At 70.8% G+C, this 57,671-nt stretch carries 45 protein-coding genes and 4 pseudogenes; 24 read left to right on the forward strand and 25 right to left on the reverse strand.

Annotated features, from left to right (window positions below; all coding sequences use genetic code 11):
- Window positions 1-327 precede the first annotated feature (327 nt).
- The 3 genes from AB0D14_RS21690 to AB0D14_RS21700 form a co-directional block, all read right to left on the reverse strand.
- Complete coding sequence (locus AB0D14_RS21690; protein ID WP_362781375.1) at window positions 328-1,008, reverse strand: SDR family oxidoreductase; 681 nt, start codon at window positions 1,006-1,008, stop codon at window positions 328-330.
- 69 nt (window positions 1,009-1,077) lie between these two features.
- The gene (locus tag AB0D14_RS21695) at window positions 1,078-1,890 is read right to left on the reverse strand and encodes a DeoR/GlpR family DNA-binding transcription regulator (RefSeq protein WP_362781377.1); all 813 of its coding nucleotides are present in this window, start codon (window positions 1,888-1,890) and stop codon (window positions 1,078-1,080) included.
- Between the two features lie 77 nt (window positions 1,891-1,967).
- Window positions 1,968-2,360, reverse strand: a complete 393-nt coding sequence (locus AB0D14_RS21700) for a 4-hydroxythreonine-4-phosphate dehydrogenase PdxA (protein WP_362781379.1) — start codon at window positions 2,358-2,360, stop codon at window positions 1,968-1,970.
- Here AB0D14_RS21700 and AB0D14_RS21705 point away from each other — a divergent pair.
- The 4 genes and pseudogenes from AB0D14_RS21705 (at window position 2,331) to AB0D14_RS21720 (ending at window position 8,324) form a co-directional block, all read left to right on the forward strand.
- Entirely contained in the window at window positions 2,331-3,644 is a 1,314-nt protein-coding gene (locus AB0D14_RS21705) for an ABC transporter substrate-binding protein (RefSeq protein WP_362781380.1), read from the forward strand. The genes AB0D14_RS21700 and AB0D14_RS21705 overlap by 30 nt on opposite strands.
- Before the next feature lie 34 nt (window positions 3,645-3,678).
- Window positions 3,679-4,218: pseudogene (locus AB0D14_RS21710) on the forward strand (oxygenase MpaB family protein); the annotation flags it as partial.
- Between the two features lie 60 nt (window positions 4,219-4,278).
- Window positions 4,279-6,519, forward strand: a complete 2,241-nt coding sequence (locus AB0D14_RS21715) for a tetratricopeptide repeat protein (protein ID WP_362781382.1) — start codon at window positions 4,279-4,281, stop codon at window positions 6,517-6,519.
- A 242-nt stretch (window positions 6,520-6,761) separates the two neighbouring features.
- The gene (locus AB0D14_RS21720) at window positions 6,762-8,324 is read left to right on the forward strand and encodes an NAD(P)/FAD-dependent oxidoreductase (RefSeq protein ID WP_362781384.1); all 1,563 of its coding nucleotides are present in this window, start codon (window positions 6,762-6,764) and stop codon (window positions 8,322-8,324) included.
- 9 nt (window positions 8,325-8,333) lie between these two features.
- Here the strand turns inward: AB0D14_RS21720 and AB0D14_RS21725 are convergent.
- Window positions 8,334-10,069: pseudogene (locus AB0D14_RS21725) on the reverse strand (serine hydrolase).
- Here AB0D14_RS21725 and AB0D14_RS21730 point away from each other — a divergent pair.
- The 5 genes from AB0D14_RS21730 to AB0D14_RS21750 all read left to right on the forward strand — a co-directional run bounded on the left by AB0D14_RS21730 (window position 9,978) and on the right by AB0D14_RS21750 (window position 16,732).
- Window positions 9,978-10,175 (forward strand): hypothetical protein, encoded by a 198-nt coding sequence (locus AB0D14_RS21730; protein ID WP_362781625.1) that lies wholly within the window; start codon window positions 9,978-9,980, stop codon window positions 10,173-10,175. The pseudogene AB0D14_RS21725 and the gene AB0D14_RS21730 sit on opposite strands and share 92 nt — an antisense overlap.
- 154 nt (window positions 10,176-10,329) lie before the next feature.
- Window positions 10,330-11,439, forward strand: a complete 1,110-nt coding sequence (locus tag AB0D14_RS21735; RefSeq protein WP_362781386.1) for a nitronate monooxygenase family protein — start codon at window positions 10,330-10,332, stop codon at window positions 11,437-11,439.
- Window positions 11,436-13,004 (forward strand): acyl-CoA synthetase, encoded by a 1,569-nt coding sequence (locus tag AB0D14_RS21740; RefSeq protein WP_362781388.1) that lies wholly within the window; start codon window positions 11,436-11,438, stop codon window positions 13,002-13,004. The genes AB0D14_RS21735 and AB0D14_RS21740 overlap by 4 nt, the downstream gene beginning before the upstream one ends.
- A 59-nt stretch (window positions 13,005-13,063) precedes the next feature.
- A complete protein-coding gene (locus AB0D14_RS21745) occupies window positions 13,064-14,587 on the forward strand; it encodes an acyl-CoA synthetase (RefSeq protein WP_362781390.1) in 1,524 nt (507 codons plus the stop codon).
- 165 nt (window positions 14,588-14,752) lie between these two features.
- Window positions 14,753-16,732 carry a sulfatase gene (locus AB0D14_RS21750; protein WP_362781391.1) on the forward strand — a complete coding sequence of 660 codons (1,980 nt, stop codon included), beginning with the start codon at window positions 14,753-14,755 and terminating at the stop codon, window positions 16,730-16,732.
- Window positions 16,733-16,816: 84 nt separating this feature from the next.
- Here AB0D14_RS21750 and paaK read toward each other — a convergent pair whose 3' ends face one another.
- A complete protein-coding gene (gene paaK / locus AB0D14_RS21755; protein WP_362781393.1) occupies window positions 16,817-18,112 on the reverse strand; it encodes a phenylacetate--CoA ligase PaaK in 1,296 nt (431 codons plus the stop codon).
- A 189-nt stretch (window positions 18,113-18,301) separates the two neighbouring features.
- On the opposite strand from paaK, the gene AB0D14_RS21760 reads away from it, so the two are divergent.
- Window positions 18,302-18,766: a hypothetical protein gene (locus AB0D14_RS21760; protein WP_362781395.1), complete on the forward strand. Its 465-nt coding sequence runs from the start codon at window positions 18,302-18,304 to the stop codon at window positions 18,764-18,766.
- Between the two features lie 57 nt (window positions 18,767-18,823).
- Here AB0D14_RS21760 and AB0D14_RS21765 read toward each other — a convergent pair whose 3' ends face one another.
- Complete coding sequence (locus AB0D14_RS21765) at window positions 18,824-20,470, reverse strand: acyl-CoA synthetase (protein ID WP_362781396.1); 1,647 nt, start codon at window positions 20,468-20,470, stop codon at window positions 18,824-18,826.
- Window positions 20,471-20,672: 202 nt separating this feature from the next.
- Between AB0D14_RS21765 and AB0D14_RS21770 the strand changes: the two genes are divergently transcribed.
- From AB0D14_RS21770 to AB0D14_RS21800, 7 genes are all read left to right on the forward strand, one after another.
- Window positions 20,673-21,473, forward strand: a complete 801-nt coding sequence (locus AB0D14_RS21770; RefSeq protein WP_362781398.1) for a crotonase/enoyl-CoA hydratase family protein — start codon at window positions 20,673-20,675, stop codon at window positions 21,471-21,473.
- Between the two features lie 167 nt (window positions 21,474-21,640).
- Entirely contained in the window at window positions 21,641-22,666 is a 1,026-nt protein-coding gene (locus AB0D14_RS21775; protein ID WP_362781400.1) for an OB-fold domain-containing protein, read from the forward strand.
- Window positions 22,667-23,731, forward strand: coding sequence for a thiolase domain-containing protein (locus tag AB0D14_RS21780; protein WP_362781401.1), 1,065 nt, complete (start codon window positions 22,667-22,669; stop codon window positions 23,729-23,731).
- 20 nt (window positions 23,732-23,751) lie between these two features.
- Window positions 23,752-24,918 (forward strand): thiolase domain-containing protein, encoded by a 1,167-nt coding sequence (locus AB0D14_RS21785; protein ID WP_362781610.1) that lies wholly within the window; start codon window positions 23,752-23,754, stop codon window positions 24,916-24,918.
- 82 nt (window positions 24,919-25,000) lie between these two features.
- Window positions 25,001-25,243 (forward strand): DUF397 domain-containing protein, encoded by a 243-nt coding sequence (locus tag AB0D14_RS21790; protein WP_362781403.1) that lies wholly within the window; start codon window positions 25,001-25,003, stop codon window positions 25,241-25,243.
- A 247-nt stretch (window positions 25,244-25,490) separates the two neighbouring features.
- Complete coding sequence (locus AB0D14_RS21795; protein ID WP_362781405.1) at window positions 25,491-28,556, forward strand: AAA family ATPase; 3,066 nt, start codon at window positions 25,491-25,493, stop codon at window positions 28,554-28,556.
- A 207-nt stretch (window positions 28,557-28,763) separates the two neighbouring features.
- On the forward strand, window positions 28,764-29,261 hold the full coding sequence (locus tag AB0D14_RS21800) for a hypothetical protein (RefSeq protein WP_362781407.1): 498 nt from the start codon (window positions 28,764-28,766) through the stop codon (window positions 29,259-29,261).
- Between the two features lie 9 nt (window positions 29,262-29,270).
- On the opposite strand, the gene AB0D14_RS21805 is transcribed toward AB0D14_RS21800, so the two are convergent.
- From AB0D14_RS21805 to AB0D14_RS21820, 4 genes are all read right to left on the reverse strand, one after another.
- Window positions 29,271-30,533, reverse strand: a complete 1,263-nt coding sequence (locus tag AB0D14_RS21805; protein ID WP_362781408.1) for a type III PLP-dependent enzyme — start codon at window positions 30,531-30,533, stop codon at window positions 29,271-29,273.
- Window positions 30,530-32,386: an IucA/IucC family protein gene (locus AB0D14_RS21810; RefSeq protein ID WP_362781410.1), complete on the reverse strand. Its 1,857-nt coding sequence runs from the start codon at window positions 32,384-32,386 to the stop codon at window positions 30,530-30,532. Before AB0D14_RS21810 ends, AB0D14_RS21805 begins: the two co-directional genes overlap by 4 nt.
- A 124-nt stretch (window positions 32,387-32,510) precedes the next feature.
- Window positions 32,511-34,274 carry an IucA/IucC family protein gene (locus AB0D14_RS21815; RefSeq protein WP_362781412.1) on the reverse strand — a complete coding sequence of 588 codons (1,764 nt, stop codon included), beginning with the start codon at window positions 34,272-34,274 and terminating at the stop codon, window positions 32,511-32,513.
- Window positions 34,271-35,452 (reverse strand): ATP-grasp domain-containing protein, encoded by a 1,182-nt coding sequence (locus AB0D14_RS21820; protein ID WP_362781414.1) that lies wholly within the window; start codon window positions 35,450-35,452, stop codon window positions 34,271-34,273. Before AB0D14_RS21820 ends, AB0D14_RS21815 begins: the two co-directional genes overlap by 4 nt.
- A gap of 259 nt (window positions 35,453-35,711) precedes the next feature.
- On the opposite strand from AB0D14_RS21820, the gene AB0D14_RS21825 reads away from it, so the two are divergent.
- Window positions 35,712-36,566, forward strand: a complete 855-nt coding sequence (locus tag AB0D14_RS21825) for a (2Fe-2S)-binding protein (protein ID WP_362781416.1) — start codon at window positions 35,712-35,714, stop codon at window positions 36,564-36,566.
- A 6-nt stretch (window positions 36,567-36,572) separates the two neighbouring features.
- Here the strand turns inward: AB0D14_RS21825 and AB0D14_RS21830 are convergent, their stop codons facing one another.
- Both AB0D14_RS21830 and AB0D14_RS21835 read right to left on the reverse strand, forming a co-directional pair.
- Window positions 36,573-38,564, reverse strand: a complete 1,992-nt coding sequence (locus tag AB0D14_RS21830) for an N-acetylmuramoyl-L-alanine amidase (protein WP_362781418.1) — start codon at window positions 38,562-38,564, stop codon at window positions 36,573-36,575.
- 336 nt (window positions 38,565-38,900) lie between these two features.
- Window positions 38,901-40,043: an aminoglycoside phosphotransferase family protein gene (locus tag AB0D14_RS21835; RefSeq protein ID WP_362781419.1), complete on the reverse strand. Its 1,143-nt coding sequence runs from the start codon at window positions 40,041-40,043 to the stop codon at window positions 38,901-38,903.
- 232 nt (window positions 40,044-40,275) lie between these two features.
- Here AB0D14_RS21835 and AB0D14_RS21840 point away from each other — a divergent pair, with 232 nt between their 5' ends.
- Entirely contained in the window at window positions 40,276-41,775 is a 1,500-nt protein-coding gene (locus tag AB0D14_RS21840; RefSeq protein ID WP_362781421.1) for a hypothetical protein, read from the forward strand.
- A 96-nt stretch (window positions 41,776-41,871) separates the two neighbouring features.
- On the opposite strand, the gene AB0D14_RS21845 is transcribed toward AB0D14_RS21840, so the two are convergent.
- From AB0D14_RS21845 to AB0D14_RS21855, 3 genes and pseudogenes are all read right to left on the reverse strand, one after another.
- Window positions 41,872-43,377, reverse strand: coding sequence for a SpoIIE family protein phosphatase (locus AB0D14_RS21845; RefSeq protein WP_362781612.1), 1,506 nt, complete (start codon window positions 43,375-43,377; stop codon window positions 41,872-41,874).
- A gap of 180 nt (window positions 43,378-43,557) precedes the next feature.
- Window positions 43,558-44,340 carry an HAD-IA family hydrolase gene (locus AB0D14_RS21850; RefSeq protein WP_362781423.1) on the reverse strand — a complete coding sequence of 261 codons (783 nt, stop codon included), beginning with the start codon at window positions 44,338-44,340 and terminating at the stop codon, window positions 43,558-43,560.
- 96 nt (window positions 44,341-44,436) lie between these two features.
- Window positions 44,437-44,661 (reverse strand): annotated as a pseudogene (locus AB0D14_RS21855) (FxLYD domain-containing protein); the annotation flags it as partial.
- On the opposite strand from AB0D14_RS21855, the pseudogene AB0D14_RS21860 reads away from it, so the two are divergent.
- Window positions 44,650-44,979, forward strand: a pseudogene (locus AB0D14_RS21860) (hypothetical protein); the annotation flags it as partial. The pseudogenes AB0D14_RS21855 and AB0D14_RS21860 overlap by 12 nt on opposite strands.
- A gap of 45 nt (window positions 44,980-45,024) precedes the next feature.
- Here the strand turns inward: AB0D14_RS21860 and AB0D14_RS21865 are convergent.
- Together AB0D14_RS21865 and AB0D14_RS21870 are read right to left on the reverse strand one after the other, a co-directional pair.
- Window positions 45,025-46,122 (reverse strand): chemotaxis protein, encoded by a 1,098-nt coding sequence (locus AB0D14_RS21865; protein WP_362781424.1) that lies wholly within the window; start codon window positions 46,120-46,122, stop codon window positions 45,025-45,027.
- A gap of 288 nt (window positions 46,123-46,410) precedes the next feature.
- Complete coding sequence (locus AB0D14_RS21870) at window positions 46,411-47,988, reverse strand: alpha/beta hydrolase (RefSeq protein ID WP_362781426.1); 1,578 nt, start codon at window positions 47,986-47,988, stop codon at window positions 46,411-46,413.
- 375 nt (window positions 47,989-48,363) lie between these two features.
- Between AB0D14_RS21870 and AB0D14_RS21875 the strand changes: the two genes are divergently transcribed.
- Together AB0D14_RS21875 and AB0D14_RS21880 are read left to right on the forward strand one after the other, a co-directional pair.
- On the forward strand, window positions 48,364-49,035 hold the full coding sequence (locus AB0D14_RS21875) for a chaplin (RefSeq protein WP_362781427.1): 672 nt from the start codon (window positions 48,364-48,366) through the stop codon (window positions 49,033-49,035).
- A gap of 230 nt (window positions 49,036-49,265) precedes the next feature.
- Window positions 49,266-50,123, forward strand: a complete 858-nt coding sequence (locus tag AB0D14_RS21880) for a GNAT family N-acetyltransferase (protein WP_362781429.1) — start codon at window positions 49,266-49,268, stop codon at window positions 50,121-50,123.
- Here the strand turns inward: AB0D14_RS21880 and AB0D14_RS21885 are convergent.
- Window positions 50,120-51,202 (reverse strand): acyltransferase family protein, encoded by a 1,083-nt coding sequence (locus AB0D14_RS21885; RefSeq protein WP_362781614.1) that lies wholly within the window; start codon window positions 51,200-51,202, stop codon window positions 50,120-50,122. The two genes, AB0D14_RS21880 and AB0D14_RS21885, sit on opposite strands and share 4 nt — an antisense overlap.
- Window positions 51,203-51,514: 312 nt before the next feature.
- Between AB0D14_RS21885 and AB0D14_RS21890 the strand changes: the two genes are divergently transcribed.
- Window positions 51,515-52,300, forward strand: coding sequence for a GNAT family N-acetyltransferase (locus AB0D14_RS21890; RefSeq protein ID WP_362781431.1), 786 nt, complete (start codon window positions 51,515-51,517; stop codon window positions 52,298-52,300).
- Between the two features lie 281 nt (window positions 52,301-52,581).
- Here the strand turns inward: AB0D14_RS21890 and AB0D14_RS21895 are convergent, their stop codons facing one another.
- The 4 genes from AB0D14_RS21895 to AB0D14_RS21910 all read right to left on the reverse strand — a co-directional run bounded on the left by AB0D14_RS21895 (window position 52,582) and on the right by AB0D14_RS21910 (window position 54,820).
- Complete coding sequence (locus AB0D14_RS21895) at window positions 52,582-53,463, reverse strand: GNAT family N-acetyltransferase (protein WP_362781433.1); 882 nt, start codon at window positions 53,461-53,463, stop codon at window positions 52,582-52,584.
- A gap of 215 nt (window positions 53,464-53,678) precedes the next feature.
- Window positions 53,679-53,945, reverse strand: a complete 267-nt coding sequence (locus tag AB0D14_RS21900; protein WP_362781435.1) for a GlsB/YeaQ/YmgE family stress response membrane protein — start codon at window positions 53,943-53,945, stop codon at window positions 53,679-53,681.
- Window positions 53,946-54,035: 90 nt separating this feature from the next.
- Window positions 54,036-54,593, reverse strand: a complete 558-nt coding sequence (locus tag AB0D14_RS21905) for a GNAT family N-acetyltransferase (protein ID WP_362781437.1) — start codon at window positions 54,591-54,593, stop codon at window positions 54,036-54,038.
- Window positions 54,594-54,646: 53 nt separating this feature from the next.
- A complete protein-coding gene (locus AB0D14_RS21910; RefSeq protein ID WP_362781439.1) occupies window positions 54,647-54,820 on the reverse strand; it encodes a hypothetical protein in 174 nt (57 codons plus the stop codon).
- 159 nt (window positions 54,821-54,979) lie between these two features.
- On the opposite strand from AB0D14_RS21910, the gene AB0D14_RS21915 reads away from it, so the two are divergent.
- Window positions 54,980-55,786: a metalloregulator ArsR/SmtB family transcription factor gene (locus tag AB0D14_RS21915; RefSeq protein WP_362781615.1), complete on the forward strand. Its 807-nt coding sequence runs from the start codon at window positions 54,980-54,982 to the stop codon at window positions 55,784-55,786.
- Window positions 55,787-55,887: 101 nt separating this feature from the next.
- Here AB0D14_RS21915 and AB0D14_RS21920 read toward each other — a convergent pair whose 3' ends face one another.
- From AB0D14_RS21920 to AB0D14_RS21930, 3 genes are all read right to left on the reverse strand, one after another.
- Window positions 55,888-56,328, reverse strand: a complete 441-nt coding sequence (locus tag AB0D14_RS21920; RefSeq protein WP_362781441.1) for an SPW repeat protein — start codon at window positions 56,326-56,328, stop codon at window positions 55,888-55,890.
- A gap of 198 nt (window positions 56,329-56,526) precedes the next feature.
- A complete protein-coding gene (locus AB0D14_RS21925) occupies window positions 56,527-57,279 on the reverse strand; it encodes an anti-sigma factor (protein ID WP_362781443.1) in 753 nt (250 codons plus the stop codon).
- The gene (locus AB0D14_RS21930; RefSeq protein WP_362781444.1) at window positions 57,276-57,590 is read right to left on the reverse strand and encodes a hypothetical protein; all 315 of its coding nucleotides are present in this window, start codon (window positions 57,588-57,590) and stop codon (window positions 57,276-57,278) included. Before AB0D14_RS21930 ends, AB0D14_RS21925 begins: the two co-directional genes overlap by 4 nt.
- Between the last annotated feature and the right edge of the window lie 81 nt (window positions 57,591-57,671).

A 57,671-nucleotide genomic window follows, 5' to 3' on the forward strand; every position in this document is an offset into this window, starting at 1 on the left:
AAACCCCACGAAGGAGCGGAACAACACACACCGCTTCGGCATAGTCGCGGTCTCCGCATAGGTCCAGCTATGCGGATATCCGCATAGGTGGACGAGTTCGGCCGCCTCTCGCTGCCGAGGACGGCACCTCCGTCCTTTCCCAAGTGATCAACCAGCGGCCTGAGTTCTCCACGATCCTGCCCCGGCGCCGGGATCGCCGACCGGGCCGGCGCCTTCGGGATGCCGCCGTCGCCGCGGCGATGTTCGACCGGCTCCTGCAAGGGGCCGCAGTCGTCGGCATCGACGGCCCCTTCCACCGGCTCCGCGATCGCCAGAACCAGGCCGAGGTCACAGTGAGGCCCCGGCGCACTGGACGAGCTGCTGCCCGGTGATCGCTCCGCCGTCCGGGCCGAGAAGGAACGCGGTCAGGCCGGCGACCTCGTCGGGAGAGACGAACCGGCCCAGGGGCGGGTGTACCGGGGGCGTGCGCTCGCGGCCGGGGTCGGACAGCATCGGAGTGTCGGTCGGGCCGGGGGCGATCACGTTGACGGTGATGCCACGGACGGCCAGTTCCGCGGCCCAGGAGCGCGCGAGCGCGGGCAGGGCGGCCTTGGTCGCGGCGTACTGGCTCTTGCCGGGTACGCCGGTGGCGGTGCGGCTGCCGACGAGGACCACGCGGGCCCCGTCGGGCAGCCGGTCGGCGAGCGTGTCGACGAGGATTGTGGCGGCGTGGACGTGTACCCGCCACATCAGTTCGCCGTCCTCGGCGGACAGTTCGCCCAGCGGTGCCGAGCGCTGGAGCCCGGCGGCGTGCACGATGGCGTCCGGGGCGGGTACGCCGTCGAGGCTCCGGACCAGTGCGGTGGGCTCGGCCAGATCCGCCGGGAGCCAGGTCAGCCCGGTATGGGGCGCCGGACGGCGGCGGCTGATCCCGGTGATCTGCCATCCCTCCCGCAGCAGGCGACCGCAGATCGCGGCACCGATCCCCGAACTGACCCCGGTGACCAGGGCGTGCCGTGTCTCAGTCATGGCACACCGTCTCAGTCATGGCACACCCGCCCGGCCCGCGTGCCGGCGTGCTCGGCGCTCTCCGCAAGGTCATGAGGGCGACGTCCTGTGCTCCGGCTCGGTGGACGCCGCCACCTCGGTCAGCACCACCTCGACGCCGTGCCCGCGCAACTCGGCCACGACCGACGGGTCGGCGCCGTCGTCGGTGATGAGGGTCCAGTCGGCCGGGAGCTTCGCCCAGGCGTGGAAGGGGCGACGGTCGAGCTTCGCCGCGTGCGCGAGGACGTACACATGGTCGGCGCGGCGGGCGATCAGCTCCTTCAGCCGCGTCTGGCGCAGGTCGGCCTCGCAGATGCCGTGCTCGGGCGAGATGCCGTCGGTACCGAGGAAGACCCGGTCGAAGGTCATCCGTTCCAGTGCGGCCTCGGTCAGCGGACCGACGAAGCCCTGGCTCAGCGGCCGCAGAGTGCCGCCGAGACACTCGACGTGCACCGTCTCGGCGTCGGAGAGTTCCTGTAGGGCCGTCAGCCCCGTGGTCGCGATCGTCAGTTTCTTCGCGGAGCGCAGTTCGTGGGCGAGGGCGCCCACGGTCGATCCGGCGTCCAGCAGCACCGTCTCACCGGCGAGCACCTCGATGGCGGCGCGGCGCGCGATGGCCCGCTTCGCCTCGAACGCCTCGCCCGTACGCTGCCGGAGCGACGCCTCGGGATGGGCGGTCAGCGCCATGGCGCCGCCGTAGGTGCGAGCCAGCCGGCCGTCGGCGGTCAGCTTGGCGAGGTCGCGGCGGATCGTGGAGGGCGTGACACCGAAGCGTCGCGACAACTCCTCCACACTGGTGAGGCCGGTCGTGGTGGCCACGTGCAGGATCCGTTCGCGCCGGGCCTTGGAGCCGAGGGGAGACATCTGTCGTGGAGGCCTTCTCTGCGCGGACTGCGGACTGCGGACTGCGGACTGCGGACTGCGGACTGCGGGCGGCGGTCTCAGCGGACCGGTACGGACGACATCTCGGCTGCCTGGCGCACGGCCTCGACCATGCTACCGGCCTCGGCCACGCCCTTGCCCGCGATGTCGAAGGCCGTTCCATGGTCCACCGAGGTGCGTATGACGGGCAGTCCCACGGTCAGGTTGACGCCCGCCTCGATGCCCAGCACCTTCACCGGGCCGTGCCCCTGGTCGTGGTACATCGCGACGATCAGGTCGTAGTCGCCGCGCCCGGCGAGGAAGAAGGCCGTGTCGGCCGGGAGGGGGCCGCGGGCATCGATGCCGTCCGCGCATAGCACGTCGAGGGCGGGGACGATCTTCTCCTCCTCCTCGCCGTAGCCGAACAGCCCGTTCTCGCCCGCATGCGGGTTGATGCCGCAGACGCCGATCACCTGCGCGACGGGATCCGCTACTCCGACGGACGGCCCGTGACCGTCGACGACGTGGCCACCGCGGTGCGGATGTACGGAGACGTCGCCGGCTCGTTCATCCTCGGACTGTTCCCCGAACTCCCCGAGGTCGAGGCGACCGGCGAACGCACCTTCCGGCTCCACACCCGCAAGCCGGTGCCCGTCCTGGACCGGCTGATGGCCAACATTTTCATCATCCCGGCGAAGGACAACCGGCCCGAGGAGCTCCGCTCCGGCGTCGGTACCGGCCCCTACCGGGTGGCCGGCGCAAACAGCGGCGCGGGCGAGTACACCCTGGCCCGCGTTCCGGGGTACTGGGGCGGGCGGCCACCCGTCGAACGGGTCCGGGTCCGCTTCGTACCGGAGGAGTCGAGCCGGGTCGTCGCCCTGCGCAGCGGCGAACTGGACGTCATCGACACCATCACCCCCGACTCCGCCGAACAGCTCACCGGGCTGCCCGGAGTGCACCTGGAGCAGACGGTCGGAGTGCGGATCTGCCAGCTCTTTTACAACTTCCGCAAGCCGCGGGGGCACCCGCTGGCCGACGCCCGGGTGCGCCGGGCGCTGACGTACGCCATCGACGGCGAGTCCCTCGTCCGGGACGTGCTCACCGACTCGGCCGAGCAGGCCCGGGGAGTCGTCCCGCTCAGTCTCCAGGGCGCCGAAGGCACCGGCCGCTACGTCCACGACCCCGCACGGGCGCGGCAGCTGCTCAGGTCGCTGGGCGCCGACGGGTTGCGGATCAAAGTCATCTGGGAGTCGGGCGAGTTCGCCGCGGACGCTTCCGTGATGGAGGCCGTCGCGGAGATGCTGAAGGAGGCCGGTGTGCGCGCCACCCTGCAGCAGTTCGAGCCCGGCGGCGACATCCTCAAGTGGCGCCAGGGCAAGGGAGGCGACTGGGACGTCATCGGCAACGGCTTCCCCGGCACCACCGGCCAGGCCACCACCATGCTGCAGGCGATGTACGCGGGCACGGCCGAGGACGAGCGCACCGGTGACGCGTTCATGGGCTACGTCGTCCCCCGCATCGCCCGACAGCTGTCCGACGCGGCCACCGAGACCGACCCCGCCACCCGTGACCGCAAACTGGCCGCCGCCCAGCACGCCGTCTGGGACACCTGGCCGGCCATGTGGGCCTTCGTACTGGTCCGGCTCGCCCCCGGAGACCCCGCCGCCGAGCGCCAGCACCGCCGACCTGGAGCGCATCCGCGCCGAGCTCGGCCTCGACAAGCCATTGATCACCCAGTACGGGATCTTCCTGCGTGACCTGCTGAGCGGCGACCTCGGCACCAGCTACCGGATCGACGAGCCCGAACTGCTGCTGTGGGTCCACTGCGCCGAGATCGACTCCTATCTGCACGTCCTGCGCCGCTCCGGCCTCCGTCTCACGGACCCACAGGCCGACCGGTACATCGACGAACATCGCGTCAGCGCACGGCTGGTGGGCCTCGACCCCGCCCAAGTTCCCTCCGACCAGGGGGAACTGGCCGCATACTTCGAGAGGACCCGGCCGGAACTGGCCGCTGGAGCGGAGGCGCGGGACGTCGACGACTTCCTGCGCCGCCCGTCCGTTCACCCGCTGCTGGTCCCGGCACGCGCACTGCTGTGGCGCTGGGTGGCGCAGTCGGCGTACGCCTCACTGCCGCCCTACGCCCATGAGTTGTACGAAAGATCCGTACGGTCGCCCCGAGCGGTGACCCGGCGGCTACGCCTCACCGGCACCGTGCTGCGCTGCGTTCCCGCACGTCTGCGCTGGCAACTGCCACCCAAACACATTATCCGCGCCATGTCACGGCTCGGCCCCGGCTCGCGCCCCGCGCCGTACAAAGTCGGACCATAGCTCGCCATACTGGACGGGCCAGGGGAGGGCGGGTCCGGACGACGGGGGCGATCGCGGCAGATGGGGGAGACCAGGCTCATCCAGGGCCGGTATCGACTGCTCGACCTGATCGGTCGGGGAGGTATGGGAGAGGTGTGGCGAGCCAGGGACGAGTCGCTGGGCAGACAGGTCGCCGTCAAGTGCCTGAAACCGCTGGGCCACGGCCACGACCACTCGTTCACCCGTGTGCTGCGGGAACGGTTCCGCCGCGAGGCCCGGGTGGCCGCGGCCCTCCAGCACCGGGGGGTGACGGTCGTCCACGACTTCGGCGAGTCCGACGGCGTCCTGTACCTGGTGATGGAGTTGCTCGACGGACGCAACCTGAGCCAGCTCCTGGAGGACAACAAACAGCATCCCCTGCCGGTCGCCGACATAGTCGAGGTCGCCGAGCAGGTCGCCGCCGCCCTCGCCTACACCCACCAGCAGGGCATCGTGCACCGCGATCTGAAGCCCGCCAACATCATGCGGCTCGACGACGGCACGGTGAAGATCTGCGACTTCGGCATCGCCCGCCTCGGCCACGACATCGGCTTCACCTCACGCCTCACCGGCACCGGTATCGCGATGGGCACCCCGCACTACATGTCGCCCGAGCAGATCGGCGGCTCCGAGGTCGACCAGCGCAGCGACCTCTACTCGTTCGGCTGCGTGCTGTACGAGATCTCCACCGGAGCCCCGCCGTTCGACCTCGACGACGCGTGGGCGGTCCTCGTCGGACACCGGGACACGCCGCCCGAGCCGCCGCGCAACCACCGTGCCGAACTCCCCGAGTTCCTGGACCGGATCATCCTCGACCTGCTGGCCAAGGAGCCCGGGCAACGACCGTACGACGCCCGGGAGCTGGGGCGCCGGATCGGCGGGGGCCGCGCCACGCCTGCGTATGTGCCGACCGTGGTGTCGGCCCCCGTGCGGCGCGAGACGACGGAGCGGCCCGTCTCGTACGACGCGCGCCTGCCGTCCTGGACCCGCGGTATGACCACCGGCCACAAGGCGACCGGGCCGGGACTGCGCAGCACGCCGCCGGACGCCGCCGCGGGCCTCACCGGCGACTGGATCGCCCGCACCGACACCCGCCGGGCCCAGCAACCGGTGCCCGGCGAACGGCCCACCCCGCCACCGGAGTTGGTCAACGCGCTCACCGGCCGTCACAACGCGGGGCTGAGTCTGGGGCGGCTGGGCCGCTGGGCGGAGGCCGGCGAGGTGCACCGTGCCGTCGCCGCGGAACGCGATCACGTCCTCGGGCCCGACCACCTCGACACACTGGCCAGCCGCTACGAGGTGGGCTTCACCCTCAGCCGTACGGGCCGGCCCGCCGACGCCCTGCGCGAGTACACGCACGTGGCCCGGATCCGGGAGAGCGTGCTCGGCCCCGACCACCCGGACACGCTCGCCGCCCGCCAGGAAGTGGCGTACGTACTGGGCCAGTTGGGGCGTCACTTCGAAGCTCACCAGGTCTACGCGGCCGTGCTCGCCACCCGGGAACGCGCCATGGGCCCCGACCACCCCGACACCCTGCGCTGCCGCCACAACCTCGCCTTCAACCTCAGCAGGCTCGGGCGTCTTGAGGACTCGTACCGGATGGCGAGCGAGGTGGCCACGGCCCGCGCCCGTGTGCTCGGTGCCAACCATCCCGACACACTCGTCACCCGGTACGAAGTGGCCTACGCACTCGGTCAGTTGGGGCGGTGGCCGGAGGCCCTGGGGACCTACCAGGAGGTCGCCGCGGCCCGCGCGCAGGCCCTCGGCCCCGACCATCCGGACACACTCGCCGCCCGCTACGAGGTCGGCATCAGCCTCGGCAGGCTCGGGCACAGCGCACCGGCTCTCGAACTGTACCGGGCCCTCATCGAGGACCGAACCCGCGTCCACGGCTCCGCCCATCCCGAGACCCTGCGCGCCCGGCACGGCCTCGGCGTCAACCTGGGGCGGCTCGGCCGCTGGGAGGAGGCCCTCGCCGAGTCCCGCGACGTGTGTGCCATCCGGGAACGGATCCTCGGGCCCGACCACCCGGACACCCTGGTGAGCCGTCGTGAGGTCGCCGTCGGGCTCGGCTGGCTCGGCCGCTGGGCCGACGCCCTGACCGAGTACCGTCGGGTGGCCGGCGCCCGTGAGCGCGTGCTCGGCGCCGACCATCCCGACGCGCTGGCCAGCCGCAATGACGAGGCTCACTGTCTGGAACAGCTGGGGCATGGGGCTGAGGCGGCCGAGTTGTACCGGCGGGTGGCGGCCCTGCGGCAGCAGCGGGCGTCCGGGGCGTATTGACGCCCCGCGCTGTCTTTCGCCGAACGATGGGGGCTGCCGCCCCCGTGCCCCCGCCCCGAGCCGCCGCCTGCGGGTGTGTTCACCGGCCGCGGGTCCGTTGTGGCTGGGCGCGCCCACGCGGCGGAGCCGCACATGTCACAGCCCCGCGCCCCTACGGGGCCCGCGCCCCGTGTCTCCGCATGGGTGTCCGCCGGGTGCGCGCAGCCCTGGCCGGTCTGGATCATTGCGTGTTACCAAGAAGCATGGCTGCACACGAGGGACACCGGGAACATGACGTCGTCATCGTCGGCGGAGGCCACAACGGTCTGGTCGCCGCCGCCTACCTGGCTCGCGCGGGGAAGTCCGTCCTCGTCCTGGAGCGGCTGGGGAACACCGGGGGCGCCGCCGTCTCGACCCGGCCGTTCGCCGGCGTCGACGCCCGGCTGTCGCGCTACTCCTACCTGGTCAGCCTGCTGCCGCGCAAGATCGTCCGGGACCTGGGCCTGGACTTCCGGGTCCGCGGCCGCAACGTCTCCTCCTACACCCCCACCGAGCGGAACGGCAGGCCGGGCGGACTGCTCGTCGGGGGCGGCGAGCGGCGTACCAGGGAAGCCTTCGCCAAGCTCACCGGATCGGCCAGTGAGTACCAGGCCTGGCAGCGCTTCTACGGCATGACCGGACGCGTCGCCAAACAGGTCTTCCCCACCCTCACCGAACCGCTGCCCACCCGCGACGAGCTTCGCCGCCGCATCGACGACGAGGAGGCCTGGCGCATCATTTTCGAGGAGCCGCTGGGGGTCGCCGTGGAGGACACCTTCGCCGACGACCTCGTACGCGGAGTCGTCCTCACCGACGCGCTCATCGGTACCTTCGCCGACGCCCACGACCCCTCCCTGCGGCAGAACCGCTGTTTCCTCTACCACGTGATCGGCGGCGGCACCGGAGCCTGGGACGTGCCGGTCGGCGGCATGGGCGCGCTCACCGACGTGCTGGCCCGCGCCGCCCGCGGCGCGGGCGCGGTCCTCGCGACCGGTCACGAGGCGGTCCGGGTGGAGACCGACGGACGCGCCGCCGAGGTCACCTACCGGACCGCGGACGGCGAGCGAACCGTCGCGGCCCGGCACGTGCTCGTCAACGCCTCCCCGCAGGAGCTCGCGCGGCTGACCGGCGACGAGCCGCCCACCCCCGCCGAGGGCGCCCAGCTCAAGGTCAACATGCTGCTGAAGCGGCTGCCCCGGCTGCGCGACACGTCCGTCGACCCGCGCGAGGCCTTCTCCGGGACCTTCCACATCGCCGAGGGGTACGAGCAGCTGGCGACCGCGCACGCGCAGGCCGCGTCCGGTGCGCTCCCCGAGGCGCCGCCCTCCGAGATCTACTGCCACTCGCTGACCGATCCCACGATCCTCGGCCCCGACCTGATCCAGCAGGGCTGTCACACACTCACGCTCTTCGGGCTCCACACGCCCGCCCGGCTCTTCGCCCACGACAACGACGGCGTACGCGGGGAACTACTCAAGTCGACCCTGGCACAACTGGACGCACACCTCGTCGAACCGATCGTCGACTGCCTGGCGACCGACGCGGACGGCCGCCTCTGCATCGAGGCGAAGACACCCCTCGACCTGGAACGCGACCTCAGGCTGCCCGGCGGCAACATCTTCCACCGCGACCTCGCCTTCCCCCACACCCAGGAGGGCACGGGCCGCTGGGGCGTCGAGACCCGGCACGCCAACGTCCTGCTGTGCGGCGCGGGCGCGGTACGCGGGGGAGGAGTGAGCGGAGTGCCGGGACACAACGCGGCCATGGCACTCCTGGAAGCCCCGTAAGGGGCGCGGTCAGTCCATGGACCTCGTCCAGCCCACGGCCTCGACCCGCGCCGAGTCCGCCGGCCGGGCCTCGTCGAACACCACCCCGTCGTCGTCCACGACCCGCAGCGCGTCGACATACGCGCCCCGTCCCACATACGGCCGGTCCGCCGCATACCGCCAGCGCAGGACAAGCCGTCCGGCCCCGGGCAGGTCCGCGCCGAGCCGGTGCCAGGTCCGCCCCGACCAGCCCGTCACCGACCCGGCAGGATGCCCCTCCGGGGCCTCGCCGTCGCGGACGGTCGTGAACGGCACCGGCTGCCACGTCGTGCCCCCGTCCGCCGAGGACTCCAGGAAGAGCGCGTCCGTCTGCGGCTCGGTGTCCCACCACAGGGCGCACCGGAGACGGCCTCCGGCGCCGGCGTCCAGCGCGGGCAGCGTCAGCGTCGCGGAGGTCGCGGTCGACATGCCGGAGAACCAGGCCGTACGCCCTCGCGCGGGCCGGACCGGAACGGCGCGCGCCAGGTTGTCGGCGGCGGTGACGCGGGGAGCGGAACCGGAGCGCCAACCGCGCACGGGGTGGACGGAGTTGCCGAGGACGATCAGGAAGGTGTCGGTCGTCGGGTCGAGGACGAGGGAGGTGCCGGTGAAGCCGGTGTGACCCGCGGTGCGCGGAGTGGCCATCGCGCCCATGTACCAGTGCTGATAGAGCTCGAAACCGAGGCCGTGCTCGTCACCGGGAAAAGCTGTGTTGAAGTCGGTGAACATCAGGTCCACGGACTCGGGCTCCAGGACGCGCGCCTTGCCGTACACGCCGCCGTTGAGCAGCGTACGTCCGAGGATCGCGAGGTCCCACGCGGTGGAGAAGACCCCGGCGTGACCCGCCACGCCGCCCAGGCTGTACGCGTTCTCGTCGTGCACCTCGCCCCACACGAGACCGCGGTCGAGCCCGGACCACGGCTTGCGGGCGTCCTCGGTGGCGGCGATCCGCGGCCTCCAGGAGGACGGCGGGTTGAAGCGGGTGCGGTGCATCCCGAGCGGGGCGGTGATCTCGGTCCGGAGCAGGACGTCCAGAGTGTGACCGGTGATCTTCTCCAGGACGAGCTGGAGCGAGATCAGGTTGAGGTCCGAGTAGAGGTACTTGGTGCCGGGCGGGTTGAGGGGCGCTTCCTTCCAGATGAGCTGGAGTTTCCCCTCGTACGTCGGCGCGCTGTAGAGCGGGATCCAGGCGCGGAACCCCGAGGTGTGGGTGAGCAGGTGACGGATCGTGATGTCCTGTTTGCCCGCACCGCCGAAATCCGGGAGGTAGGAGGCGACCTTGCCCTCCAGTTCCAGCGTGCCGCGTTCGATCTGCTGCACGGCGAGCATCGACGTGAACAGCTTCGACACCGAGGCGAGGTCGAAGACCGTGTCCTCGGCCATCGCGATCTGCTGTTCGCCGGGGAACTCCACGGCGCTGTCGGTCTTCTCGTCGTACGCCGAGTAGCGCACCGCGTGCCCGATCGGCTGATGGAGGGCGACCGTGCCGCCACGGCGGCGAGCAGCACGGCGCCCGCGTACCACGGGTGCTTGGGGGAGGGTTCGAGGAACGTCCGGGCGTCGGTGACGAGTTGGCGCAGGTGGGCCGGGAGCAGGCCGGCGCGTTCGGCGGAGCCGCGGCGCAGGGTGGGGCGGTTGTGGCCCGCTCTGTCGCTCTCGGCCGTGCCGGGGGCCGCCGACGCCGCGAGCAGGGGCGTGAGGACCAGTGCGCCGCCCAACGCGGTCAAGCCCCGGCCCAGTTGGCGGCGGGTCGGCCCGCCGCCCGCTCTGTCCGCTGTCGAAGCCGTCGAAGCCGTCGAAACCATCGAGGAGCCTTCCGTCATCGCCGCCTGAGGACAATCGTCCGGGTTCGCTGTGTCCAGGGGAACTTTTGTGTCGGACGAGGGCGGTGTCAACGGCGACGCCCCGGCCGGTGCGCGACCGTAAAAACTGACGGCCCATCAGAAAAGGTCTTCCCTCGTCCGGAGGACTGCGGCATCCTGCGCCCATGCAGACGGAGCTGAGCAAGAAACTGGGAGTCGAGCACGCCCTCTTCGGCTTCACGCCGTTCCCCGCCGTCGTCGCTGCCATCAGCCGGGCCGGCGGACTCGGTGTGCTCGGTGCGGTCCGTTACACCGACCCCGACGAGCTCAAACGAGACCTCGACTGGATCGAGGCACACGTCGACGGAAGGCCGTACGGGCTGGACGTCGTCATGCCCGCCAAGAAGGTCGAGGGCGTCACCGAGGCCGACGTCGAGGCGATGATCCCCGAGGGACACCGCCAGTACGTCAGGGACACCCTGGCCAAGTACGGGGTGCCCGAACTCGACCAGGGCGAGGCCTCCGGCTGGCGCATCACCGGCTGGATGGAACAGGTCGCCCGCAACCAGCTGGACGTCGCCTTCGACTATCCGATCAAGCTGCTGGCCAACGCGCTCGGCTCACCGCCCGCCGACGTCATCGAGCGCGCGCACGAGAAGGGCGTGCTCGTCGCGGCGCTCGCGGGCAGCGCCCGTCACGCGCGCAAGCACGCGGAGGCCGGCATCGACATCGTCGTCGCCCAGGGCTACGAGGCCGGCGGCCACACCGGTGAGATCGCCTCGATGGTGCTCACACCCGAGGTCGTCGACGCTGTCGCGCCACTGCCCGTGCTCGCCGCCGGCGGCATCGGCAGCGGACAACAGATGGCCGCCGCGCTCACACTCGGTGCCCAAGGTGTGTGGCTCGGCTCCATATGGCTGACCACCACAGAGGCCGATATGCACTCGCGCGCCCTGACGCAGAAGCTCCTCGCCGCCGGGTCGGGCGACACGGTCCGCTCGCGCGCGCTGACCGGCAAACCCGCACGGCAGCTGCGTACCGAATGGACCGACGCCTGGGACGACCCCGACGGACCCGGCACGCTTCCCATGCCCCTGCAGGGACTCCTGGTCGCCGAGGCGGTCTCACGGATCCAGAAGCACGGGGTGGAACCGTTGCTCGGAACACCCGTGGGCCAGATCGTCGGCCGGATGAACAGTGAACGCAGCGTCCAGGAGGTCGTCGACGACCTCACACGCGGCTTCGAAAAGGCCGTGGACCGACTCGACCGCATCGCAGGAAGGAGCCACGAGTGAGCCAGCCCCCAGGCGGATTCTGGGCCCAGGCCACCGCCGACCCCGAGCGCACCGTGCTGATCGCGACCGACGGTGAGGAGTGGACCGCCGGACGGCTGCACGCCGAGGCCAACCGGCTGGTCCACGGACTGCGTGCCGCCGGGCTCGAACGCGGTGACTCCTTCGCCGTCGTGCTGCCCAACGGCGTCGAGTTCCTCACCGCGTTCCTCGCCGCCTCGCAGGCCGGCTTCTACCTCGTGCCCGTCAACCACCACCTCGTCGGCCCCGAGATCGCCTGGATCGTCGCCGACTCCGGGGCGAAGGTGCTCATCGCGCACGAGCGGTTCGGCGACGCCGCACGCCACGCGGCCGACGAGGCGAAGCTCCCCGAGAACCGGCGGTACGCGGTCGGTTCGGCCGGTTCGGTCGCTTTGGTCGAGGGTTTCCGGCCGTACGGCGAACTCCTCGACGGGCAGCCCGGGACGGTGCCCGGGGACCGGACGCTCGGCTGGGTCATGAACTACACCTCCGGCACCACGGGGCGTCCGCGAGGCATACGCCGCCCGCTGCCCGGCAAGCTCCCCGAGGAGACGTATCTCGGCGGTTTCCTCGGCATCTTCGGCATCAAGCCGTTCGACGACAACGTGCATCTGGTGTGCTCGCCGCTCTACCACACGGCGGTGCTCCAGTTCGCGGGCGCGTCCCTGCACATCGGGCACCGGCTGGTGCTGATGGACAAGTGGACGCCCGAGGAGATGCTCCGGCTCATCGACACCCACCGGTGCACGCACACCCATATGGTCCCGACCCAGTTCCACCGCCTGCTCGCGCTGCCGGACCACACCAGGACGGCGTACGACGTGTCGTCCATGCGGCACGCCATCCATGGCGCGGCCCCGTGCCCGGACCATGTGAAACGGGCCATGATCGAGTGGTGGGGCCACAGCGTCGAGGAGTATTACGCGGCCAGTGAGGGCGGCGGTGCCTTCGCCACCGCCGAGGACTGGCTGAAGAAACCCGGCACGGTCGGCAAGGCGTGGCCCATCAGCGAACTCGCCGTCTTCGACGACGACGGGAACAAGGTCCCGCCCGGTGAACTCGGCACCGTCTACCTGAAGATGAACACCGGCGGATTCTCGTACCACAAGGACGAGACCAAGACGAGGAGCAACCGCATCGGGGACTTCTTCACCGTCGGTGACCTGGGATATCTCGACGAGGACGGCTATCTCTTCCTCCGCGACCGCAAGATCGACATGATCATCTCGGGAGGGGTCAACATCTACCCGGCCGAGATCGAGGCCGCACTGCTCACCCACCCCGCCGTCGCCGACGCGGCCGCCTTCGGGATCCCGCACGACGACTGGGGCGAGGCGGTGAAGGCGGTCGTCGAACCCGCTCCCGGGTTCGAACCCGGTGAGGCGCTGGCCGCGGAGATCCTCGGACACTGCGAACAGCAACTGGCCGGGTACAAACGGCCCGGGAGCGTCGACTTCATCGAGGCGATGCCACGCGATCCCAACGGGAAGCTGTACAAGCGGCGACTGCGGGATCCGTACTGGGAGGGCCGTACGCGTCCTGTGTAGTCCGGACCCCGAGCCGCCCGACTTGACCTGCCGCGTGGACGGGCCGAGGATCACGTGTCATGACGCCTGGACACGGCAGCACGGTTGACGGGGTGCTGCGGCGCAGTGCCCAGCGCACTCCGGACCGCGCCGCGGTCACCTACGGCGAGCGCTCCTGGACGTACGCCGAACTCGACGAAGCCGTCTCCCGCGCCGCCCAGGTGCTGCGTTCCTCGGAACTCGCCCCGGGCGATCGCGTCGGCGCCTACGGGCACAACTCGGACGCGTACCTCATCGGCTTCCTGGCCTGCGCCCGCGCCGGACTCGTCCATGTGCCGGTCAACCAGAACCTCACCGGCGACGACCTCGCATACATCCTCGACCAGTCCGGCAGCACGCTGGTCCTGGCCGACCCGGACCTCGCGGACCGGCTCCCCGGCGGTGTGAGGGTGCTGCCGTTGCGCGACGCCGAGGACTCGCTGCTCGCCCGGCTGGACTCGACGCCCGCGTACGACGGCCCCGAGCCGCGCACCGAGGACCTGGTGCAACTCCTCTACACATCCGGTACGACGGCACTGCCAAAAGGCGCGATGCTCACCCACCGCGCGCTGGTGCACGAGTACCTGAGCGCGATCACCGCCCTCGACCTGAGCGCGGGCGACCTGCCCGTGCACTCGCTGCCGCTCTACCACTCGGCGCAGATGCACGTGTTCCTGCTGCCCTATCTCGTGGTCGGTGCCCGGAACACGATCCTCGACGGACCCGACGCCGACCAGCTCTTCGACCTTGTCGAGGCCGGCCGCGCGGACAGCCTCTTCGCGCCGCCCACTGTGTGGATCGGGCTGTCGAACCGCCCCGACTTCGCGACACGTGACCTCAGCGGGCTGCGCAAGGCGTACTACGGGGCTTCGATCATGCCGGTGCCCGTACTGGAGCGGCTGCGGTCCCGGCTGCCGAAGCTGGCGTTCTACAACTGCTTCGGCCAGAGCGAGATCGGGCCGCTGGCCATGGTCCTCGGGCCACACGAACACAAGGGACGGATGGACTCCTGCGGGCGTCCGGTGCTGTTCGTGGACGCCCGGGTGGTCGACGAGGACGGCGAGGAGGTGCCCGACGGCACCTCCGGCGAGGTCGTCTACCGGTCGCCGCAACTGTGCGAGGGCTACTGGGACAAGCCCGAGGAGAGCGCCGAGGCCTTCCGGGACGGCTGGTTCCACTCCGGTGACCTCGTGGTGCGGGACGCGCACGGATACTTCACCGTCGTCGACCGGGTGAAGGACGTCATCAACTCCGGAGGAGTGCTGGTCGCTTCACGGCAGGTCGAGGACGCGCTCTACACCCATCCCGAGGTGGCCGAGGTCGCGGTGGTCGGCCTGCCGGACGCGCGGTGGATCGAGGCGGTCGCCGCGGTGGTCGTCTCCCGTGGCGAGGTCACGGAGGACGAACTGATCGCCCACGCACGCGAGAAGCTCGCTCATTTCAAGGCACCGAAGCGGGTGCTGTTCGTGGACGAGCTGCCGCGCAACGCGAGCGGGAAGATCCTCAAGAGGGAACTGAGGGACCGGTTCGGGGTGAATTCCCCCGCGGGTGGGCCCGGTGATTGAATCCCTGGTGGCCGGATCCTCGCCACGTTGAACTGAATCCGCCGGTCAGCCGTACCAGTAACGGCGGCCCGACCACCCGAGCCTGGTCCGCCGAGTCACCACCGGGTTTCGCACGGAAGGACCTTCGGGTTGTCTCGCACCACGAACTCTCACAAGCTGCAGGGCATGGACCAGGCAAACCCGGAGCAACCCGAGACGCCGGAGGCACTGCCTCCGGCGGACAGCACGCCTGCGGAGAAGACGGATGCGTCTGCCGGCGCGGCCGCCGAGGCAGCGGACCTCCCCGCCGAGAAGGCGGATCCGCCCGCCGGTGAGGACGCGCCCACCGGGGCAGTGGACGCGCCCACCGAGGAGGATCCGCCCACCGAGGCAGCGGACCCGCCCGCCGACCAGGATGCGCCCGTCGGCGAGGGAGCAGCGGGTGGCGAAAGCGCGGCGGACGACGAAACGGCAGCGGCTGACGAAGGGGCGACGGGTGAGGAGCCGTCGGCCCCCCGGGGCTGGCGCGCCAAGTACCCCGTCGCGGCGCGGACCGTGAGCTACACGATCACCGTCCTCGCCGCCGCGCTCGTCCTCTTCGGGCTCCTCATGCCGAACGAGATCGACCGTTTCCGGCCGGGCGTGTTCATGCGCCTGCCGGTGGAGGCGATCTTCGGCGCGGCCGTCCTCATGGTCCTGCCGAAGAAACCGAGGGTGGCGACGGCGGCCCTCGCCGGTCTGGCGCTGGGCGCGCTGACCATCCTGAACCTCCTCGACATCGGCTTCAACGAATTCCTCGGACGCGGTTTCAACGTCGTACTCGACTGGGTCCTGTTCGACGACGCCCGGACGTACCTTGAGGACTCGATGGGCAAGAGCGGTGCGGTCGGTGTCGTGATCGCGGTCGTCGCCCTTGTCATCGCCCTGCTCACGCTGATGATCCTTTCCGTCGTCCGGCTCGCCAACCTGCTGGCCCGGCACAGCGGCCGCGCGACCCGGGCCACGTTGGTCGCCGGCACCGTCTGGGTCGCCTGCTCGGCGCTGGGCGTGCAGTTCGCGGGGGTGCAGTTCGCCTCCCGCAGCACCGCGGGAGGCGTCCAGAACCGGGTGGACCGTGTGCAGGCGACCATCAAGGACGAGGCGGAGTTCGCCAAGGAGGCCAGGAAGGACACCTTCGCCAAGACGCCGCCGGACCAGCTCCTGACCGATCTGCGCGGCAAGGACGTCATCTTCGGCTTCATCGAGAGCTACGGCCGCAGCGCCATCGAGGACCCGATCATGTCGCCCGGCGTCGACGCCACACTCACCGACAAGACGGAGGAGCTGAGCAAGGCCGGATACTCGGCCAAGAGCGGCTGGCTCACCTCGGCGACGTACGGCGGCAGCAGCTGGCTCGGTCACTCCACCTTCCTGTCGGGGCTGTGGATCAGCAACCAGGCCCGCTACCGCACCGTCACCGCGGGCGAGCACCTGACGCTCACCGGTGCCTTCCAGCGCACCGGCGCGTGGCGGACCGTGGGCATCATGCCGGGCATCCAGAAGAGCTGGCCCGAGGGATCGTTCTACGGCCTCGACAACGTCTACGACTCGCGCGAACTCGGCTACAAGGGACCGAAGTTCAGCTGGTCGACCATGCCCGACCAGTACGCCCTGAGCGCCTACCAGCGCCTGGAGCACGGCAAGAAGCGCGACAAGCCGCTGATGTCGGAGATCATCCTCACCTCCAGCCACCAGCCCTGGGCGCCGATCCCCAAGACGATCCCCTGGGACGAGGTCGGCGACGGCTCGGTCTACAAGGACATCCAGAAGAACGGAAAGAAGGCCTCGGACGTCTTCTACGACTCCACCAAGGTCAAGGAGGAGTACGGCAAGTCGATCGAGTACTCGGTGACCAGTCTCATCGACTACGTGGTGAAGTACGGCAGCAAGGACACCGTGCTGGTCTTCCTGGGCGACCACCAGCCCATCGCCAGCGTGAGCGGCCGCCATGCCAACCGTGACGTGCCGATCTCGATCGTCGCCCACGACAAGTCCGTACTCGACAAGATCGACGACTGGGGATGGACCGAGGGTCTGAAGCCCGACGACACGGCCCCGGTCTGGCGGATGGACTCCTTCCGCGACCGCTTCCTGACGGCGTACGGCTCGACGCCCCGGCCCCAGTAGGCCCGCCTCAAGGGCCTCAAGGGCCTCAAGGGCCTGAAGGGCCTGAAGGGCCTCAAGGAGTCTCGGGGAGTGTCAGGGAGCGGCCTATCGGGGGCGCAGGTCCACGATGCGCCGGATCTTGCCGACCGACCGTTCCAGTGACTCCGGTTCGACGATCTCGACCTCCGCAGAGACCCCGATGCCGTCCTTCACGGCCGCCGCGATGGCGCGCGCGGCCGCGTCGCGGGTCTCCGGCGTGGTACCGGCGCGCGCCTCGGCCCGCACGGTGAGGGCGTCGAGGCGGCCCTCGCGGGTCAGCCGCAGCTGGAAGTGCGGGGCCACGCCGGGAGTGCGCAGGACGATCTCCTCGACCTGGGTGGGGAAGAGGTTCACACCGCGCACGATGACCAGGTCGTCGCTGCGGCCGGTGACCTTCGCCATCCGGCGGAAGACGCGTGCCGTACCGGGCATCAGCCGAGTGAGGTCCCGGGTCCGGTAGCGGATCACGGGCATGGCCTCCTTGGTGAGGGAGGTGAACACCAGCTCGCCCTCCGCACCGTCCGGCAGCACCTCGCCCGTGAGCGGATCGACGACCTCCGGGAAGAAGTGGTCCTCCCAGATGTGCAGTCCGCCCTTCGTCTCCGCACACTCCTGGGCCACGCCGGGGCCGATCACCTCCGACAGCCCGTATATGTCGACCGCGTCGATGGCGAACCGCTCCTCGATCTCCCGGCGCATCGCCTCCGTCCAGGGCTCGGCGCCGAAGATGCCCACACGGAGCGAGGTGCGGCGCGGGTCCACGCCCTGCCGCTCGAACTCGTCGAGGATCGTCAGCATGTACGAGGGCGTCACCATGATGATCCCGGGCCGCAGATCCTGGATCAGCTGGACCTGGCGAGCGGTCATGCCACCCGACGCGGGAATGACCGTACAGCCGAGCCGTTCGGCGCCGTAGTGCGCGCCGAGCCCGCCGGTGAACAGGCCGTAGCCGTAGGCGACATGGACCGTGTCGCCGGGCCGGCCGCCCGCCGCGCGGATCGAGCGGGCCACCATGTCGGACCACATGGAGAGGTCGTTCTCGGTGTATCCGACGATCGTGGGGCGCCCCGTGGTGCCGCTGGAGGCATGGATGCGCCGGATACGGTCTCGCGGCACGGCGAACATCCCGTACGGGTAGTGGTCGCGCAGGTCCGCCTTCGTGGTGAAGGGGAAGCGTGCCAGATCGTTGAGCGAGCCGCAGTCCTCGGGCCGGAGCCCGGCCTTGTCGAAGGAGTCGCGGTAGAACGGCACGTTCTCGTACGCGTGCCGCAGGGTGGCCCTCAGCCGCTCCAGCTGGAGCGCGCGCAGACCCTCCGCGTCGAGCAGTTCACCGGCGTCCAGCAGGTCCGTCGAATTCGCCACAGGCACTTCTCCCTCACCCATGCACCATTCCGGACAACCGATCATTCGGTCGTGCCGTAGGAGATCAAGTAATCCAGCCGTACGGGCGGCCGTCAAGGAGTGCGCCGGGAACCGACCGGTCCCGTCACCCCTCTTCCCTGCAGACGGAACGTTCGATGTCCGGCAGACGGAGGCGCGATGGTGTTGGGCATGAGGAAGCGGGTCGGCAGGGTGGGGGGACCGGTCGCCGTACTGGCAGTGGCGCTGGCGCTGGCCTGTGCCGGCTGCGGGGTCGGGGCCACGGCCTCCGCCGAGCGTGACGAGGGCGAGGAGGCGCAGACCGGAGCGAAGGTCCCGTGCCGTGAGGCACTGCGGTTCGCGGACCAGGAACGGTTGCCGGCCGGGGCCGAGGACGCCGCCTGCGAGATGCAGCGCGGCATCGACACGCTGTACGACATCCGGTTCCGGATCAGCGGGACCGGCCTCGACACCTGGCTGGACGACAGCTACCCCGACATGGAACTGCGTTCGGACTGCGTCCAGGACGACGTCGACCGTTGCGGACTCCTGACCCTCGACCCGTACGCCGAAGGAGGCGCCGTGGCGGTGGAGCTGACGGTCCGCGACGAGAGCGGCGGTCACGCCCTCGTGCACTACCGGCCCTTCAACACGTGAACCGGGCGCCCGGCGCTTCCGCCGGCTGCCCCGGCGGGTTCTCCAGGGCCTGTCCGGCTATTCCTGCGATTCCTGCTGTTCCTGGCGCGATGCCTGCGCCGCCGCGACCGACCGCGCCCACCGGTAGTCCGCCTTGCCGCTCGGGGACCGCTGGATGGTTTCCGAGATCACCAGCTGGCGAGGAATCTTGTAGCCCGCCAGATGCGTACGGCAGTGGGCCTGGATCTCGTCCAGAGAAGGCGGCCCCCCGCCCTCGCGCAACTGCACCACGGCCGCCACATGGTTGCCCCACGTCTCGTCCGGCACCCCGGCCACCAGGGCGTCGTACACGTCGGGGTGCGACTTGAGCGCCTGCTCGACCTCCTCCGGATACACCTTCTCCCCACCGGTGTTGATGCACTGCGAGCCGCGCCCCAGGACGGTGACGACGCCCTCCTCGTCGACGGTCGCCATGTCGCCGAGCAGCACCCACCGCTCGCCGTCCTGCTCGAAGAACGTCTCGGCGGTTTTCTTCGGGTCGTTGTAGTAGCCGAGGGGGACATGGCCGCGCTGGGCGATACGGCCGGGCTCACCGACGGCGACCGGTTCATGCGTCGCCGGATCCACCACCTGCGTGCGGGAGTTGACCTGGATGCGGAAGCCGCGTCCCGGACCCGAGTCGGCCGTCGCCGTGCCGTTGAAGCCGGACTCGGAGGAGCCGAAGTTGTTGAGCAGCATCACGTTCGGCACGAGGGCCTGGAACTGCGCGCGCACCGTCTCCGACATGATCGCGCCGGAGGAGGAGACGCTGAACAAGGAGGAGCAGTCGGCGCCCTTCATGGGCCCGTTCAGCGCGTCGATCAGCGGCCGCAGCATCGCGTCGCCGACCAGCGACACGCTGGTGACCTTCTCCTTCCCGATGGTCCGCAGTACCTCCTCGGGCACGAACTTGCTGTGGATGACGATGCGTTGCCCGAAGTGGAAGCCGATGAAGGCGGTCAGGGTCGAGGTGCCGTGCATGAGCGGGGGCGTGGGGAAGAAGGTGATCCCGTCCCCGCCGGCCGCGACCCGCTCGGCGAGCTCCTCCGGCGTCTTCACCGGTTCGCCGGTCGGGGCGCCGCCGCCGAGCCCCGAGAAGAACAGGTCCTCCTGACGCCACATCACGCCTTTCGGCATCCCGGTCGTGCCACCGGTGTAGATGATGAACTGGTCGTCGGCCGAGCGCGCCGGGAAGCCGCGCCCGGGCGATCCGGCGGCCTCGGCGTCCGCGAAGTCCACCGCGGGCAAGGGGGGTGCGTCCGGCGCCGGGGCGCCCACCCGTACGAGATGCCGCAACGTCGAGGCGCGTGGCAGGGCAGCCGCGACCCGCTCGGTGAACTCCGCGTCGAAGACCAGTGCCGCCAGGTTCGCGTCCCGGTAGAGGTAGACCAACTCCTCCTCCACGTAGCGGTAGTTGACGTTGACCGGCACGATCCGCGCCTTGAGGCAGCCCAGGACGGTCTGCAGGTATTCGATGCCGTTGTAGAGATGCAGTCCCAGATGCTCGCCCGGACGGATGCCGTTGTCGATCAGGTGGTGGGCGACACGGTTGGCAGCCGCATCCAGCTCCGCGTACGTCAGGCGGCGCTCGGCTCCCGTACCGGGATGATCGATATGGACGAGCGCCTCGCGGTCGGGGACCACGTCGACCACCGACTCGAACAGGTCGGCAAGGTTGTACTCCACCGCTCCTCCTGACCCCGGCAACCCTCGACGAGTGGACGTGCGACGAGTGGACGTGCGTCATCGCTTCGCCGGTCATCAGAGCAAAGGCCGCCACAACTGTGAAGGGTCCGCGCAGAAGAAATCTGACTGACTGTCAGAAAACCCTTGAAGTGACTCCTCGCCTACTGCAACCTGTTCTCGTTCCTGAGACGGGAGGACGGCAATGGGTGGGACGGAACACCTCACCGTGCAGCGCGAAGGCGCCACACTGGTGCTCACGCTCAACAGGCCCGAGGCCAAGAACGCGCTCTCGCTGCCGATGCTGGTCGGCCTGTACGACGGCTGGATCGAGGCCGACGAGGACGACGCCATCCGCTCGGTCGTCCTGACCGGCGCGGGCGGTGCGTTCTGCGCGGGCATGGACCTCAAGGCCCTCGCGGGCAAGGGGATGGAGGGGCAGCAGTACCGGGACCGACTCACGGCCGACCCCGATCTGCACTGGAAGGCGATGCTGCGGCATCACCGTCCGCGCAAACCCGTGATCGCCGCGGTCGAGGGTCATTGTGTGGCCGGCGGTACCGAGATCCTTCAGGGGACCGACATCCGGGTCGCGGGAGAGTCCGCCACCTTCGGGCTCTTCGAGGTGAAGCGCGGACTGTTCCCGATCGGTGGCTCGACGGTGCGTCTTGCGCGGCAGATTCCGCGCACGCACGCGCTGGAGATGCTGCTCACCGGCCGTCCCTACTCGGCGCGGGAGGCCGCCGACATCGGGCTGATCGGCCATGTCGTCCCCGACGGGACAGCCCTGGAGAAGGCGCTCGCCATCGCCGGTCAGATCAACGCGTGCGGGCCGCTCGCCGTCGAGGCCGTCAAGGCGTCCGTGTACGAGACCGCCGAGATGGCCGAGACCGACGGGCTCGCCGCAGAGCTGAAGCGGGGGTGGCCGGTCTTCGACACGGCCGATGCGAAGGAGGGGGCGCGGGCCTTCAGTGAGAAGCGCCCACCGGTGTATCGGCGGGAGTGAGGTTCCGCTCCGCGGAGGCCGGACTGCCGCTGTGGGCTCGTTGTGGCTGGGCGCGCCCACGCGGCGGAACCGCACAACGGCACAGCGAGCCGCACACCGGCACAGCCCCGCGCCCCTACGGGGGCGCCCCCTTCCGGGGCGCAGGCCCCGTTCTGTGAGGAGATCCCGTGCCCGAAGTGCTCAAAGCTCCCCTTGTCGTCGAGTTTCCCTTCACTCGGTCTCTCGGCCCTGTGCAGAGCGCGTTTCTGACCGGGCTGCGTGAACGTGTCGTGCTCGGAGTGCGGACCGATGACGGCCGGGTTCTCGTTCCGCCCGTCGAGTACGATCCCGTCACCTCCGAGGAACTGGGCGAGCTCGTCGAGGTCGCGGCCACCGGGACCGTCACCACCTGGGCCTGGAACCATGAGCCTCGCCGGGGGCAGCCTCTGGACACCCCCTTCGCATGGGTCCTGGTGCGACTGGACGGCGCCGACACCGGCCTCCTGCATGCCCTCGACGCGCCGGACGGGCCCGACTCCGTACACACCGGCATGCGGGTCCGTGTCCGCTGGGCGGGTGAACGCTCCGGTGCCATCACGGACATCGCCTGCTTCGAGCCGAGTGAACCGAATGAGTCGGACGAGTCAGATGGGTCGAACGAGTCGAACGAACCGAACCAGTCGGGCACGCCGAATGAGGGACGCGAGGGAGAGGAACCCGAACGCCGCGGCAGCGCCGGGCGGTTCGAGGATCCGGTGACGGGCATCGTCGCCCCCGCCCGGCTCGACTACACCTACTCGCCCGGCCGCGCCCAGTCCGCCTACCTTCACGCGCTCGCCGAACGGCGGGTCGTCGGAGAGCGCTGCCCGTCGTGCCGCAAGGTGTACGTCCCGCCGAGGGGTGCGTGCCCCACATGTGGTGTGGCCACATCGGAACGGGTCGAAGTGGGGCCGCGCGGGACGGTCACGACCTACTGCATCGTCAACATCAAGGCGAAGAACCTCGACATCGAAGTGCCGTACGTCTATGCGCACATCGCTCTCGACGGCGCGGACCTCGCCCTGCACGGCCGGATCGGCGGCATCCCCTACGACCAGGTGCGGATGGGCCTGCGGGTCGAACCCGTGTGGTCGGACGGGGGCGGCCACCCCGACCACTACCGGCCCACCGGTGAACCCGACGCGGACTACGAGATGTACAAGGAGCTGTTGTAGATGCCCGCACCGAGGCCGCCCAGGGACATCGCCGTCGTCGCGTTCGCGCAGACCGACCACCGGCGCACCAGCGACGAGCTCTCCGAAGTGGAGATGCTCATGCCCGTCCTGCACCAGGTCCTGGCGCAGACCGGGCTGCAGACCAGCGACATCGGCTTCACCTGCTCCGGTTCCACGGACTATCTCGCGGGCCGGGCGTTCTCCTTCACCATGGCACTCGACGGAGTGGGAGCGTGGCCGCCGATCTCCGAGTCACATGTGGAGATGGACGGCGCGTGGGCGCTGTACGAGGCCTGGACGAAGCTCCTCACCGGCGACGCGGACACCGCGCTCGTGTACGCGTACGGCAAGTCGTCCCCCGGCTCCGTGCGTGACGTGCTGACCCGGCAGCTCGACCCGTACTACGTCGCGCCCCTGTGGCCCGACTCCATCGCCCTGGCCGCGCTCCAGGCGCAGGCGCTCATCGACGTGGGCGACACCGACGAGCAGGCGCTCGCCGCGGTGGCGTCCCGCAGCCGCGCCTCCGCCACCGACAACTCCCATGCCCAGCTGCGGGGTTCGGTACCGCAGGGCGACTACGCCGTACGCCCCCTGCGTACCGGAGACTGCCCGCCCGTCGGAGACGGGGCCGCCGCCGTGATCCTCGCCGCGGGGGAGCGGGCCCGAGAACTGTGCGAGCGACCCGCCTGGATACGGGGCATCGACCACCGCATCGAGGCGCACGCCCTGGGCGTACGGGACCTGACCGACTCGCCGTCGACACGGCTGGCCGCGGAACGGGCCGGCGCCTTCGAACGGCCGGTCGACACAGCCGAGTTGCACGCTCCGTTCAGCTCGCAGGAAGTGGTGCTGCGCAAAGCCCTGCGGCTGGACGGCGGCGTCGACGTCAACCCGTCCGGAGGCGCGCTCGCCGCCAACCCCGTCATGGCCGCGGGCCTCATCCGCATCGGCGAGGCGGCCGACCGGATCCGGCGCGGCGACTCCGACCGGGCGCTGGCGCACGCCACGTCAGGCCCCTGCCTGCAACAGAACCTGGTCGCCGTCCTGGAAGGAGACCCGCGATGAACAACGCGGTGAGCAACTCGGTGAACAAGGAGCCCGTGGCCGTCGTCGGGATCGGCCAGACCAAGCACGTCGCGGCCCGAAGGGACGTGTCGATCGCGGGACTCGTCCGCGAGGCCGCCCGACGCGCCCTCGCAGACGCCGAGTTGACCTGGGCGGACATCGACGCCGTCGTCATCGGCAAGGCCCCGGACTTCTTCGAGGGCGTCATGATGCCCGAGCTCTACCTCGCCGACGCCCTCGGCGCGGTGGGCAAACCGATGCTGCGCGTGCACACGGCGGGCTCCGTCGGCGGTTCCACCGCACTCGTCGCCACGAACCTGATCGCGGGGCGTGTCCACGGCACCGTACTGACCCTTGCCTACGAGAAGCAGTCCGAGTCGAACGCCATGTGGGGCCTGTCGCTCCCCATCCCCTTCCAACAGCCCCTGCTCGCCGGCGCGGGCGGCTTCTTCGCCCCGCACGTGCGGGCCTACATGCGACGCACCGGCGCCCCCGACACGGTCGGCTCCCTGGTCGCGTACAAGGACCGCCGCAACGCGCTCAAGAACCCGTACGCGCATCTGCACGAGCACGAGATCACGCTGGAGAAGGTCCAGGCCTCGCCCATGCTCTGGGACCCGATCCGCTACTCGGAGACCTGCCCGTCCTCCGACGGCGCCTGCGCGATGGTCCTCACCGACCGTGCGGGGGCGGCCCGCGCGCCGCGACCGGCCGCCTGGATGCACGGCGGCGCGATGCGCAGCGAGCCGACCCTCTTCGCCGGCAAGGACTGCGTGTCCCCGCAGGCGGGCAAGGACTGCGCGGCCGACGTGTACCGGCAGGCGGGCATCACGGACCCGCGCCGCGACATCGACGCCGTCGAGATGTACGTCCCGTTCTCCTGGTACGAGCCCATGTGGCTGGAGAACCTGGGCTTCGCCGACGAGGGCGAGGGCTGGAAACTCACCGAGTCCGGGGTCACGGAACTGGACGGGGACCTGCCGGTGAACATGTCGGGCGGGGTACTGTCCACGAACCCCATCGGAGCCTCCGGGATGATCCGGTTCGCCGAAGCCGCACTTCAGGTGCGTGGACAGGCCGGAGAACACCAGGTCGACGGCGCCCGCAGGGTCCTCGGGCACGCCTACGGCGGCGGCTCCCAGTTCTTCTCGATGTGGCTGGTCGGAGCCGCGCCGCCCACCTCGTGAAGCTACCCCCTCACGTGGCCTGTGCGCGGCAGTGACCGAAAGCTAGGCTGGCCGCGGACGACGAACCGGGAGGAGTACGGACGTGGCCGAGAGCACCATCCAGCAGCACCCGCTCGCGGGCTGGGACAAGCCGGAGCTTGACCTCAGTAAGGCCGACTGGCACTCGAGCAGCCGGGGGCGGGGGGATGTCCAGATCGCCTTTGTCGAAGGCTTCATCGCGATGCGCAACAGTGGCCGCCCGGAAAGCCCCTCCTTGATCTTCACACCCGCGGAGTGGGGCGTGTTCGTGTCAGGGGCGCGGGAGGGGGAGTTCGACCTCACCTGAGAGCCGCTGTCATTCGAGGGGACGGCCGGGGCCCCAGTGCCGACGCGACTGGGGCCGACCGGGCTGCCCCCGGTGCGGCCCCGGCCCTGCTGGAACAGCCGGCCGAACGCTCCGGTCAGTAACGGTCGGACGGACCCGCGGCACTCGCTCCCGGCGTACGCTGAGGTGCTTGTAGGCCACGGTGCGCACCGTCTCCCCGCGTCGGCTGCACCACCGCGGCAGGGGGTGCGTCATGGGGCGGCACGGCATGCGGAGCAGAAGGACGCTCTTCGAACGCGAGATGGAACTCGCGGCAGTGGACGAGGCGTTGGGCGAGGTGACCGGGCTGCGAACGGGCCCCTCAGGACGAGGTCCGGGCGCCCTCGGACTCCGCGCGGTCGCCGACGGGGATCGTGGAGAGCCCTCCGGGCCCCCTCGGCAGGGCCCGGGGCCGGACGGGGAGGACCCCGAGTTCCTCCTGGACGGCGCAGGGCTGCTCAGGGACGGCGCGGGCCGTCTCCTGGACGGTTCCGAGCTGCCCGGCCAGCCCCGAGGCGGGCTGCTGGCCTTCGCCGGACGTGCCGGGATCGGCAAGACGAGCCTCCTCGCCGAAGTATGCCGACGAGCCGGCGCCAAGGGCTGCACGGTCCTGTCCGCACGAGGCGGCGACCAGGAACAGTGCGTCGCCTTCCACGTCGCACGCCAGCTCCTGCAACCCCAGCTCGTGGGCATCCCGGAGTCCGAACTCCGGGCCACGCTCGGCAGTTGGTACACCATCGTCGGACCCGCCCTCGGCCTGTGCGCCGCCACCGAGGGCCCGCCGCCCGACCAACAGGGCCTGCGTGACGGCCTCGACTGGGTCCTCACCCACCTCGCCGTACGCCGCGCCCCGATGGTGGTCGTCCTCGACGACGCACACTGGGCCGACCCGGAGTCGCTCCAGTGGCTCGCCGCGTTCGCACCCCGCGCCGAACAACTGCCCCTGCTGCTCGTCGTCGCCTACCGGCCCGACGAACTCCCGGACCACGCCGAACCGTTCAGAAACCTGCCCGGCCGCGCCGGCGGACGCCCCCTCGACCTGGAGCCGCTGAGCGCCGACGCGGTCGCCCGGCTGGTCCGCGAGACCCTCGGCACCCGGGCCGACGACGCGTTCTGCCGCGAGTGCTGGGCCGTCACCGCGGGCAACCCGTTCGAGGCCGTCGAACTCACCGCGAAAGTACACGACCGCGGCCTGACCCCGACCGAACCGGGAGCGCACCTGCTGCGCGACCTGGCCGCCGCCGTCAAGGGCAGCGGACTCGTCGCCCGCCTCGAACGCCTGGGCAGCTCGACTGTCCGCTTCGCCTGGGCCTGCGCCCTCCTGGGCACCGAGATCTCCCCGACGCTCGCGGCGGCCGTGGCGGGACTCGGCCCCGAAGAGGCGGCCGACGCGGCAAACGCCCTGCGCGACGCCCGAATCCTCACCGGCGTCGTGACGGACGAGGGCACCCTTGAGTTCGTCCACCCGCTCATCGCCACCGCTGTCTACCGGGCCATGCCCGGACCGGTCCGTGTCGCCATGCACGGGCAGGCCGCCTGGTGTGTCATCGACGCGGGACTCGGCCCGTCCGCCGCCGCCAGGCACCTCATGGAGACCCACCCCGAGGGCGATGCCCTGGTCGTCCAGCAACTGCGCGCCGCCGCCCGCGAGACCCTCCGCGCAGGGGCCCCCGACGCCGCGCGCCGCTATCTCGCGCGCGCCCTGCGCGAACCCCCGCCCCTCGCGGAACGCGCCGCCGTCCTCCACGAACTCGGCTGCGCCTCCCTGCTCACCGAACCGGCGACCACCGTCAACCATCTGCGGGCGGCGCTGGAAGAGCCCATCGCCGACCCGGAGCTGCGCCACAACATCGTCTACCGGCTCTCCCAGGTCCTCGCCCACAGCGACCGCCTCGGTGAGGCCTCCGACCTGCTCGCCCGCGAGGTCAAGGTGACCGCCGACCCGCGCGTACGGCTGCGGATGCAGTCGGAGCAGTTCATGTGGGACGCCTTCCGTGCCGACGAACCCGACTCGCCGGCCCGTTCCCGCCGCCTGGCCCGGCTCGCCGACCGGCTCACCGGCCGCGATCTCACCGAGCGCTATGTGATCGGCCTGCGTGCCTGGGACGCCACCCTGCGCGGCGAACCCGCCCACATCGCCGTCCACCACGCGGAGCGCGCCCTCGCCGGCGGATTCGGCTGGGCCGAGGCGGACCGCGGCTTCGAGGTGCCCGTCCTCGTCGCCCTCACCTTCATGTACGCCGACCGGCCGGGACGCACCGAGGAACTGTTCGCCGCCGGGATCGCCGACTTCGAACGGCAGGGCTGGCACGGCGCCCACCTCTCCTTCGGCTACACCCTCCTCGCGTACGTACGCTTCCGCCGCGGCCGGCTCGCCGAGGCCGAGGACTTCGCGCGCGCGGGGCTCGGGCTCGCCGAACGTGTCGGCGCCGGCACCCCCGCGCACTGGTACGCGGTCGGCACCCTCGTCGAGATCCTGCTCGCCCGGGGCCGGATCACCGAGGCCGCTCAGATCGCCGAGGACTACTCCTTCGAGCAGCCGTTCCCCGCCGCCGTCGTCTTCCCCGACTCCCAGACGGTGTACGGCGAACTGCTGCTGGCCCGAGGCCTGGCGAAGGACGCCGCCGCCGAACTCGCCGCGGCCGGCCGCCGACTCGACCCGCGTGGCATGCGCAACCCCGCCTGGTGCCCGTGGCAGCTGCACCTCGCCAGAGCCGAGAGCCACGACACCCCGGAGCGGGCCGTGGCCACGGCGTTCGACGCGGTGCGGCGGGCCCGGGTCTTCGGTGCGCCGTCGGCGGTCGGACAGGCGCTGCGCGCGGCGGCCGACGTCTCCTCGGGCCCGGCCCGCGTCAAACTCCTCGAAGAATCCGTCGACCACCTGGAACGCTCCCCGGCAGCGTACGAACTGGCCTGTGCCCTCGTCGCCCTCGGCGCGGAGCTGCGCGGCAGCCGTCCGGGGGAGGCCGCCGACCACCTCTACCGGGGGCTCGACGCGGCCGTGGGGTGCGGCGCCGACGGCCTGGTCGAGGCAGCCCGCGACGAACTCGCGGCCGCCGGGTTGCGGCCCCGGCGCCTTCACGGTACCGAGACGGACACCCTCACCGCCCGGGAGCGCACGGCCGCCGAGCTGGCCGTGCGCGGTCTCCCGACGACGGCGATCGCCGCGGAGCTGCGCACGGAGGAGGCGGTGGCGGTGCGGTTGCTGTCGGCGGTGTACCGGAAGGTGGGAACAGACCTCGCTGGTCTGGGGGCGGCACTGGGGGCGGCGCGGAAGGAGAGCCGGGGAGCTTAGTCAACGCCTGTTGGCAACAGGCGTTGGCGACAGCCGTTGACAACAAGCGTTGGCATCTGCCGTCGGCGAATGCGTGGTGACGGGCGGGCGCAGTGCCCGGCGCCGGGTGGCCCACGCGTGGTGGCCAACGCCCGGTGGCCCGCGATCGCCGGTCGGCAGCCGTCCACCCCAGGGCAGACCGCCCCCCGGTGCACGTACCATTGCGGCATGTCCTTCCTCCGCCGCCGCAGCGCCACTCCCGCAGGTCCAGACTTCGACGTTCTGGCCATGGATCCGGGCGACTGGCCGGGCAATCTCGGCGCGGGCCTGCTGCCCGCACCCGACGGCAGCTGTCAGGGTGTGTTCCTGCGCTACGACCTGTTCGGCGGCCGCGGCCCGGCGATGATCATCGGTAACCTGCCGGAGGGCTCCCCGGCCCGGGACGTCGCCGACGGAGAGGTCCCGTTCGAGGTGGCCCAGCTGCTGCTGGCGCTGGAGAACGACGAAGAGGTCACCGTCGTCGGCGCCGAGGACATGCCGGTGATGCAGGGCGACAACCTCCTCATCGTGCGCCGCCTCAAGCTCTCCGAGACGCGCGTCTCCTGTGTGCAGTTCGACCGCAGCGACAAGGTCCTGGTGACGATCGCCGCCTGGGACCGCCCCATCACCGACGACCTGTACGCGCTGCTCAAGCCACTGCCCGCGGAGCTGTTCCAGCAGGGCTGAGGCGCAGCCTCAGTGCGACGCTTCCAGAAAGTGGAAGCCGGGCCGCGGGTGCATGAGGAAGTCGTGGTGGGAGATGTTCCACGCGTAGGCACCCGCGAGCGCGAACGCCACGCGGTCACCCGCCCGCAGTGCTGATGCCGGTGCCTGTGCCGATGTTGACGTCGATGCCGGGACGTTCCGGGCCAGGACGTCCTTCGGTGTGCACAACTGGCCGGTGAGCGTGACCAGTTCGCCACGCGCCGCCGGCCGGGGCCACGGATGCGGCCAGTCCTCCACCGCGAGCAGAGTGCAGGGCTGGTCGTGCCCCTTGGTCGCCGGGGTGCGAAGGTGGTGCGTGCCGCCGCGTACCACGGCGAACTCCTCGCCGTGGCTCTGCTTCACGTCCAGCACCTCGGTCGCGTACCAGCCGCAGTACGCCGTCAAAGCCCGCCCGGGTTCGATGCGCAGCGTCAGATCCGAGGTGAGACCCGAGTGTGAGGCGATGAGCCGGGCGAGCCCTTTGCCGTACGCGGACCAGTCGAAGCGCTCCCCGGGAGCCGCGTAGTCGACCGTCATGCCCCCTCCGACGTTCACCTCGGCGAGCGGTACTCCGTGCCGCTCGGTCAGCCGGACAGCCCAGTCCACGATGGACTCGGCCACCGCGAGCTGTTCCGAAGCCTGCAGCCCGCTGGCCAAGTGGGCGTGCACGCCCCGAAGTTCGAGGTGTGGATAGGTGCCGTCGGTGAGCAGGCCCACCACCGTGTCCGCCTGCGACGGGTCGAGGCCGAAGGGTGTGGGGCGCCCGCCCATCGCGAGGGCGCTCGCCGCCAACGAGCCCGACGCCACAGGAAGGTTGAACCGCGGCAGTACCGCCACCCGGGCATCCGGCGTGCACTGCCGGACCAGTTCGGCCAGCATGTGCAGCTCGTACTCGCTCTCCACATGGAAGCGCTCCACGCCAAGTTCCAGCGCGCTCACGATCTCGGCAGGGGTCTTGCCGGGGCCGCCGAAGGCCAGTGGACGGCCCGGCACCGCCCTGGCGACATGGGCGAGTTCGCCGCCCGAGGCGACCTCGTAGCCGTCCACGTACGGGCCGAGCGCGGCCAGGATCTCCGGCTCCGGGTTGGCCTTCGCCGCGTAGTAGAGCTCGACGCGCTCGGGCAGCGCGGCCCGCACGGACTCGGCGTGCGCGCGCAACGCCGCCAAGTCGTAGACATAGGCCGGGAGTTCTCCGGAGGGCAGAGCCAGAACCCGGTTTCGTACGGCATCGGTGGGGGCAGGGGTGGTGGTCATCGGGTGCTCCCCGTCGGGTGGCGCAGGATGCCCTCGCCGAGCGGAGAGGGCAGGCGGACGTATCCGGCTTCGCGGTCGGCCTTGCGCTCCCAGCGGGTGAGGAGGTTCGCCTTGGCGGGCAGCGGCACTCCCGCGAGCAGCGCGGCCAGCGGCGGCGGACAGCCGTACCGGTCGGCGTACGTCAGCAGGGTGGTGCGGACCTCCGCCCACAGCGCGGCCTCGGCGTGCGGGTGCAGATCGGCGAGGGCGGCGAGCAGTTCGGCGACGTGGTTCACGAGCAGGCAGTAGACGACCCGGTCCCAGCCGCGCTGCGCGTCGTACGTCATTGGGCCCGCGACCTCGGGCGGCAGCGCGGCGAGGGTCTCGGCGTGGCGCTCGGGCACGAGCTTGGCGCCCTCCAGGTCCCTGAAGAGGACCTGGGCGGGCATGCCGTCACCGTCGACGCAGATCAGCACGTTCTGCAGATGGGGTTCCAGTACCAGACCATGGTCGAAATAGGCGGCGAGGACGGGCGGCACGAGCAGCCTGAGGTAGGCCGCCCACCAGTCGAGTGCGGCCCGCGGGCCGGCCCCGTCGAGGAGACGGGAGATGTGCGCGGGACTGGTGGGGTACTCGTCCGCGACGGCCGCCGCGAGCAGCGGGGTGGTGCCGGGCAGGAGGCGCCGGGCCAGGCCCTCGCGGACGATGACGCCGAAGCCTTCGAGCATCTCGCGGTCCGGTGTGCCGTCCGGGCCCGGCAGGGCGAGGCTGCGGTACGCGGGCTCGCGGAGCACCGCGCTGCCGGGGAACCGGTCGGCCAGGTCGGCGAGCACCGGGCCCAGCACGCGGGTGAGCGCGACGGCGCCGGACAGCTCGTAACTCGCGTTCTTGCGCCAGCAGTTGGTGATCCGGATGTTCAGGCTGAACTTCAGGAACGACTCGCCGTCGTACAGAGTCCGTACGGACGCGGTGGCCGCGAAGGTCCTGCCGCCCGGGCCGAGGTCGAGGATGTCCCCGCGTCCGATCGCCGCGCGCAGCGCCGGGTGCTCGCGCAGCATCGCGTACTGCCAGGGGTGCGCGGGCAGCAGCCGGTAGCCCTCGGGGACGGAGGCGACGGACTGCCGGTCCTGCCGGTCCTGCCGGCCCTGCCCGTCCGGCCTGCCCAGCCGGTCGAGCGTGTCCAGGGCGCCGGGCTCCGCGGATTCCTCCGCGATCAGGTGTTCGCGTACGGCGAGGTGGCGCAGGGGGAAGACGGCGCCCGCCTCCGGCGCGTAGGCCGGCCAGAAGTCCGCGTCCCCCGTGCGTGCCTTGGGCGTGGGGTGGAAACGGTGCCCGAACAGCAGCGACTGCTCGGAGGCGAGGTAGGCCGCGACGGGTGTGTCCACCGGTGCCGGCCCGGCCCCCGTCCGTACGGGCAGAGGCGCTCGGCCGGTTCCGGTTCGTACGGTGAGGGACGCGGCGACAGCCGTGTGGCTGGAGTCGATCTGCTCCAGGAACTCCTCGTTGCGCACACCGGTCCGCAGGAACAGCTCGTCCTGCGTGAGTTCCGCGAGCCGCCGCCAGTCGGCCTCTCTCCAGCCGCCGTCAGCCGTCCGCTCACTCACCGGACCGGTGAAGCGGTGCGCGCCGAGCATCGACGTACGGCGCAGCGCGACCCGCAGCAGCACACCGCGGCGGGGCAGCCGCAGCAGCAGATGGCGGTCGGTGAGGGCGGTCTGCTGCTCGGGAGCCGACACCTCGCGCAACAGACAGTTGAGGAGGGTGTGCGCAACGGCCTCGTCCGGTGAGGGGAGTCGGGCCTGCGCGGTGTGACCGGGAGCGGGGCTCGGGACGGCGAGGGAAGTGCTACCGAGCGACTCGGTCAGCGAGGGCATGTGCAGCTCCAGCGGGTGCAAAGCGAGCGAAGGGGCGGTGGCGCATACGGTGATCAGGGCGACCGGGGATCAGCCGTACGCCGATCGGGGCGGGGTGGGGGCCGGCCACGCCGTTCCGTGGTGCTCATGCCGAACCTCCGGTACGCAGCAGGTAGTTGGGGCCGCTGGTGTAGTGCTTGTTGATGTCCGCCGCGCCCGAACGTTCCTTGGTGAGGAGGGTCCCCGCGGTGACCATCGCCTTGACCGGCAGGCGCGGCGCGTCCAGCACCCGGGCGCGCAGTACGGCACCGGGCTCGCCGGCTCCCGTCCCGAGCCGCTCGATCGCTTCGGAGAGCCGGTCGCGTACGAGCCGCAGCAGTACGGGCAGCGGCGCGCGACCGTGCCGCGCGAGCCCGAAGGCGTAGGCGCCGGCGCACAGATGGACCGTGATGGTGGTGAACAGGTCGACGACCGGCCGGTCACTGTCACCGAAGGTCCGGTGGTCGTCGAAGTCCCCCGGCCCCGGAGCTTCGTCCCCCAACCGCCCGCTCAGACGCCGGCTGTTGATGCGCGGCCCGTCGTTGTCCTTCAACAGCAGCCGTAGCCGTGTAGCGCCGTCGTGCCGCCGGTCGAGGACCATCGAGACGTTCTGCTGGTGCGACTCAAGTGCGATTCCGTACCCGAACAGCGTGGTCTGCCAGTCGAAGAGCAGGGTCAGGCAGGAGTCCAGCAGCGCGAGGAGGTCTCCGCCGTAGAAGCGGTCGGCCAGATGGTCGACGACCAGCCGTCCGCCGGGCGCTTCGGCCAGCAGCGCCGCCATGGGCACGACGGTGGAGTCCTGGAGGCCGTCGGGGTACCGCCGGAACAGAGCGGCGAGCAGTTCGTGCCCGGCGTGCGCGTACACGGTCTCGTCGGCGTGCAGGACCGTGCCGCGGAATCGAGGCTCGCGGACGATGATCTGCTCGATCAGACGTTGTCCGGCGGCCCCGTCGACGAGTGTGCCGGGTTTGATGGTCCGCCGGTTGCGCTGTCCCAGCGTGGCGGTCGGCAAAGGCAGTTTGACATGCAGGGACGGCTCCGATGACAGGGCGACGGTACGCATCGACAGGGTCGGCACGACTTCGAGGCGGGCGCGGTCGGCGAGCACGGCCCGGTCGGTGAGACCGGTGGCGCGCAGGGCTCCCTCCAGCGGGGCGCCGACGGTCAACGGGTGGACGGGCAGCGCCACATGAGTACGGTCCAGCCCGCCGAGGCCGAGCGCCGCGGGCGTGGGCCAGCGGTCCGGAAACGTCCCGGTGACGGCGTCCCGGGGAAGTGCGAGCCAGCGCAACGCGAAGCGGGGGTGCAACTCCGGTGCGTACGCCCGCAGATGGGCCTCGTGCATTCCGGAGCGGCCACGCGCGGTCGGGTAGACGGGATGGTCGAGGTGCGCCGCGAGGGTGTCGTACGCCAGCCCGCCCGTCATCCCCGACCAGTCGGCCGGCTCCACGCCATGACGGGTCGTCAGCGTCCGGACCACCTCGTCGCGGACCACGGTGTGCAACCGCAGCGTGGCCAGCGTCTGCCGGCACTCCTCGGCGAAGGTGTCGAATCCTTCCCGGTCGAGAGGATGGGCCAGGTCCCGCAGGGCGGCGAGGATCGCGTCGCACGTCTCGTGGCGGACGGGCTTGGATGCCCCGGATTCTCCGGATTCCCCGACGAGCAACGGCAGCCGGGCCTCGTACTCGCACTGGAACCCGTCTTCGACGACGGGCAGCAGGAGGAACTGACCGTTTTCGCCGGCCCGTCGCCACCATGCGCCGTCCGGCCGGTGGACGAGTTCGCCGGCCGAGCGCAGACCGACCACGTCCTCACGCAGCAGTGCGCTGAGTACCCGCGTCACCAGCTCGCCCTCCGTCCGGGCTGTCACGGCTGGATCTCCCACCGCTGCCCGGCGAGGAACCCGGTCACCGCCCGGTCCACGGCCCCCTGGTCGGTCCCGGTCGCCCGCACCACGCCCAGGAAGTCGCGATTGGTGCGGTACACCTCATGCCGCTCGCCGATCTCGCGGAGCGGACGGTAGGTCAACCACACCCCGTTGGCGTTGAGTTCAGTGGCGGCGGGGGCGGCCGTCAGCGTCCCCGCGCTCCCGGCGCACGGGTAGTCCAGCCGGGCCACGCCGTCGCGCCGCACTCCGAGCTCCGTGGGCAGGGGCTCGCCCAGATGGGTGCGCAGGATGTGATCGAAGAGCGGGATCTCCAGCAGGTGTGCCAGCAGCAGATCGCACTGGTCGCCGATGGCGCGGTAGTTGACCTCTATGATCCTCGCCCGGCCCTCGTGCACCACGAACTCGGTGTGGCAGGCCCCGAAACCCACTCCGAGCGCGTCGAGTTGGGCCAGCACCTGCGCGACGACCGGTTCGGGATGGGCCGGGACGAAGGTCAGCCGTTCCTCGACGAAGTACGGCGGTGGGGACACCACGGTGTGGAATCCGCCCAGGACATGGCGCACCCGGCCGTCGCCGAGCGTCTCCAGGGTGTGGAGCTCCCCGGGCAGATACTCCTCCACGACCAGGGCGGACCCGGGGCGCCGGCTCCGGATCTCCGCGCAGCGCGCCACCAGTTCCTCGGGCCCCCCGACGAGCACGACGTCCTCGCTGGCCACGCCCTCGCGCGGCTTGACGACACACGGGTACGGCACGTCGAGGGCGGTCACCTCCGTGTGGCCGGTGACTTCGGCCGACCACACCGGGTCCGCGCCGGCGGAGGCGAGATGGCGCCGCATCTCCGCCTTGTCCTTGGTGCGCAGGGTGACCCGCCAGTCCTTGCCCGGCAGGCCGAAGTAGTCGGCGGCCAGGGCGGCCTGGGTCTGCAGATGGTCGCTGTTGGTGAAGACCGCGTCGGGACGGCCGAGCGTCGAGATCCGGGTGACGACGGAGCGGAAGTCGCGGACGTCGCACTCCAGGATCTCGATCTCCGGATACGCGCGCCGGTGGGCGTTCGGCTGGTCGGTGAGGACCGTCACGTCGAGGCCCAGCCGTGCCGCGGCCGGCAGAAACCCTTCGGTGACGGAGTCGGTCGGGTTGAGGGCCAGCAGACACATACGCATGCGAGGGAACAACTTCCGCTTGTGTGGGGGCGGTTGCGGCAGACACCAGGCGCGGCCGGTTCGAGCGCGGTCACATTGAGTGAGATTAGGTCAGGCATGTTCTGTTTCTCAAACCAGGTGCCGACTATGGAGGTGTGGTGACGTGCACCTCCCTTGATCGCTGCTCGGCGGGTGTGGTCACGCACTGCTGCAGGCGATCCCTATACTAAGGTAAGCCTTACCTGAGTTTCTCGCTTTGCCCCCATGTACAGGAGTGTCGATGACCGTGGCCCTGGAGACTCCGTCGACCGGTGCGGCCGCAACCGTGTCCGGCCTGCTCTCCGACACGTATCGGCACCTGGCGGAGGTGTGCCGGGCGTTGACGGTGCGCGTGGGCGACCCGGCGTCGAGTGCCACCCGAACTGGCCTGAACGGCGCGGAGTTGACGAAGAACGCGGAAGCCCTGGAGGCTTTTCTTCAGGCTGAGGACACCCGCATCCGGGCACGCTACGACCACGACCCGCGCCGCGATGTCGCCGCCTCCCGCGCCCTTCACCACTACGCCTGGTCGGTCGGCCTGTTGATGAGCGGCGCCTGGTACCTCACGGGCCGGGTGCCGCGTATCAGCCCGGAGGACGTACGGATCGATCTTGCGTCCGGCGTGTTCGAGATCAGCCCCGGAGCAGACCTGGCCTGCCTCCCAAAAGACCCGGCCGCCGCACTCCCCGGGATGCTGACCGTGCCTCACGAGGAAGCGCTGCGCGCGGAGTTGAGGGTCGCCGTCGCCGACCACATGGAGCCGCTGCTCCGCGCCATCGGCCCGTACATCCGGCGCGGCCCGCGCGCACTGTGGGGCCTGGTCACCGACGACCTCGTCTCCGGGATCTGGTACCTCGGCCGCATGCTCGGCCGGGAACCCGACGCCGTACGGGCCGCCACCGCGCTGCTGCCCACCGCCGTCCCGCCCTTCCCCGGCGGAGCGGACTTCCGCCACCTCACCGACAGCGACGGTCGGCAGCATCCCACACGTACCCGCATGGGATGCTGCCTCTACTACACGATCCGCCCCGCCGAGGCCTGCGCCACCTGCCCCCGCGTCGGCGACACCGAGCGACTGCGCCGGATCGAGGGCTGAGCCCCGTCACGCGGACGGCATCACCCGCACATCGGCGGCCCGTACGAACGCCACCCGGTGTCCGAACTGGATCTCGTAGTACATGTCCGAACCACGCACCACCCGGTGCGGTGTCGTGTCGAAGGTCGGCGCGTAGAAGTATTCGCCCGGCACCTTGTCACCGGCCGCGTACTTCTGCCCCGCGAGCAGCTTGTACGGCAGCGGCGAGACCGACTGGACGGGCACACCCTCCGGGTAGGCCTCCTTCTCCGGGTAGGCGCGCCCGTAGACGGGGATCTCGGTCAGCCCGGCCTTCGGGGTGATGACGGCACCGGCCGCGTCCACCGCCGTCGGCTGCTTCTCCGGGTTCCTGAACCAGGCCTTCTGGCCCAGGTACCAGATCGCGGTCCAGTCGCCGTCGCGTGCGGCGACCGCGTACTGCTGGCCCGTGGAGACACGCGAACCCAGGTCGTTCACGTCGGTCGTGGAATCCGCGCCCGTGGGCCGCAGACCGATGTCCTTGACGAGCGGGGCGTCCTCGCGCGGCTCGGTGTAGAGGCGTACGGCGCTCGATCCGTGCGCCGCGCAGGGCTCCCCCTTGGCGACGCAGCCGGTGAACTCCGGCTTGTTCCCGGCGAACCGCGGCGCCACGGTCACCAGTCCGCCCTTCGGTCCGGCCGTGGCGTGCAGCGGCTTGCCGAGCAACGCGAAATAGTGCTCCCAGTCCCAGTACGGCCCCGGGTCCGTGTGCATCCCCGGAATGGTCGCGGTCGTGGTTCCGGGCACGGTGTCGTGGCCGAGGATGTGCTGCCGGTCCAGCGGAATGCCGTACTTCTTGGACAGGTACTTCACCAGCCGCGCCGACGACCGGTACATCGCCTCCGTGTACCAGGTGTCGGGCGCGGTCAGGAACCCCTCGTGTTCCAGGCCGATCGACTTGGCGTTGACGTACCAGTTGCCGGCGTGCCAGGCCACGTCCTTGGCCTTCACATGCTGGGCGATGTGCCCGTCGGTGGAGCGCAGGGTGTACTGCCACGACACATAGGTCGGGTCCTGCACCAGATCGAGGACGCCGTCCCAGGCGCCCTCGGTGTCATGCACGACGATGTACTTGATGCTCTGGGACTTCGGCCGGTCGCCGAGGTCGTGATTTCCGTAGTCGCCGTCCCCGAACTCCTCGTACGGCGCCGGAATCCACTCGCAGGACACGGTTCCCGGGCACTCGGTGGCGCCCGCAGCGGGCGCCCGCAGCCCCGCACTGCGCACCTGTGCCGTCGCCGCGCGCAGCCGCGGCTGCGCGCCGAGCGTGATCCGCTGCCCCGCGTCCGTCGTGCGCTCCTCGCCCCGGCGGATCACGTCGAAGACATCATCGGCGTACGTCGCCGCCGTCGCCGTGTCGTCGGCACCCGAGTAGCGGGCCACCGCTCCGTACCAGTCGGCCGCGTCGTCACTGAGCGGCTCACCGAGCTGCTTCTGGGCGGCGGCCAGCAGCGCGGCACCGCCCGCCACATTGGCGGCCGCGTCCGTACGCAACCGCTTTGCCGGGATGCCGCTCAGTTCGGCGGCCTTCGTCAACGTCTTGAGACGGGCCGGAAGCCGAGTGTTCTCCGGGGCCTTCCTGGCCGCCGGCAGGCGGGCGCCGCGCGCGTCGTCGCCGCGGGCGTCCTCGGCACCGTCGCTGTGGTGCGGTGCCACGGTCCGGGCGATCGCCGTGCGGGCGTCGGTCAGATGCATCGGACCGTAACCGCCCGTGACACTGGGCGCCCCGTCGTGCGCGTCCCAGCGGGACTGCAGGTAGGAGACGGCGAGGAGCACACTCTGTGGCACGTCGTATGCGGCGGACGCGTCGGCGAAAGCATGCTGCAGACGTGCGGAGGGCGCGGACGCCTGCCAGCCGCCGTCGTACGGGGCGGCGCCGAGCAGGGGCAGCAGCAGCGCGGCCGAGGCGACGGCACCCGCGGCCCGCCGAGCACGTCTGTGCCGGGCGGAAGGGCTGGGGTCGGTGGGGGATCCTCGCAAGGCAGGCCTCCTGGGGCGGTGGAGCGTGACAGTACGTACGGGGGCGGGTGTGCGTCAGTGGTACCGGCTCTCCGACGATCCGTCAATCATTCCCAGAGGCGTGCGATTTCCCACGTCAGCGGCGGATGTTCACCGATATCGGGGCGGTGGTGACCCGGCCTGCGAGGCGTCAGTGGTGTAGACCTTTATTCTGTCCGGCGGGAAGCGGGAAGCGGGAAGCGGGAAGCGGGAAGCGGGAAGCGGGGCCGGGGGCCGGGGGCCGGGGGCCGGGGGCCGGACATGACGAAGGTCCGCGGTGCGCCGCTGTCCTGGGCGCACCGCGGACCTCTGTCCCCGTCAGCGAGTACCGACCGCCGCGCGTACGGCCTTGCGGGCCATCTGGCAGTCGTCGTGCAGCCGCCTCAGCAGCAGCCGCTGTTCCTCGCCGGACGGCGCGGCACCCGGGTGGGCCGGTCCCGGTGCCGCCGGGGTCGTCTCGTGCATCGAACGCTGCACGGCCGTCTCGTACGTGCGGATCTCCCTGGTGAGGACGAGCATCAGGTTCACCAGGAACGCGTCACGCGCCGCGGGTCCTGCCGACTGGGCGAGCTGGCTGATCTGACGGCGGGCGACGGGCGCGTCCCCGAGGACCGCCCACAGCGTCGCCAGGTCGTACCCCGGCAGATACCAGCCCGCGTGCTCCCAGTCCACCAGCACTGGACCGGCCGGTGAGAGAAGCATGTTCGACAGAAGGGCATCGCCGTGACAGAACTGTCCCATGCCCTGGCGGCCGGCCGAGTGCGCGATGCCGTGCACCAGTTTCTGCAGGTCGCCCATGTCCCGGTCGGTGAGCAGCCCCAGCTCGTGATAGCGGGAGATCCGCGCCGCGTAGTCCAGCGGGGCGTCGAACGTCCCCGTCGGCGGCCGCCACGCGTTGAGCCGGCAGATCGCGCCGAGCGCCGCCCTGATGTCCGCGCGGGGCGGGGCCTCCGCCGGATGCCGGTGCAGCGCCGCCACCCGGCCCGGCATCCGCTCGATCACCAGCGTGCAGTTGTCCGGGTCCGCAGCGATCAGGCGGGGCACCCGCACCGGTGGCCGGTGCCGCACGAACGAGCGGTATGCCGCTATTTCATGCCGGATCCGTTCGGCCCACACGGGGGAGTGGTCCAGTAAACACTTGGCGACGGCGGTGCTGCGTCCTGTCGTTCCGACGAGAAGCACGGAGCGTCCGCTGCGGCGCAGCACCTGTACCGGAGCGAACTCCGGACAGATGCGGTGCACCGACGCGATCGCCGTACGCAGCTGGGCGCCCTGGGGACCGGACAAGTCGAGTCTCCCGCTGAGCGGTTGCGTGCCGAGCCCCGGCATACGCCGTGTCCGGCCGGCGCCGAGCACGGGGGCCGCCGACGGGCGTCCGGGGTCGAGATAAGGGCCGCCGCCGGCCGGGCGGGCGAGCAGCGACCGGGTCGGGGCGGACACGGAGGACGATGCTGTGTACATGGGCGAAACAGATCCCTTCGCGTGCCGACGAGTTGCCGCGCTACCCGCCCCGGTCACCCTGGTGCACCCTGGGGAATGTCCCTCGGTGACCGGGTCGGGGTGGCGCGTTCCTACCTGACACCTTTCGCCCAGTGGCACACCATCTGGCGTGCCCTGGCGAACCCTGGCGAATAGTCGCTCAGCAACTGACAGACGGTTACTGTCAACTCAGCCGAGAACCTGGGGGCTTGACGTGAGCGGACAACCCAACACCCGACTGTCGGACCTGTTCGGCCTGGCCGGCTGGTCCAAGGGCGAACTCGCGAGGATGGTCAACCGGCAGGCGGCGGCCATGGGCCACCCCCAGCTGGCGACAGATACTTCAAGGGTGCGGCGGTGGATCGACATGGGAGAGGTCCCACGCGATCCGGTGCCGCGGGTGCTGGCAGCACTGTTCACCGAGCGTCTCGGCCGTGTCGTGACCATTGAGGATCTCGGTCTGGTCCGGCACGGGCGCACGGGGAAACGGCAGGGCGGCGGGAGTGTGGAACATCCCGACGGTGTGCCGTGGGCGCCCGAGCGGACTGCCGCGGTCCTCACCGAATTCACGGGAATGGACCTCATGCTCAACCGACGCGGCTTGGTGGGCGCGGGTGCCGCGCTTGCCGCAGGCTCCACGCTCAGCAGCTCCATGCACGAGTGGCTGCACACCGATCCGGTCCTCGCGGCCGACGCCCCAGAAACCGACCATCCCCTGCATGCCGACCCCGCTGGGTTCGACCGTTACGAGGCCGCCCCCATCGGATCGCAGGAGATCGAGGAACTGGAGCGCTCGGTCGAGGTGTTCCGGGCCTGGGACGCGGCTCGCGGTGGCGGCCTGCAACGCAAGGCTGTCGTAGGACAGCTCAACGAGGTGGGAGGCATGCTCTCCTACCGGCACCCCGACCATCTGCAGCGGCGCCTGTGGGGCGTCGCCGCCAACCTGGCCGTCCTCGCGGGCTGGATGTCGCACGACGTCGGTCTGGAGCCCACGGCTCAGAAATACTTCATCATCGCCGCGCACGCGGCCCGAGAAGGCGGTGACCGGCCCCGCGCGGGCGAGGCACTTTCCCGAGCGGCCCGTCAGATGGTGCACCTGGGCCGGCCCGACGACGCGCTCGACCTCATGAAGCTCGCCAAGTCGGGATCCGGCGACGAGGTCCTGCCTCGTACGAGGGCCATGCTCTACACCATCGAGGCCTGGGCGCAGGCGTCGATGGGCAAGGCGCAGGCCATGCGGCGCACTCTGGGTGAGGCGGAGGACCTCTTCGTCTCGGACCAGGGTGACGTGCCGCCGCCGAGCTGGATGCAGCTGTTCGACGAGGCGGACATGCACGGGATGCAGGCTCTGGCCTACCGGACGCTCGCGGAGCACGACCCGGCTGCGGCCGCCGTCGCGCAACGCCACGCCAAGGAGGCCCTGGCGCTGCGGGAGAAGGGCCGGGAACGGTCGAAGATCTTCGACCACCTCTCACTCGCCTCCGCCTGCTTCATCGCAGACGACCCCGAGCAAGCCGACCGGTACGCACGGCTGGCCCTGACGTCGATGGGTTCGAACTCGTCCCATCGCACCTGGGACCGGCTCCGTGAGATGTACCGGCTGACGGGGCAGTACTCCAGCTACCCGAAGATCCACGATCTGCGTGAGGAGATCAAACTGTCGTTGCCGAAGGGCGCGTTGAAGCCCAGGGGCAACAACAGCGCACGGGCATAGGGGGCGCGTGCGCTGCCACCCGCCCCATGCCGCCGTAAGAACACGCCGTAAGAACGCGTCGTAGGCACACGTCGTAAAAACGCGTCATAGGAACGCTCAGGTGGTGACCCGGGCGACGAGGACGCAGGCGTCGTCCTCGCGTTCCGTCTCGCCGAACTCCTCCACCACCGTCCGTACGCAGTCCTGTGCGGTACGGGCCTCGCGGAAGCGGGGGGCCAGGGCGAGGAGACGGCCGGCGGCCGCGGTGCCTTCCTCCCTCTCGGTTGTGTCCCGGTGGGGCTTGGCTGCGTCCCGGCGCGCGGAGTCCCTTCGCAGGGGGACCAGTCCGTCAGTGTGCAGGAGCAGCAGGTCGCCCGGTTCGAGCGGCTCTTCGGCCTGCCCGTAGACGGCACCCGAGGTGGCGCCGAGCAGGACGCCGTCCGGCGGAGTCAGCATGCGCCCCGTCCCGTTGCGGAACAGCAGCGGGGCGGGGTGTCCCGCCTGCGCCCAGACCAGGGTCCGCCTCTCCGGCCGGTAGCGGCAGCACACCGCGCTGCCCAGGGCCGGCTGGGCCGAGGCGTCGAGCAGCTGGTTGAGCCATGCCATGAGTCGGCCGGGCTCGGTGCCCACGACGGCCATACCGCGCAGCGCGCCGAGCAGCATCGCCATGCCCGAGGTGACGGCGGCCCCGTGGCCGGTGAGGTCGCCCACGCTCAACAGCGTGTCTCCGTCGGGCAGTTCGAGGGCGTCGTACCAGTCGCCTCCGATGAGTGCGCTGGTGGAGGAGGGCAGATAGCGGGCGGCCAGGTCCAGGGTTCCCGGGCCCTGTTGCGGGAGCAGCAGGGATCCGCGCCACGGCGGCAGGACGGCTTCCTGGAACTCGACCGCGAGGCGGTGTTCGGTCTGTGCTTCGTGTCGTTGACGCCGCAGCGAGTCACGGGTCTCGCTGACGGTCCGCTGGCTGCGGCGAAGTTCGCTGACGTCTCGCAGTACGGCCCACATCGAGGCGGTGCTGCCGTCCACGTCCAGTACGGGCTCGCCCATGATGTGCACGGTCCGTACGCCGCCGCCGGGCCGCAGGATGCGGAACTCCCCGTCGATCGGTTTGGCGTCGATCAGGCAGTCCGTGACCATCGAGGTCAGCCGCGGGCGGTCCTCGTCGAGGACGACGGAGGGCAGTTCGTCGAGGGTGAGCGGGGGAGCGGCGGGGTCCCGGCCGAGGATCTGGTAGAGCTCACCGGACCAGCTCACCTCGTCCGTGAGCAGATTCCACTCGGCACTGCCGACCCGGCTGAGCAGCGAGCCGCCCCGGGGAGACGCGTCCGGCACGGCCCGCGGGACGGGGGGTGCTGTTTCGTGCTCGACTTCGTGCTCGACGGGCGCCGGCGGGGGGCCGTCCCGCAGCTGCGCCAAGTGCGCGTCGAGGTCGTTGAGTTGGTGCATCGCCAGGTCGCACAGGGCGCGCTGCCAGCGTCCCTCCGGATCCGTGCCGTCGGCCGGTGCGTCGCGTCGCACGGCGTCCATGTCGCCCCGCAGCCGGCGCGTCTGTGAGATGAGCGCGTCGACCGAGCCGTTCGGGGGCGGCTGGGCGGCAGGGTGGTCCGCCGAGAGGTGGGACGGCATGACGTACTCCGATACAGGCACGCTGCGACCAAGGCAGAGGGAAGGGCCATTACGACTGTCGCACAGCCCGCGACGCGCTGTAAGGGATTTGGCAACACACGACACGGTGATGCCTGAGGCATATGCTGCCGTCCTCACGGCAGGTCAGGCCGGGACGAACACGGTAGGCGGGGTCCCTGCTCAAGGCGTAGTCCATGTGGGTGAGTTGACGGAGCGACGGCGGTCCTCACGGGCGTCCACCCCGGCCAGCCGCAATACCGCGTCCAGGCCCCGGTGGGCACCCGGGGCGGCTCCGGCGGGCAGCACGTAGGCGCGCAGTCCGGCACCGGCCGCCCCGCCGTCCTTCGCCGGATGGTCGCCCACCATCAGCGTCTGGGCGGGAGCGACCCCCAGTTCACGGCAGGCCCGCCCGAAGAGAACCGGGTCGGGTTTCTCCGTGTCGTGGGCGTAGGAGTGCACCCACGTCGAGAAGTACTGGTCGAGTCCGTGGTGTGCGAACGTCGCCCGCAGATCCCAGCCCACGTCACTGACCACGCCGAGTGCGATCCCCTCGTCGGCCAGCCGTGCGAGCGTGGAGCCGGTGTCCGCGTACGGCACCCAGTGCTCGGGTGCCCGCAACTGAGCGTAGAGCGCGTCCGCGTGAGGTGCCAGCTCCGGCACCGACGCGTACCACGTGGTGAAGGCGTGCCGGTGCGCCCGCGACGACACATCGCGCCCGCGCTGCGCCTCGACCACGTCCGGGTCGGTGAGTCCCGCCTCCAGCCCGTCCAGAAGCCGGTCCATCTCCCGCTCCTCGACGGTGCGCCGGAGCACGGTGCGGATCCGGTCCGCATACGTGCCGATCTGGAAGAGCGTGCCGCCGAAGTCGAAGAGCACGGCCCGGACGGGCGACGGCCCTTGATCGGAGGGTGTGGCGCGCAAGGGCCCTTCGGGACCGCAGACCGGGAACTGGAAATGAGTCATTCGATCTTACTAGCTGCTCGGAGTGGCAGGGGCAATCCCTGTGATCCGCGGGCTTGCCCAGCTCCCTCGGGTGCGCCGCAGGTCAGACGCGGGCTCTCAGTACCGCTGGGCCTGGGCCAGCTTGGGAGTCAGGGCAGGCTCGGCCGGCTTGCGACTGACCGCGAGCGGCTGGGCGCGCGCACCGGGTGCGAGGTCCTCGGCGCCGACGTATCTGGTCTCCACCGTCCTGCCGGAGGAGTCGAGGAAATCGACCCGCACGGCGTACGAGGCCGCACTGTCGGTCTTGTTGGTGATGTTCACGAGGACGGCGAGCAGGCCGCCGGGCCCGCGCCCTGGTACCGCAACTTCTGCCGGTACGCCATGGAGACGCCGTTCGCCTTCCGCACCCCTGACGAACTGAGCTGTGTCCCGCACCGCGGCGGCACGGACAAGCGTCTGTTCCTGCTCGACCACTTCGTCACCATCGGCGGCGGCAGCCGTCTGGACGCGGGCTCGATCAACACCCGCCGGGCGGTGGTGGACCGGGCGCACGCGCGCGAACGGCAGCGGGGCCGGCCGGTCACCTTCGTCGCCGTCGACCACGTGACGGTCGGCGACGCGAAGGCAGCCGTGGATCAGCTCAACTCCGAGCGGGACTGAACCGGGTCGGGGCCGTCACTCAGTATTCGGAATTCGGACCGTCACTCAGTAGCGGAGCACTCCCGCGATGCCCTCGGCGTCGGCGAGAGTGCCGTCCGGGACGAAGCGGACCTCCGCACCGGTGTCCAGGCATTGTTCGACGATCTCGTCCACGATGTCGTCCCGGGCATCGAGGTCGTCGCTGCCGGCCGGGACGAGATGGTCGCCGCCGTCGTCACGTACCGTCACGCGGTAGTTCTCCTCGACGGCCAGCAGGCGGACGCGGCCGGCGGTCGCGTTCTGCCACACCTCGTCGACGCCCGCCGCGAACTCCCGGCGCCCCCTGGCGGTTTCGAGCTCGGTCGTCACGGTGTCGATGTTCCTGAGGTCCTCGGCCGTGACCAGCGGACGAATCGCCTGCCAGACCGCCTCGGCCCCGGCGTGTCCGATACCACCGTGCGGGACGTGAACGGCGTCCTTCGTGACGGTGCCGGCTTCGCCGAGAAGTGCGAGCGCGGCCTGTTCGCCGGTGACGTACACGGGTCGCGGAGCGGAGCGCAGGACACCGGCGAGGCCGGTGTCGGCGTCCCGCAGGAAGCGGCGCGTCTCTTCGTCTCGGAAGGTGCTCGGCACGTCGCCGATGCGTTCCTCGCGCTCGACGTCCGGAGCTTCCAGGCTCCGCGTCAGCGGGAACCCCGCCATGCCCGCCTCGACGACATGCCCTCCGCCTCCGCTCCACAACGAGATCCGGTCGGCCGAGACCGTCAGTACCCAGAACGGGCTCTCGGCGGCCTGCGCGGCGACGAGGTTGCGGGTCAGGAACGTGTCCGAGAGGACGACGCGCTCCGGAACGGTCCGGGCCAGCGACCACACCTGATGCTCCCCGGGAGCCGCGAAGATCGCGAGGCCGTCCTCGGCGTGGCTCAGATCGACCTCCGCCAGCGCCTGTTCGAGCTGCCCGGCGACGTCCCTCCGCCGCTCACGGGTGACCGCGGGGTCGGATTCCAGTTGCTTCCTCGCCTCGGCCAGCACGTTGCGCAGCCGGACGGGATCCTGCGCGTTGTCGGGTTCCCTGCGGTGGGTCGGCGTCAGTACCGACACCGCCGGATAGGGCCGCGGCCGACGCAGCTCGGTGAGGGTGGCGGGGCTCAGATGGTGCTCCATAGATGCACCATATGATCGAATCGGCGGCGAGGCATGGCGAGGCATTCGGGGAACCCGATCGGGCAAAAGGTGTAATTTATCGTTAATGTCGCCGGGTAGTAGGTCGCGTCTCCCCGCCACGCCCGAGGACCCGCATGAGCCAGGCCGAGACCGGTGTCGCCGGCGCGCTCATCGCGTGGGCGGGGCGGCGGGCACTGCATGGCGTGCCCGGTCGTGCGCGATCCGGTCGACTCCCGCACTCGCGCACTCCCGCACTCCCGAACTCGCGACCCCTGCGGTACGCGTGGGTCATTCCTCCGAGCCGCACGAGCTGCCGTCGGCCGGCAGCCGCCCGTACAGCAGGAAGTCGTCGATCTTCCGGTGCACGCACTTCGAGGAGCCGTAACCGGTGTGACCCTCGCCCTTGTTGTCGAGGACGACGGCCGAGGAGCCGAGCCGATCCGCGGTCTCCGTGGTCCAGCGGTACGGAGTCGCCGGGTCGCCGCGGGTGCCGACGAGGAGCATCTTCGGCGCGTCGATGTCCCGTACCTCCTCGCGGATATAGGTGGTGCCCCTGGGGCGGCCGTAGCACATCAGGGCCTCGGCGAGCCGGTACCGGCCGAAGACCGGGGATGCCTGCTCGTACGCGGCACGCAGCCGGGCGAAGTCCTTCGTGACCTGGTCGGCGGTGGGCCGGTCGGGGTCGTCGGCGCAGTTGATGGCCATCAGCGCGGCCGGGAGGTTGTCGGAGGGGATGTCACCCTCGTCGACGAGGTTCCCGTCCCCGTCCTCGCCCCCTTCACCGGGGACCGCGCTGCCGCCGACGGAGAACCCCATGATGCCCCGGGTGTCCCCGTCCTGGACGAGTGAGGTGAGCGCCTGCGAGAGGGCCGGCCACAGTTCCTTGCTGTAGAGGGCCTGACCTATGGCGCCGACCAGGTCCTGGCCGGAGAACGGTATGCCGAAGTCCGACGGCACCGGGTCCTCGTCCAGCGAGCCGATCAGGCGGACCACCTCCTCCCGGGCCGAGCGCGAGTCCTGGCCGAACGCGCAGTTGACGTCCTCCGTGCACCAGACGAGGAAGTCCTCCAGGGCGGTCTGCTGCCCCCGCGCGCCGGTGACGCCCTGTTCGCTCAGCGGTTCGGTGAGGGTGTCCACGCCGTCAAGGACCATGCGGCCCGTTCTCCCGGGGAACTGGGCCGCGTACACCGCCCCCAGCCGGGTTCCGTACGAGAAGCCGAGGTAGTTGAGTTTCCTGTCGCCCAGGGCCGCACGCATCACGTCGAGGTCGCGCGAGGCGTCGACCGTGCCGATGTGCCGCATCACCGGACCGGAGGACTCGGCGCATTCCGCGGCGATCCTTCGCAGCACTTCGAGAGCGGCCCGCGGATCCTTGTTCACGTCTGCCTCTGCCTCTGTGCCGGTGCCCGCGTCGGTGCCCGTGGCGGCGTCCATGCCCTCGCCGCAACTGACCGGGGAGCTTCGGCCTACGCCGCGCGGGTCGAAGGTCACCACGTCGTAGCCGTTCGTGAGGCCCATGAAGTCCGTGCCGCCGTCAGCGAGTTCGCTGACTCCCGGCCCACCGGGCCCACCGAAGTTCAGCAGCACCGAACCTCTGGAGCTGCCTGTCGCCCTGAACCTGGCCATGGCCAGGTCGAGCGTCCCGTCGGCGGGCTTCGCGTAGTCGAGGGGGACGGTCACCTTCCCGCACTGCAGGTCCTCGGGCAGTTCGTCGCCCTGGCAGGCCGACCAGCTGATCCTCTGGTCGTAGAAGCGGGACAGGTCGGGTCGTTCGGCGGCAGCCGCGGCCACCGACGGCAGTCCCGCTCCCAGCAGGGCCAGCGTCGTGGCGCAGATGAAGGCGCGGCGTTGGTGCGTAGACAGCATCACAGGCCTCCCGGGACGCCCCGGCCCGCGGCCGGGGATTCCCCCTCGATCACGATAAGGGGGCGCCTCCGGCCGCGCCTCTCGGCGAGCGTGACTGCGACGCAGGCCTTATCCTGCGTCGTCCGCCCGGTCCGCCCGGTCCGCCCGGTCCGCCCGGCGAGTTCGGCCGCTCGTCCGGGCCTGCGCGGACCGGTCCGGCCCCGCGGCGCAGGGCAGATCCTTCGAACAGCGCTTCGTTCGGCTTCCGCCAGAACGGTGGTGAATGTCGGACGGGCCATAACCTGCGCGGTTTGCCCGCGTTTATACGGCGCGGGCGAGTGCTCGCGATCATCTCTGGAAGGCAGGGAACCTATGAAGCGGGTTGCCCGTAATGGTTTGATCATCGCGGCCGTCGCCTCCGGCGCAGTGGCCGCCGTGTCGATGCCGGTGTACGCGGACTCAGCGGCCGACGGCACCACGGCCCAGTCGCCCGGGCTGATCTCCGGCAACACCATTCAGCTCCCGGTGCACGTTCCGGTGAATGTGTGCGGGAACACCGTCAATGTGATCGGGCTCCTCAACTCCGCGGCGGGCAACAGCTGCGCCAACGAGGGCGGCGACAGCAAGGGCGGCGGTCACAAGGGTTCCGCGGGTGCGGTCGCCACCGGCGTCGAGAAGGAGTCGCCGGGCCTGATCTCCGGCAACGGTGTGCACCTTCCGGTCCACCTGCCCGTGAACGTCACCGGCAACGCGGTGAGTGTCGTCGGCATCGCCAACCCGACTGTCGGCAACGAATCCACGAACACGTCGGGTGAGCCGCAGCGCCGGGCCACGTCGTCCACCCGCAGGTCGGCCCCGCCGTCGAAGCAGCCCGCGAAGCCGGCGGACCCGGTGGAAGCGGCTCGGCCCGAGGCGGCGAAGTTCGTGCCTCAGGGCGATGCCGAGGCGACCCTCGCGCACACCGGTTCGGACCCGATGGGCCCGATGATCGCCGCGAGCGCCGCGCTGATGCTGGGCGGAGCCGTGCTGTACCGCCGCTCCAGGTCCGCCGCCGTTCAGCGCTCCTAGGGCGGACGCCGCCCCGAACGCACGGCGCGCACCGACCCGAGCCACAGTCCTACGCGGACCGTCGTCCCGGGCAGTGCGCGGACCGTCGTCCTCGGCCCCACCGGTCGCGTCGCGGCGACCGGTGGGGCCGCCCCGCGTGAGTGGCGCTTCGGACTTCGGGAAGGATGCTCGGCGTGTGCGGCCGACCACCGCATGCCGCCTCCACTCCTTCCCGTGAACGGAGCGCATCGATGATCTCTCCGAGCCCCGCAGGTCTCGTTGTCACGCAGGCATCGCTCGACGACTGGCCGGTGATCCGAGCGTGGTCGGAGGGCGAGGGATGGGATCCGGGGGTGTCGGACGGGGAGTGTTTCTTCGCCCAGGACCCCGAGGGCTTCTTCCTCGGCCGGATCGACGGTGAACCGGTCTCGGCGATCTCCGTCGTCAACTACGGCGCCGACTACGCCTTTCTGGGCTGTTACCTCGTCCGTCCGGACCTGCGCGGCCGCGGTTACGGACTTGCCACCTGGAAGACGGCCCTGGCTCATGCGGGCGGGCGCACCGTCGGGCTCGACGGGGTGGTCGCCCAGCAGGGCAACTACCGGCAGTCGGGGTTCGAACTCGCCTACAAGACCCTCCGGTTCGGCGGAGTCCCGGCAGCCGGCGCGGCCACCGCTCCAGGCGTTCGCCCCGCCGGGAAAAGCGACCTCGGGGCGGTCGTCGCGTACGACAGAGGCTGCTACCCCGCCGACCGTCCGCGGTTCGTGGAGCGCTGGCTCGGCGGCACCGGACACCGCGGGCTGGTCCGTGTCGTCGACGGGCGGCTCACCGGCTACGGCGTGATCCGGCCCACCGTCGGCTCCCTGCGTATCGGCCCGCTGTTCGCGGACACCCCTGATGACGCCAGTGCCCTCCTCGCCGCGCTGCTGACCGAAGCCGACGGCCGGCGCGTAGCCGTCGACATTCCCGAGACGAGCGCGGCGGGCGTCGCGCTGGCCGGGGAGCACGGTCTCACCCCGTCGTTCGAGACAGCCCGTATGTACACCGGTCCCGTCCGGCCGTACGCCACGGACTGCGTGTACGGGGTGACCACGCTCGAACTCGGTTAGGGCCTGTCCGGGCGTGCGGCGGGCGTCGTGGTCTCGCCGCGGCGGCTGAACAGCCACTCCATACGAGGCTCGACGACGAACCGGAACACCGAGCGGACCGGACCGGAACACAATGCGGTGATGAGCCCCACGGCGGCGGCGGTGACGGCCAGCTGCCCGAGCGGGGTGTGCAGCCAGGGATGGTCGTACCAGTCCCAGAAACGGGACGACTTGATGACGAAACCGTGCAGCAGATAGCCGTACATCGTCCCCGCTCCCAGCCCCGTGAACCACAGGTGCCGCCCCGGCACCCAGGACAGGAAGCAGGCCGTCAGGACCAGGGCGACGACGAACAGCACCGGAGTGGTGAACAGCCCCGCCCAGTTCGACACGCCCTGGCCCGTGACGCTGCCCCGGTGGTAGAACCACCCGGCACCGAACCAGGGCGCCACCGCGTACGCCGTGATGAGCGCCGCCGCGCCCACCGGCAGGGCGAGCAGCCGTACGCGCCATGTCCGCAGGCGCTCGAAATGCTCGGCGCGCAGCGTCAGACCGAGCACGAAGAACGGCAGGAACCCCAGCACCCGCTGGATCGAGATGTCCCCACCCAGCTCCGGCGAGACGGCGGCCAGCACGGCGAGCCCCATCGCGACCGGAACCGGGTGGCGCAGCGCCAGCCAGATCGGAGTGGTCAGCCGCCAGATGAAGAGCGCGACCAGGAACCACATCACATACCAGGGGTCCAGCAGGCTCAGCGGATAGCCGGGATCGTCCTGCGCCCACCGGTAGAACAGTGTGTAGGCGGTCTCGAAGACCAGATACGGCACGACGACGGTCGTCAGCAGCCGGCGCACCCGGCCCGGTGCCATGTCGAAGCTCCGGGAGAAGTAGCCGGAGATGAGGGCGAACGCGGGCATGTGGAAGGCGTAGACGGTCAGATACGCGGCGGTCGCGGCCCGGCTCCCGTGGGTCAGGGGCTCCCAGGCGTGACCGCAGGCCACCAGCACGATGGTGAGGTACTTGACGTTGTCGAAGTACGGGTCCCTGCGGGTGGGCGCCGGCTTGGCCGGGGTCTCGGTCAGGCGTTCTCGTGGCGCCAAGCGTGCGGGGGCTGACAGATCGTGCGACACCACATCTCCTGGCCTCGGTGGCGGTGAGCCGATCTCTGCCGCCTGCCCCCTTACGTACGGTTCAGTCGTGGCCTGCGTTCGCCGCGGGGAAGGGGCTCGCGGGGGGAGAGGCTCGGAGGAAGGCGTGGCGGAGAGGCGCTGTGGAGGGCCGCGATGACGGTCGTGAGCTTCATGGTGACCAGTAGGAGCGCCGTCCAAGCGCCGTCCAGGGGAGGGCACCCGGTCCCGAACCCTCCGCGAAACTCCGTTGCCCCGTCGGTCCGCGGATGCTGGAGTGGCGGGATGGATCACGAAGCGGCACTTGCACTGTTCGACCGGGAGATACGTGAGGGCGCGCAACCTTTCAGCCCCGACTCCGTCGTGGAGCGGGTCGGCGGCGTGGTCCGGCACGTCGGACCGGAGCAGGGCTGGAACGGAGTGCTCTGGTCGGATCTCACCGAGTCCGACGCGGACGCGGCGATCACCGAGCAGACCCGCTACTTCGCGGGGTTGGGCGAGCTGGGCCGCGAGTTCGAGTGGAAGGTGTACGGGCACGACCGGCCGGACGACCTGGGGCAGCGTCTGCGGGCCGCCGGGTTCACCCCCGAGCCGACGGAGACCCTGATGATCGCCGAGACCGGCGAGCTGAACCTCGACGCCGGGCCCCCGCCGGGCGTCGAACTGCGGCCCGTGACCGACGCCGCCGGCATCGGCCTCGTCGTCGACGTGCACGAGCAGGCCTTCGGCACGTCCGGCGCCCGGCTCCGCCACCAACTGCTCGCCCAGCTCGACACGGCCCCGGACACCGTGGTCGCGGTCGTGGCCCTCGCCGGTGACGTCCCGGTGAGCTCGGCCCGGATGGAACTCGTCCCCGGCACGCGGTTCGCGGGACTGTGGGGAGGCGGCACCGTCGAGGCCTGGCGCGGTCGCGGCATCTACCGCGCCCTGGTCGCCCACCGCGCCCGCATCGCCGCCGACCGCGGCTACCGCTACCTCCAGGTCGACGCCTCCGACCAGAGCCGCCCGATTCTCCAGCGGCTCGGTTTCGTACCGCTCACCACGACCACGCCGTACGTTCGCGGACACTGAACGGGGGCCGAACGGGCCGTAGTTGAGGGCCGGTTGGCCCCGGGCGGCCACAACACGGCCGTGGCATGCTTCAGGTGTTGGGCACGCACCCGTCCCGGGATCGGTCTCCTGTGACGCCACGTCTCTCCCGCGCCGTGCGCACGGTCGAGGCCGCGGGCCCGCCGACGCCCCCGGGGGAGCCGTGTCGGCGGGCCCGAGAGGGTGTGGTCCGGCTTCTCGTGGACGTGTGCGTGTACGTGGGCGTCGACGGCGGCCGTTCGCCCGGCGGTGCGGGCACCGGCTCACAGATCGAGCTGGTATTCCACCGCCTTGTGCGTGGGCAGGTATCCGAGCGCGTCGTTGATGCCCCGCATGTGCGAGTTGCTGTCGGCCGTGTCGGTGAGCAGGCCTCCGAGTTCCGGGTGGCGCCCGCGAGCGCGGCGGACGGACTCCGCCTTCATCCACAGGCCGAGCCCGTGGCCCCGGTGCTCCGGCAGCACGCCGGTCCCGTAGTGCTGTCCATCACCCCGGCCGTCGCCGGGCACGACCAGCTCGGAGAAGCCGACGACCGACCCGTCCGCCGTGTCCACCACGGCGACGGTGTGCAGCAGTTCACCGCGCCCGGCGATGGTTTCGGCAGCGGAGAGCACCCGGTCCACGTCCCAGACGACCGTGCCGTAGTCGGTCCCGTCCATCGGCATGTCGTCCATGGCCCGCCGCGACGCGGCGAACGTCCGGGCCAGTTCGGGCGGCACCGTGCCCTCCCACTGGATCAACCGGTACCCCTCGTGGGGCTGTTCGACGATGTGGTCGACCCGGTGGAGATCGGCGTCGGCCAGCGGGAGTCTGGCATATGTCAGAGCGAGGACCCGGCGGAAGCCGTGGACCGCCAGGAAGTGGTCGCCGGGCGAGCCGTCCTCGGTCTGCGCGAGGAGCGAGCGGCGCCCCTCGGCCCGTGCCGCCGCGACGGCCGCCTCCAGCAGACGAGTGCCGACACCCCGCCGCCGCTCGGAACGATGCACGGCGAGCTCGAGCTCGGCGAGATGCTTCTGCCCCTCCTTGGCGAACAGCCGCAGAAAGGCGGACCCGGCTGGTACCCCCTCGTCATCGGACGCGAGCCAGGCCAGCCGGCTGCTGGACGCGGTGGGCCGGGGGTCGGCGAGCGCGGTGATGCGATGCGGCAAGGCGTCTCCGTCACGGTCGGACGTGAACTACGGGAAGCCCGCAGACGCTATCCGCGACGGAGAACGCCCTGCAACACCATTCCTACGGTGACGCGCCGAACAGCCGACGGCACGGAACTCGTGCAAGTGGCGGACGAGCCACGGTTCGTGGAACCCGGCGTGCGGTCCGCGACGGTGCGTCCCGGTCCGCCGTGATCCGCCGTGTTCCGCTCTCGTCAGCGGCGGCCCGCCTTCGACCGGTCCAATGCCGTGACGCCGATCGCCGCGAGACCGATCTGGATCAGCCACTCGACCCAGTCCACCCCGTCGGTGTCGCCCACGTCGAACGCGTTTGCGATCACCGAGCCGATGAGTGCGGCCACGATGCCCACAGCGATCGTCCACAGGATGCCGATGCGCTGACGGCCCGGAACCACGAGCCGACCCAGCACGCCGATGATGATACCGATCACGATGGCACTGATGATGCCCGAGATCTCCATCTCAGCCCCTCTTCGTCGTAGTCCTTACGGATAGGTGTGCCCCCTGGATCCGAGTGCAGTCCGAGTCGTTTCCGTCAGACGCCTGAAGGGTCAGGGGATACCGATGAGGCTCCACGTCCGCAGGGTGATCTCGCGTCCTCGTGACGTCCGGAGGACGGGCTCGTCGTCGGTGCGAGTGAAGCCGGCGGCCCTGGCTACGGCGGCACTGGCCGCGTTGGCCTCCTCGATGCACAGCACCACGCGACGGGCATCCGTGTGCCGGACGGCGTAGGCGGAGAGGAGCCGGACCGCCCGGGAGGCCAGACCGCGGCCGCGGTGGGCCGCGCCGACGCCGTACGCGATCTCGACATCCCGCTCGTCGGCCTTGTTGCGGAACAGCAGTACCTCGCCCCGGGGCAGCACACCGTCCGTGGTGATCGCGAGCTGCACCCTGCGCCCCTGGGCCCGTGCCTCCCGGGCCTCGGCGAGATAGACGAGTGCTGCCGGCGTGTCGAACGGCGAGGCCACCGGCGTCCAGCGGGCGATCTCGGGGTCCTCGTACACCGCGATCAGGGCGTCCCTGTCGTCATCGGACCATTCGCGTAAGTGAACTCCCTCTCCTTCGAGCCGAAGGTGCGCAGGCGGGGTGAGCGTCAGCGGACTGTCCATGGGGTGATCCTGCCCCGCGCGTGGGCGCGCGGCCAAGGGCGCGTGACTCCCGCTCACCGCACCATGGAGCGCCCCGGGCCGGGAAGGAAGGAGCTGAGGCGCAGACCGTCGAGAACCGGGTTGCCTCGGTGTGCGTCGGCGAAGTCGAGGATGACCGGCGGCCGGACGAGGCCGAGTTCTTGCGCCGTGGGTTCGGCGGAGACGGGACCGTCGAATGCTCGGCTCACCGCGACAGTGTGGGTGGAGCGGGTCGAGTGGCGCCGGCGGATATCGCCCGGGGCTCTCGTCGCCCCGTACACGGCCTGCTCGCGCTCCTCGTCAGGCCCTCGGTGATTGACATGCAGGCAATTGCCTGCATAACGTTGAGTGTGCGATCGGACGACGAAATGCAGGCGGAGAAGGAGCCCGGGTCCACCAGGGACTCGGAGACGGACCAGGTTTTCAAGGCGCTGGCCGACGGGACGCGCAGACGACTGCTCGACAGGCTGCACGAGCACAGCGGACAGACGCTGGGTGAGCTGTGTGAGCACATCGACATGACCCGTCAGTCGGTGACCCAGCACCTGGCTGTCCTGGAGGCCGCCAACCTGGTCAGCACGGTGCGGCGAGGACGGGAAAAACTCCACTACCTCAACCCCGTACCGCTCCACGAGATCCAGGAACGGTGGATCGACAAGTTCGAGCGTCCGCGCCTTCGCGCGCTGAGCGCACTCAAACGACGAGCCGAGGAAGACATGACCGACAAGCCGACATTCGTGTACGTCACCTACATCGCCAGCACGCCGGAGAAGGTCTGGGACGCGCTCACCGACGCCGACCTGACCGCCGCGTACTGGGGTCACAGCAACGTGTCCGAGGACTGGCGTCCTGGCTCGCGGTGGGAGCATCGGCGCACGGACGGTTCCGGCGTCGCCGACGTGGTCGGCACCATCGTGGAGAGTGAGCGGCCCACCCGTCTGGTGGCCACCTGGGCCTCGCCTGAGGACGAGGAGAAGGAAGACAAGCACTCAAGGGTCACCTACGACATCCGGCCGCACGGTGACATCGTCCGGCTGACCGTCACCCACGAGGATCTGGCCGACGAGGTCGCGGTCAAGGAGGTCTCCATCGGCTGGCCGGCGGTTCTGGCGAACCTGAAGTCGCTCCTGGAGACCGGCAGCCCACTGCCGCAGGAGCCGTGGCTGGTGCCCTAGGTCTGCCCTGGGCCGTATCCGGCACCGACCGCCCCGAGGCGTGCGTCGGCCGGTCCGCGACGTCCGGACCGGCCGACGGGTCTCATCCGTACAGACGTCTGCTACGCCTGTGGCGTGCTCTTCGCCGAAGCGGCCGCGCACACGAACCCCAGCATCATGGCCAGGGCGCCGATGATGATGTTGTTGAGCACGACACCCGCGTCGGGGCTGTCGCCCACGATCCACGGCGAGATGATCATCCAGGCGCCCATGGCGCACATGGCCCAGCTCAGGCCGTACATCCGCCCCGGGGTGGTGGCGAATCCGAGGGCCAGCACGCCGATGGCGATGCCCATGATGAGGTTGTGTGTCACGAGGGCGGACTGGCTCGTTGTGTAGTGAAGGATCCATGGGGAAGCGGCGCAGTACAGACCGAGCAGGAACACCGGTCCATCCACGAGCGCCACATCGCGACCACCGAGCATGCGGGCGTAGCGATCCCGCATTTCGGGCACATCGGGGTGACTGGTGATGTCACCTCTGGTGTTCGAGACGTTGGCCATGACTTGACTCCTTTGTCTCTGCAGGTCTGACCGCGATTGGGTCATATGCGGTAGACGCGGCGTATGTACACATACTGCGCTTATTTTCCCTTTATGTGTAGTGGGGTGGTACGGCGGAGACGGGGAGGGGGATGGAGACGGCGAGGGGGACAGGCGAAGGGGACAGGGGGAGAGGGGCACGGGGGGAGAGGGGCACGGTCAGGCCGGGAGGGTCGTCGAGGCCACGGGAGCCGAGGTCGGTTCGGCCGAGCCGCCGGCCGGCTCGACGGTGATGCCCATACCGGAGGCCCTGGTCACCGCCCCCTCCAGAAGAACCGCCCCGGTTGTCCGGTGGGGGTCCATCAGGCCGGCGGACCTCATGCTGCCGCCGTCGTCGAACCACAGCTGGTAGACCTTGCCGCTCGGCGGGCGCGCCATGCCCGAGGAGAGGAAGACCGCCTCGTCGAGGCTCCTGGACACGACGACTGTGCCGCGGGCCCCGTCCGGCAGTTCGGCGGTACGGGTCCTGGCGTCCGGGGCGGCCAGCACCGCAGCGATCGCGTCCGTCCGCCGCTCGGACTGCCGTGCCTGCTCTTGGGCGTCCTCCGCCCGGTCGTACTGCCATACCGCCGTGCCGCCGAACGCGGTCATCCCGGCAAGGCAGGCGGCGAGCGCCCACCGCGACAGCCGGCGTCTGCGATGGCCGCCGCCCGAGGGTCGCGGCAGCGATGCGCCGTGCGGGCTCTCCTGGCGGACCGTCGTGATCCGCCGCATGACCCGGCCCTTGAGAGCGGAGGGCGGGTTCGCGGAGACCGCCAGGCCGAGCCGAGCCGCGGCCTCGCTCAGCTCCAGGGCCTCCTGGGCGCAGGCCTCGCAGTCCACCGTGTGCCGTTCGAACGCACCTCGCTCGTCCTCGGAGAGTGCGTGCAGCGCGTACGCGCCGGTCAGCGTGTGAAGGTCGGCGGTGCTCATACGGTCACCCCCAGGCAGTCACGCCGGCGGCTTCGCCCGTCGCGCGGCCGCGTCTTGACCGTGCCGAGCGGCTGCGCCTTGACCGTGCCGAGAGGCGGCGCCGACGGCCGGGTTTCCAGCTGTTCCGTCACCTCGTCGTACTCGGGGGCGTGGCCGTGCGGCACGCCGTGCACGACACCGAAGGCCGGGTCCGCCACGACGTCGTAGAGCCCGGTGAAGGCATGTTGGGCGCCGAGGGCGACACTGCCGATCAGGTCCTGCAGGACCGGTTCGGCCGAGGGGTTCTTGCCGATGTGCACGGCTTCTTTCACGTGAGGGTCCTCCGGGAGGCGAACTGCGTATGGCTGGAATCCGTTGCCGGGACCTCGGCGGATTGGTCATGGGCGGATCTC

Origin of the sequence: Streptomyces sp. NPDC048484, from assembly GCF_040651415.1 — a bacterium.
Classification (GTDB): domain Bacteria; phylum Actinomycetota; class Actinomycetes; order Streptomycetales; family Streptomycetaceae; genus Streptomyces.

Bases quoted from the DNA above. Each gene is read 5' to 3' on its own strand.
- AB0D14_RS21705 (WP_362781380.1), top strand. From the start codon at position 2,331: ATGCGGGTTGATGCCGCAGACGCCGATCACCTGCGCGACGGGATCCGC.
- AB0D14_RS21715 (WP_362781382.1), top strand. From the start codon at position 4,279: ATGGGGGAGACCAGGCTCATCCAGGGCCGGTATCGACTGCTCGACCTG.
- AB0D14_RS21770 (WP_362781398.1), top strand. From the start codon at position 20,673: ATGGGTGGGACGGAACACCTCACCGTGCAGCGCGAAGGCGCCACACTG.
- AB0D14_RS21825 (WP_362781416.1), top strand. From the start codon at position 35,712: ATGACCGTGGCCCTGGAGACTCCGTCGACCGGTGCGGCCGCAACCGTG.
- AB0D14_RS21835 (WP_362781419.1), bottom strand. From the start codon at position 40,043: ATGTACACAGCATCGTCCTCCGTGTCCGCCCCGACCCGGTCGCTGCTC.
- AB0D14_RS21845 (WP_362781612.1), bottom strand. From the start codon at position 43,377: ATGCCGTCCCACCTCTCGGCGGACCACCCTGCCGCCCAGCCGCCCCCG.
- AB0D14_RS21795 (WP_362781405.1), top strand. From the start codon at position 25,491: ATGCGGAGCAGAAGGACGCTCTTCGAACGCGAGATGGAACTCGCGGCA.
- AB0D14_RS21820 (WP_362781414.1), bottom strand. From the start codon at position 35,452: ATGCGTATGTGTCTGCTGGCCCTCAACCCGACCGACTCCGTCACCGAA.
- AB0D14_RS21805 (WP_362781408.1), bottom strand. From the start codon at position 30,533: ATGACCACCACCCCTGCCCCCACCGATGCCGTACGAAACCGGGTTCTG.
- AB0D14_RS21880 (WP_362781429.1), top strand. From the start codon at position 49,266: ATGATCTCTCCGAGCCCCGCAGGTCTCGTTGTCACGCAGGCATCGCTC.
- AB0D14_RS21760 (WP_362781395.1), top strand. From the start codon at position 18,302: ATGAGGAAGCGGGTCGGCAGGGTGGGGGGACCGGTCGCCGTACTGGCA.
- AB0D14_RS21690 (WP_362781375.1), bottom strand. From the start codon at position 1,008: ATGACTGAGACACGGCACGCCCTGGTCACCGGGGTCAGTTCGGGGATC.
- AB0D14_RS21735 (WP_362781386.1), top strand. From the start codon at position 10,330: ATGCAGACGGAGCTGAGCAAGAAACTGGGAGTCGAGCACGCCCTCTTC.
- AB0D14_RS21890 (WP_362781431.1), top strand. From the start codon at position 51,515: ATGGATCACGAAGCGGCACTTGCACTGTTCGACCGGGAGATACGTGAG.
- AB0D14_RS21780 (WP_362781401.1), top strand. From the start codon at position 22,667: ATGCCCGCACCGAGGCCGCCCAGGGACATCGCCGTCGTCGCGTTCGCG.
- AB0D14_RS21850 (WP_362781423.1), bottom strand. From the start codon at position 44,340: ATGACTCATTTCCAGTTCCCGGTCTGCGGTCCCGAAGGGCCCTTGCGC.
- AB0D14_RS21900 (WP_362781435.1), bottom strand. From the start codon at position 53,945: ATGGAGATCTCGGGCATCATCAGTGCCATCGTGATCGGTATCATCATC.
- AB0D14_RS21915 (WP_362781615.1), top strand. From the start codon at position 54,980: ATGCAGGCGGAGAAGGAGCCCGGGTCCACCAGGGACTCGGAGACGGAC.
- AB0D14_RS21695 (WP_362781377.1), bottom strand. From the start codon at position 1,890: ATGTCTCCCCTCGGCTCCAAGGCCCGGCGCGAACGGATCCTGCACGTG.
- AB0D14_RS21920 (WP_362781441.1), bottom strand. From the start codon at position 56,328: ATGGCCAACGTCTCGAACACCAGAGGTGACATCACCAGTCACCCCGAT.
- AB0D14_RS21745 (WP_362781390.1), top strand. From the start codon at position 13,064: ATGACGCCTGGACACGGCAGCACGGTTGACGGGGTGCTGCGGCGCAGT.
- AB0D14_RS21810 (WP_362781410.1), bottom strand. From the start codon at position 32,386: ATGCCCTCGCTGACCGAGTCGCTCGGTAGCACTTCCCTCGCCGTCCCG.
- AB0D14_RS21750 (WP_362781391.1), top strand. From the start codon at position 14,753: ATGGACCAGGCAAACCCGGAGCAACCCGAGACGCCGGAGGCACTGCCT.
- AB0D14_RS21925 (WP_362781443.1), bottom strand. From the start codon at position 57,279: ATGAGCACCGCCGACCTTCACACGCTGACCGGCGCGTACGCGCTGCAC.
- AB0D14_RS21905 (WP_362781437.1), bottom strand. From the start codon at position 54,593: ATGGACAGTCCGCTGACGCTCACCCCGCCTGCGCACCTTCGGCTCGAA.
- AB0D14_RS21800 (WP_362781407.1), top strand. From the start codon at position 28,764: ATGTCCTTCCTCCGCCGCCGCAGCGCCACTCCCGCAGGTCCAGACTTC.
- AB0D14_RS21865 (WP_362781424.1), bottom strand. From the start codon at position 46,122: ATGGAGCACCATCTGAGCCCCGCCACCCTCACCGAGCTGCGTCGGCCG.
- AB0D14_RS21720 (WP_362781384.1), top strand. From the start codon at position 6,762: ATGGCTGCACACGAGGGACACCGGGAACATGACGTCGTCATCGTCGGC.
- AB0D14_RS21870 (WP_362781426.1), bottom strand. From the start codon at position 47,988: ATGCTGTCTACGCACCAACGCCGCGCCTTCATCTGCGCCACGACGCTG.